The 42,727-nt window shown below is 59.4% G+C and carries 49 protein-coding genes (1 of these 49 running past the window's edge); 19 read left to right on the top strand and 30 right to left on the bottom strand.

Annotation, left to right across the window (positions count from 1 at the left end):
• Window positions 1–78: 78 nt before the first annotated feature.
• The 5 genes from DBR46_RS25425 to DBR46_RS25405 all read right to left on the bottom strand — a co-directional run bounded on the left by DBR46_RS25425 (window position 79) and on the right by DBR46_RS25405 (window position 4,296).
• Window positions 79–1,254 (bottom strand): NnrS family protein, encoded by a 1,176-nt coding sequence (locus DBR46_RS25425; RefSeq protein WP_124528446.1) that lies wholly within the window; start codon window positions 1,252–1,254, stop codon window positions 79–81.
• A 40-nt stretch (window positions 1,255–1,294) separates the two neighbouring features.
• Window positions 1,295–1,738 (bottom strand): CopD family copper resistance protein, encoded by a 444-nt coding sequence (locus DBR46_RS25420; RefSeq protein WP_124528445.1) that lies wholly within the window; start codon window positions 1,736–1,738, stop codon window positions 1,295–1,297.
• A gap of 90 nt (window positions 1,739–1,828) precedes the next feature.
• Window positions 1,829–3,145, bottom strand: coding sequence for an OprD family porin (locus DBR46_RS25415; protein ID WP_124528444.1), 1,317 nt, complete (start codon window positions 3,143–3,145; stop codon window positions 1,829–1,831).
• A gap of 162 nt (window positions 3,146–3,307) precedes the next feature.
• Entirely contained in the window at window positions 3,308–3,853 is a 546-nt protein-coding gene (locus DBR46_RS25410) for a putative natural product biosynthesis protein (protein WP_124528443.1), read from the bottom strand.
• A 62-nt stretch (window positions 3,854–3,915) separates the two neighbouring features.
• Window positions 3,916–4,296, bottom strand: a complete 381-nt coding sequence (locus DBR46_RS25405; RefSeq protein WP_124528442.1) for a DUF2946 domain-containing protein — start codon at window positions 4,294–4,296, stop codon at window positions 3,916–3,918.
• Window positions 4,297–4,477: 181 nt separating this feature from the next.
• Here DBR46_RS25405 and DBR46_RS25400 point away from each other — a divergent pair, with 181 nt between their 5' ends.
• Both DBR46_RS25400 and DBR46_RS25395 read left to right on the top strand, forming a co-directional pair.
• Window positions 4,478–5,086: an SCO family protein gene (locus DBR46_RS25400; RefSeq protein WP_016976099.1), complete on the top strand. Its 609-nt coding sequence runs from the start codon at window positions 4,478–4,480 to the stop codon at window positions 5,084–5,086.
• Window positions 5,086–5,568 (top strand): copper chaperone PCu(A)C, encoded by a 483-nt coding sequence (locus DBR46_RS25395; protein ID WP_124528441.1) that lies wholly within the window; start codon window positions 5,086–5,088, stop codon window positions 5,566–5,568. Before DBR46_RS25400 ends, DBR46_RS25395 begins: the two co-directional genes overlap by 1 nt.
• A 3-nt stretch (window positions 5,569–5,571) precedes the next feature.
• Here the strand turns inward: DBR46_RS25395 and DBR46_RS25390 are convergent, their stop codons facing one another.
• Window positions 5,572–5,901: a DHCW motif cupin fold protein gene (locus tag DBR46_RS25390; protein ID WP_124528440.1), complete on the bottom strand. Its 330-nt coding sequence runs from the start codon at window positions 5,899–5,901 to the stop codon at window positions 5,572–5,574.
• Window positions 5,902–6,711: 810 nt separating this feature from the next.
• On the opposite strand from DBR46_RS25390, the gene DBR46_RS25385 reads away from it, so the two are divergent.
• Window positions 6,712–7,047: a hypothetical protein gene (locus tag DBR46_RS25385; protein ID WP_124528439.1), complete on the top strand. Its 336-nt coding sequence runs from the start codon at window positions 6,712–6,714 to the stop codon at window positions 7,045–7,047.
• Here DBR46_RS25385 and DBR46_RS25380 read toward each other — a convergent pair.
• A complete protein-coding gene (locus DBR46_RS25380) occupies window positions 7,013–8,650 on the bottom strand; it encodes a hybrid sensor histidine kinase/response regulator (RefSeq protein WP_124528438.1) in 1,638 nt (545 codons plus the stop codon). The two genes, DBR46_RS25385 and DBR46_RS25380, sit on opposite strands and share 35 nt — an antisense overlap.
• Before the next feature lie 97 nt (window positions 8,651–8,747).
• On the opposite strand from DBR46_RS25380, the gene DBR46_RS25375 reads away from it, so the two are divergent.
• On the top strand, window positions 8,748–9,350 hold the full coding sequence (locus tag DBR46_RS25375; RefSeq protein WP_124528437.1) for a response regulator transcription factor: 603 nt from the start codon (window positions 8,748–8,750) through the stop codon (window positions 9,348–9,350).
• Window positions 9,351–9,438: 88 nt separating this feature from the next.
• Here DBR46_RS25375 and DBR46_RS25370 read toward each other — a convergent pair whose 3' ends face one another.
• On the bottom strand, window positions 9,439–10,002 hold the full coding sequence (locus DBR46_RS25370; protein ID WP_124528436.1) for an NADAR family protein: 564 nt from the start codon (window positions 10,000–10,002) through the stop codon (window positions 9,439–9,441).
• Window positions 10,003–10,079: 77 nt separating this feature from the next.
• Here DBR46_RS25370 and DBR46_RS25365 point away from each other — a divergent pair, with 77 nt between their 5' ends.
• The 3 genes from DBR46_RS25365 (at window position 10,080) to DBR46_RS25355 (ending at window position 12,123) form a co-directional block, all read left to right on the top strand.
• Window positions 10,080–10,421 (top strand): hypothetical protein, encoded by a 342-nt coding sequence (locus DBR46_RS25365; RefSeq protein ID WP_124528435.1) that lies wholly within the window; start codon window positions 10,080–10,082, stop codon window positions 10,419–10,421.
• 107 nt (window positions 10,422–10,528) lie between these two features.
• Entirely contained in the window at window positions 10,529–11,512 is a 984-nt protein-coding gene (locus DBR46_RS25360) for a DUF4365 domain-containing protein (RefSeq protein ID WP_124528434.1), read from the top strand.
• 86 nt (window positions 11,513–11,598) lie between these two features.
• Complete coding sequence (locus DBR46_RS25355; RefSeq protein WP_124528433.1) at window positions 11,599–12,123, top strand: hypothetical protein; 525 nt, start codon at window positions 11,599–11,601, stop codon at window positions 12,121–12,123.
• A 460-nt stretch (window positions 12,124–12,583) separates the two neighbouring features.
• On the opposite strand, the gene DBR46_RS25350 is transcribed toward DBR46_RS25355, so the two are convergent.
• The 5 genes from DBR46_RS25350 to DBR46_RS25330 all read right to left on the bottom strand — a co-directional run bounded on the left by DBR46_RS25350 (window position 12,584) and on the right by DBR46_RS25330 (window position 17,897).
• Window positions 12,584–13,033, bottom strand: coding sequence for a hypothetical protein (locus DBR46_RS25350; protein WP_124528432.1), 450 nt, complete (start codon window positions 13,031–13,033; stop codon window positions 12,584–12,586).
• On the bottom strand, window positions 13,030–13,707 hold the full coding sequence (locus DBR46_RS25345) for a hypothetical protein (protein ID WP_124528431.1): 678 nt from the start codon (window positions 13,705–13,707) through the stop codon (window positions 13,030–13,032). Before DBR46_RS25345 ends, DBR46_RS25350 begins: the two co-directional genes overlap by 4 nt.
• 435 nt (window positions 13,708–14,142) lie before the next feature.
• On the bottom strand, window positions 14,143–15,300 hold the full coding sequence (locus DBR46_RS25340) for a UvrD-helicase domain-containing protein (RefSeq protein ID WP_124528430.1): 1,158 nt from the start codon (window positions 15,298–15,300) through the stop codon (window positions 14,143–14,145).
• Window positions 15,293–16,954: an ATP-dependent endonuclease gene (locus DBR46_RS25335; RefSeq protein WP_124528429.1), complete on the bottom strand. Its 1,662-nt coding sequence runs from the start codon at window positions 16,952–16,954 to the stop codon at window positions 15,293–15,295. Before DBR46_RS25335 ends, DBR46_RS25340 begins: the two co-directional genes overlap by 8 nt.
• 502 nt (window positions 16,955–17,456) lie before the next feature.
• Window positions 17,457–17,897: an ATP-binding protein gene (locus DBR46_RS25330; RefSeq protein WP_124528428.1), complete on the bottom strand. Its 441-nt coding sequence runs from the start codon at window positions 17,895–17,897 to the stop codon at window positions 17,457–17,459.
• 406 nt (window positions 17,898–18,303) lie between these two features.
• On the opposite strand from DBR46_RS25330, the gene DBR46_RS25325 reads away from it, so the two are divergent.
• A complete protein-coding gene (locus DBR46_RS25325) occupies window positions 18,304–18,597 on the top strand; it encodes a fructose-bisphosphate aldolase (RefSeq protein ID WP_124528427.1) in 294 nt (97 codons plus the stop codon).
• Between the two features lie 341 nt (window positions 18,598–18,938).
• Here DBR46_RS25325 and DBR46_RS25320 read toward each other — a convergent pair whose 3' ends face one another.
• The gene (locus DBR46_RS25320) at window positions 18,939–19,406 is read right to left on the bottom strand and encodes a GNAT family N-acetyltransferase (RefSeq protein WP_124528426.1); all 468 of its coding nucleotides are present in this window, start codon (window positions 19,404–19,406) and stop codon (window positions 18,939–18,941) included.
• Window positions 19,407–19,525: 119 nt separating this feature from the next.
• Between DBR46_RS25320 and DBR46_RS25315 the strand changes: the two genes are divergently transcribed.
• The 3 genes from DBR46_RS25315 to DBR46_RS25305 all read left to right on the top strand — a co-directional run bounded on the left by DBR46_RS25315 (window position 19,526) and on the right by DBR46_RS25305 (window position 20,937).
• Window positions 19,526–19,906, top strand: a complete 381-nt coding sequence (locus DBR46_RS25315) for a hypothetical protein (protein ID WP_124528425.1) — start codon at window positions 19,526–19,528, stop codon at window positions 19,904–19,906.
• A gap of 83 nt (window positions 19,907–19,989) precedes the next feature.
• Window positions 19,990–20,481: a GNAT family N-acetyltransferase gene (locus DBR46_RS25310; RefSeq protein ID WP_124528424.1), complete on the top strand. Its 492-nt coding sequence runs from the start codon at window positions 19,990–19,992 to the stop codon at window positions 20,479–20,481.
• Window positions 20,482–20,508: 27 nt separating this feature from the next.
• Window positions 20,509–20,937, top strand: a complete 429-nt coding sequence (locus tag DBR46_RS25305) for a MerR family transcriptional regulator (RefSeq protein ID WP_124528423.1) — start codon at window positions 20,509–20,511, stop codon at window positions 20,935–20,937.
• On the opposite strand, the gene DBR46_RS25300 is transcribed toward DBR46_RS25305, so the two are convergent.
• The 3 genes from DBR46_RS25300 to DBR46_RS25290 form a co-directional block, all read right to left on the bottom strand.
• Window positions 20,855–21,835, bottom strand: coding sequence for an NAD-dependent epimerase/dehydratase family protein (locus DBR46_RS25300; protein WP_124528422.1), 981 nt, complete (start codon window positions 21,833–21,835; stop codon window positions 20,855–20,857). The genes DBR46_RS25305 and DBR46_RS25300 overlap by 83 nt on opposite strands.
• A gap of 81 nt (window positions 21,836–21,916) precedes the next feature.
• Window positions 21,917–22,453 (bottom strand): GNAT family N-acetyltransferase, encoded by a 537-nt coding sequence (locus DBR46_RS25295; protein ID WP_256659394.1) that lies wholly within the window; start codon window positions 22,451–22,453, stop codon window positions 21,917–21,919.
• Between the two features lie 4 nt (window positions 22,454–22,457).
• The gene (locus DBR46_RS25290) at window positions 22,458–23,657 is read right to left on the bottom strand and encodes a YgcG family protein (protein ID WP_124528421.1); all 1,200 of its coding nucleotides are present in this window, start codon (window positions 23,655–23,657) and stop codon (window positions 22,458–22,460) included.
• 127 nt (window positions 23,658–23,784) lie between these two features.
• On the opposite strand from DBR46_RS25290, the gene DBR46_RS25285 reads away from it, so the two are divergent.
• Window positions 23,785–24,600 (top strand): alpha/beta fold hydrolase, encoded by an 816-nt coding sequence (locus DBR46_RS25285; protein WP_124528420.1) that lies wholly within the window; start codon window positions 23,785–23,787, stop codon window positions 24,598–24,600.
• The gene (locus tag DBR46_RS25280; protein ID WP_124528419.1) at window positions 24,590–25,738 is read left to right on the top strand and encodes a PAS domain-containing sensor histidine kinase; all 1,149 of its coding nucleotides are present in this window, start codon (window positions 24,590–24,592) and stop codon (window positions 25,736–25,738) included. Before DBR46_RS25285 ends, DBR46_RS25280 begins: the two co-directional genes overlap by 11 nt.
• Window positions 25,739–26,062: 324 nt before the next feature.
• On the opposite strand, the gene dapF is transcribed toward DBR46_RS25280, so the two are convergent.
• A complete protein-coding gene (dapF, locus tag DBR46_RS25275; protein ID WP_124528418.1) occupies window positions 26,063–26,869 on the bottom strand; it encodes a diaminopimelate epimerase in 807 nt (268 codons plus the stop codon).
• A gap of 74 nt (window positions 26,870–26,943) precedes the next feature.
• Here dapF and DBR46_RS25270 point away from each other — a divergent pair, with 74 nt between their 5' ends.
• Window positions 26,944–27,447 (top strand): AAA family ATPase, encoded by a 504-nt coding sequence (locus tag DBR46_RS25270; RefSeq protein ID WP_124528417.1) that lies wholly within the window; start codon window positions 26,944–26,946, stop codon window positions 27,445–27,447.
• Here DBR46_RS25270 and DBR46_RS25265 read toward each other — a convergent pair.
• Entirely contained in the window at window positions 27,444–29,021 is a 1,578-nt protein-coding gene (locus tag DBR46_RS25265) for a murein L,D-transpeptidase (protein ID WP_124528416.1), read from the bottom strand. The genes DBR46_RS25270 and DBR46_RS25265 overlap by 4 nt on opposite strands.
• Window positions 29,022–29,060: 39 nt before the next feature.
• On the opposite strand from DBR46_RS25265, the gene DBR46_RS25260 reads away from it, so the two are divergent.
• Entirely contained in the window at window positions 29,061–29,774 is a 714-nt protein-coding gene (locus tag DBR46_RS25260) for a murein L,D-transpeptidase catalytic domain family protein (protein WP_017738942.1), read from the top strand.
• A 30-nt stretch (window positions 29,775–29,804) separates the two neighbouring features.
• Window positions 29,805–30,551: a creatininase family protein gene (locus DBR46_RS25255; protein WP_124528415.1), complete on the top strand. Its 747-nt coding sequence runs from the start codon at window positions 29,805–29,807 to the stop codon at window positions 30,549–30,551.
• Between the two features lie 144 nt (window positions 30,552–30,695).
• Here DBR46_RS25255 and DBR46_RS25245 read toward each other — a convergent pair whose 3' ends face one another.
• Complete coding sequence (locus tag DBR46_RS25245) at window positions 30,696–31,037, bottom strand: hypothetical protein (RefSeq protein WP_124528414.1); 342 nt, start codon at window positions 31,035–31,037, stop codon at window positions 30,696–30,698.
• Window positions 31,038–31,070: 33 nt separating this feature from the next.
• The gene (locus DBR46_RS25240; RefSeq protein WP_124528413.1) at window positions 31,071–31,715 is read right to left on the bottom strand and encodes an ATPase; all 645 of its coding nucleotides are present in this window, start codon (window positions 31,713–31,715) and stop codon (window positions 31,071–31,073) included.
• 132 nt (window positions 31,716–31,847) lie between these two features.
• Between DBR46_RS25240 and DBR46_RS25235 the strand changes: the two genes are divergently transcribed.
• Window positions 31,848–32,093 (top strand): hypothetical protein, encoded by a 246-nt coding sequence (locus DBR46_RS25235; RefSeq protein WP_124528412.1) that lies wholly within the window; start codon window positions 31,848–31,850, stop codon window positions 32,091–32,093.
• Window positions 32,094–32,096: 3 nt separating this feature from the next.
• On the opposite strand, the gene yfcF is transcribed toward DBR46_RS25235, so the two are convergent.
• Both yfcF and DBR46_RS25225 read right to left on the bottom strand, forming a co-directional pair.
• Window positions 32,097–32,729, bottom strand: a complete 633-nt coding sequence (gene yfcF, locus DBR46_RS25230) for a glutathione transferase (RefSeq protein ID WP_124528411.1) — start codon at window positions 32,727–32,729, stop codon at window positions 32,097–32,099.
• 126 nt (window positions 32,730–32,855) lie between these two features.
• Complete coding sequence (locus tag DBR46_RS25225; RefSeq protein WP_124528410.1) at window positions 32,856–33,392, bottom strand: DUF924 family protein; 537 nt, start codon at window positions 33,390–33,392, stop codon at window positions 32,856–32,858.
• Window positions 33,393–33,515: 123 nt separating this feature from the next.
• On the opposite strand from DBR46_RS25225, the gene DBR46_RS25220 reads away from it, so the two are divergent.
• On the top strand, window positions 33,516–34,670 hold the full coding sequence (locus tag DBR46_RS25220; protein ID WP_124528409.1) for a DUF1624 domain-containing protein: 1,155 nt from the start codon (window positions 33,516–33,518) through the stop codon (window positions 34,668–34,670).
• Between the two features lie 131 nt (window positions 34,671–34,801).
• Here the strand turns inward: DBR46_RS25220 and metE are convergent, their stop codons facing one another.
• A complete protein-coding gene (gene metE, locus DBR46_RS25215; RefSeq protein WP_124528408.1) occupies window positions 34,802–37,090 on the bottom strand; it encodes a 5-methyltetrahydropteroyltriglutamate--homocysteine S-methyltransferase in 2,289 nt (762 codons plus the stop codon).
• Between the two features lie 97 nt (window positions 37,091–37,187).
• A complete protein-coding gene (locus DBR46_RS25210) occupies window positions 37,188–37,796 on the bottom strand; it encodes a LysE family translocator (protein ID WP_124528407.1) in 609 nt (202 codons plus the stop codon).
• A gap of 145 nt (window positions 37,797–37,941) precedes the next feature.
• Here DBR46_RS25210 and DBR46_RS25205 point away from each other — a divergent pair, with 145 nt between their 5' ends.
• Window positions 37,942–38,316 (top strand): GFA family protein, encoded by a 375-nt coding sequence (locus tag DBR46_RS25205; RefSeq protein ID WP_124528406.1) that lies wholly within the window; start codon window positions 37,942–37,944, stop codon window positions 38,314–38,316.
• Window positions 38,317–38,504: 188 nt separating this feature from the next.
• Here DBR46_RS25205 and DBR46_RS25200 read toward each other — a convergent pair whose 3' ends face one another.
• The 5 genes in view from DBR46_RS25200 to DBR46_RS25180 are tightly spaced (at most 9 nt apart) and all read right to left on the bottom strand, a layout consistent with a single transcriptional unit that may run on beyond the window.
• On the bottom strand, window positions 38,505–39,824 hold the full coding sequence (locus tag DBR46_RS25200; protein ID WP_124528405.1) for an OprD family porin: 1,320 nt from the start codon (window positions 39,822–39,824) through the stop codon (window positions 38,505–38,507).
• Between the two features lie 7 nt (window positions 39,825–39,831).
• A complete protein-coding gene (locus DBR46_RS25195) occupies window positions 39,832–40,665 on the bottom strand; it encodes a phosphodiesterase (protein ID WP_124528447.1) in 834 nt (277 codons plus the stop codon).
• A 9-nt stretch (window positions 40,666–40,674) separates the two neighbouring features.
• Complete coding sequence (locus DBR46_RS25190; protein ID WP_124528404.1) at window positions 40,675–41,706, bottom strand: ABC transporter ATP-binding protein; 1,032 nt, start codon at window positions 41,704–41,706, stop codon at window positions 40,675–40,677.
• Window positions 41,703–42,497, bottom strand: coding sequence for an ABC transporter permease (locus DBR46_RS25185; RefSeq protein ID WP_124528403.1), 795 nt, complete (start codon window positions 42,495–42,497; stop codon window positions 41,703–41,705). Before DBR46_RS25185 ends, DBR46_RS25190 begins: the two co-directional genes overlap by 4 nt.
• Window positions 42,494–42,727, bottom strand: the final stretch of a protein-coding gene (locus tag DBR46_RS25180; protein WP_124528402.1) for an iron ABC transporter permease. The gene runs 585 nt beyond the window's last position; 234 of the gene's 819 nt are visible here — the last part of the coding sequence; its start codon lies off the right edge, out of view; the stop codon is at window positions 42,494–42,496. Before DBR46_RS25180 ends, DBR46_RS25185 begins: the two co-directional genes overlap by 4 nt.

The raw sequence follows: 42,727 nt of genomic DNA, 5'->3' as shown, positions 1-42,727 counted from the left end.
GAACCATAAGCCGCCGTTACCTAAATAATGGATATGTACACAGACAGACCGCCATCGCAGGCAAGCCAGCTCCCACACTTACCCCGGATGCCCATCCACCCGCGCCCGCCACAACATAGGCCCGTACCGCCATAGGTACACCCCCAACCCAACACACCAACACACCCCCGCCATCCACAATCCCACCACCGGCCAAACCCCCACCAAAAACACCCGACACACACACGCCAAATTCAACAACACAAACCCCACCCCCATCCCCCGCGGCAACTGCAACGGCCGCCCCGTATGCCCAAGACTCACCCGCGCAATCATCGCCAAGATCAACCCACCCATGCCCCCCACGGTCAACGCATGCACCGCCAGACTGGGATTCAACGACACCCCAAAATGCCACAACGCCATCCCCAGGCACGCCAACGCCAGCCAGGCATAAGCCAAATGCAACGACCACAAAAGCGGCACACGCCACAGCCCACGATCATGCCAGCGCACCAACCGCAACAAATGCCCCAATCCAAGCACAACAAACAGCGCGCCAAGCCATAACTGAGGGAACAGCGCCACCCCGCTGGCATAACACAACGCAACCAGGACCGACCCACCCAGCAACAGATAATCCAACCACGGCCAAGGCTTGACCGCCTCAACCCGCCCCAAACCGCGCTGGGTAAAAAACGGAATCACCCGCCCACCGATCAGCCCCATCATCGCCGCCACCAGCCACAACCCGGCCAGCACCGCCTGGCGTTGCAGGCTCGCGTCAACCAACGACACGCCATCCACCACCGCCAGCAGCACCAACACCAGCACAATCGGATAGTTGCGCGTCTGCCGTACCTTCCACAGCGTCCAGCCCATCACCCCGGCCACGGCCAACGGAAAGCTCAGTTCCAGCAACGCCAGCAACGGCCACGGGACGTTCAGCAACCAACCCAAGCGCGCCGCCAGCCACAACGCCACCAGTACGGCCAAGGGCGCACCGCTAAGGCCCGGACGCCCGGTCCAGGTCTGCACCGCGGTCAGCAGGAAACCGGCGATGATCGCCACGCCAAAGCCAAACAACAGCTCATGCCGATGCCACGCCAGCAAGCCACCGGCCGGTTGCCAACCACCGGTCATGCCGCCCAGCGCCAACAGCCACAGGGGGATCGCCAGCGCCGCCAACAGGCACGCGCCAAGGAAAAATGGCCGGAAGGCCAGGCGAAATAACGGGGTAATCGACATTGCCTTGCGCCGATCCAGTACATGCATGTTGCGGCTCCTCAACTCATTAGTGCAGCGATCAAGACCGTTACCACGTGAGGTAAAACATGCTCTTGGCCAACAACACAATCGCGACCATATGCCCGAACAGGCTCAAGTGGATACCCCGCAGGTAACGCGCACTGGCACGCCCCCGACGCATACGCAGCACCGTCAGCAGAAAGTGCAGCAATACGCTGGCAGCGAGGATCAATTTGACGGCCAGCAAGGTGCCGAAAGACGTGGCGAATGGCGCAGCAAGCACCGGCCGATAACGCAACCAGACCATGCCGATGCCGGCCCCGAACAGCACCAGCAACACCCACGGCATCAGCGTCCGCGCACGTTGGCCGATGCCTTGCTCGACCCGCACCATCACCCGCGCCGGCAATCGCCGATGCAGATCACTGAGGATCAGCACCTCGAAAAACACCGTGCCGATAAAGATCAGGGCAGCAAACAGATGGGCCAGGAGAAACAGCAGATAGAGCATGGTGGCCTCGCAGGTGCGCCGGGTCTGCAGTGTGGCGCGGTGGGCGCGCCCAGACCTTGATGCCGGTCAAGCCGGACGCACCTCCAGGCGTTACAGCAGCGGGATGCTGTAGCTGACAATCAGCCGCGTCTCGTCCTTGTCCGCCGTGTCGTTGCCGCGCAGTACCGCGCTGCGCCAGGTCAGGCCCAGGCCTTTGAAGGTGCCGGTGGGAATCACGTAATCCACGCGCAGGTCGCGCTCCCATTCACTGTTGTCGCGCGTTGCCGTGCGGATGTGGCTGCCATGGATATAGGTGACGCTGGAACGCAGGCCCGGTACACCGAGGCCGGCAAAGTCGTAGGCATAGCTGCCGACGGTGGCTTGCTCGCCGGCATTGACGAATTTCAGCGACTGCGAGTTGGTGATCAGGTAGAGCGAGCGGCCCTGGCCCTGGTTGATATGGGGAAAGTCACTTTCACCCGTGGTTTTCTGGTAGCCGAGGCTGACCGAATGCCCGCTCAAGGCGTAGGTAAACAACGCGCTCCACAGGCGGTTGTCGACCTTGCCGGTGTTGACGCCGTTGCCGTAGTAACCGGCGCTGACGTAGCCTTCATCGCGCCCCGCCGCGCTGGCGTTCTTGCCGTCGGCGGTGCTGTAGAAGTAACGCAGGTCGCTTTTGAACTGGCCCACCGGCAGTTGCCAGTTGTGCACCAGGCCGAAGAAATGCTGCTGGTAGAAGTTCTCCAGGTTGGCGTAGTAGTACTGCACTTGCAGTTGCTTGCTGACGGCGTAGTCCACCCCGCCGTAGTAGAACTGGTTGCTCGCCTTGCCCTTGACCGGGTCATTGGCGCCGGCAATCGACAGGCCCTGGCCGTTGCTGGAGTTGCGGTCGATAACCCGCTCTAGCTTGCCAGCGATCAGGTTGAAGTCCTGGAAGTCTTTGGAATCCAGTTGGTAACCGCGAAAGGTCTGGGGCAACAGGCGGCCGTCTTCGGTGGTCAATACCGGCAACTTGGGTTGCAGGTTGCCGACCTTGAGCTGGGTCTGCGCGATGCGCATTTTGCCAGTGACGCCGGTCTTGCTGAAGTCGTGGGCGGCCTTGCCGTCGTCCAGCGGGAAGACGCTGCCGGGGGTGTTGTCGGCACCGGCCTTGCCCGCACGGCCCGAGGCGTCCAGGCGCACGCCGACCATCTGCTGCAGGTCCAGGCCGAAGCCGACGGTGCCTTCGGTGAAGCCGGACTGGTAGTTGAACATGAACGCCTGGCCCCACTCCTTGTCCGACGCGCCCCGGGCGTTGCGGGTGTCCTGGTTGTAGTAGAAGTTGCGCAGGTCGAGGCTGGCTTTGCTGTCGTCGATAAAACCGGACGCAGCAACGTGTTGCGCGGCCCCCAGGGAAACGGCGAGGGCCAGGCAAGTCTTGTGATTCATGAAGGCTCCGTAAGATAAATGAGGCGATCCCGTCGCAGCCCAGCCCTGTTCTTTGCCAGTCGGGTGGTGCTGCATTTAACGGGAGCGCGCACGGTATAGCCTCGGCCGCGCGGGAAACAGCCGGGGAAACCGTCATTCACTTTTACCGGTTGCGTAACAATCTCAAGGCAATGGCCGCCAACCGCTGAACGCCCCCTGCGCGTTGAGCGGGCACCAGGCGAAGTCCCATTCGGTGCCGGGCAAGGCCTGGTGCTCGACGTCCGACCGGGGCGTGTCCTTCCAGTCGAACACGGTCGCGCCTTGCCAAGTCAGGACCACGCCACTGGCCGGGCTGGTATCGGTATTGATCCAGCACGCCGCCGCAGCCGCCATGAACGCTTCGATCGGCTCATCGTCAATCTGTACCCGATACGGCGAGCCCAGCAGCCAGCGGCAGACGTTGACGTGGTAGGTCCAGTCCAGCGGGGGCCGATTGCGATAGGCCCAGGTCATGAAGCTGCGGAACAGGTTCAAGCCCTCCGGCGGGTCGAGTTTGAGCAGCGCCGGGCAGATGTCGAACAAGGTGTGCCAATGGGGCAACAGGCGTGCATCGAGGTGCACGAAGCAGCGGGAATTGCTCGGGTAGTCGGGCAGCGCCGGCTCCAGGTGCAGGCGCCGGGACGCCTTGCTGACCAGGCGGCTGGCGCCGGCAGGCAATAGGTGATTCATCAAACGCACTCACAGTCGTGACGATAGAACGCCGCCTGATCACAGGCAGCCCAAGGCACACGTCAGAATGCGGGGGAAGCGCGGGGGTTGGCCGAGGGCCAGGAATAGCGCGGCGGCGCCTTGTTGCGCCGCTCATGGGCCGGGCGCGGGGTTTGCCCAAGGCCCAGCAGCCAGGCCAGACCGACCAGGAACACCAGGGCGACGGTGAGGGCGTTGCACACCGGGCAGGCAAAGTAGTTCGAGATGTTGCTGGAAGACGGGTTACCCAACCCTTTGTCGGAAATCGGCTGGCTGCCTTCCACCGAACAGAACTGCCCGCCGATGCCGTTGAGCTCCAGGCCCATCATCTGCCCATGGCCCAAACCGCACACGAACAGGTTCATCAGCACGCAGAAGTACAGGGTCCAGGCGATCAGCGAGCGGTCGGGAGGGCGCAATTTCATGGCGGCGACTCTACCACCACAGGCGCACCGAGATGAAGCACGGCGCGCCCCTGTGGCAGAACGTCGCACATTACGCGGGCCGGCTGGGGTTGGTAGACTTGGCGCCCTCCTCCTTTACTCCTTTTCAAAGCCTGATGTGTAGATCCAGAGCAATGCAGGCGTTTCACAGGATGCGCAGTTGATGAGTACGTTATTCACCCGCCGCAAAGTGCTGACCGGCATGGGCCTGTTAGGCCTGGGCAGCCTGCTGGGCGGCTGTGACTACAGCCCCAAGCTGAACTTCAAGTACGGCAAGGACCTCAGTGACAAGATCATGGGCCGCACCTTCAAGCTCAAGAACACCGACGGCGAAACCGTCACCCTGAGCTCGTTCCGTGGCCTGATGCCGGTGGTGTTCTTCGGCTTCACCCAGTGTCCGGCCGTGTGCCCGACCACCCTGGCCCGCGCCGCCCAGGCCAAGAAGCTGATGGGCCGCGACGGCGAGATCATGCAAGTGGTGTTCATCACCCTCGACCCCGAGCGCGACACACCGGAGATCCTCGACAAGTACGTCAAGGCCTTCGATCCCAGCTTCGAAGCGCTGTACGGCACCCCGGAAGAAATCGCCGTGGCCGCCAAGGAGTTCGGGATCTTTTATGAAAAGATCCCCGCCGGCGACACCTACACCCTGTCCCACACCGCCACCAGTTTTGTCTTCGACACCCGTGGCAACCTGCGCCTGGGGCTGCAGGCATCCCTTACCGCTAAAGAGTGCGCAGAAGACCTGCTCACCGTCATGGAGGTCTGCTAATGACTGCCGTTCAACACCTCAAGCGCCTGACATTCGGCCTCACCCTGCTGACCCTCGCCGCCCACGCCAGTGCCCAGGTACAAGTCACCGACGCCTGGGTGCGCGCCACCGTACCGGGCCAGCCGTCGAGCGGCGCGTTCATGACCGTCACCGCCGACAGCGACAGCAAGCTGCTGAGCGTGGCGACGCCTGCGGCGAAGGACGTGCAGATCCATGAGATGAGCATGAAGGACGACGTGATGCACATGGGCCCGGTGGACTCGGTGGCGCTGCCCGCCGGCAAGGCGGTCACCCTCGACCCCAACGGTTACCACGTGATGCTGATGGGCCTGACCGGCCAGATCAAGGAGGGTGACCAGGTGCCGCTGACCCTGACCGTCGAGAACGCCAAGGGCGAGAAACAGACCATTGAAGTCAAGGCCCCGGCCCGTGGCCTGGATGGCATGGACCACAGCAAGATGGACCACAGCAAGATGCACTAAGGGCTAGTCGACGATAAACAGCTTCGCCCCGCCGGCAGTGAATGACCGGTGCGCCTCCATGTCGTTGCCTACCTGGTAACTCATCCCGGCCGTCAGTGTGAACTGGCGGCCGTCTTCCAGCTCCGTGTGCAGCTCGCCTTCCAGGCACAGCAGGATGTGCCCGCGCTTGCACCAGTGATCTGCCAGGTAGCCGGGGGTGTATTCCACACTGCGCACGCGGGTGGTGCCGAAGTGGCAGGTGCGCCACAGGGCGCTGCCGGTTTCGCCGGGATAGGTAACAGGCTCGATGGTTGACCAGTCGGTGGTGCCAAAGGGTACGGCGGTAAGGTCCATGGGGGGCTCGGTCGTCAGTTAACGTGGCCCAAGGCTAACGAGCACATGGCTCGGTCGATAGACACAGATCCTGGGCTTTTGGGGGATACAGAACAACTGCGGTTCAACTGACAGACCGCGGCGCCTGCATCGCAGGCAAGCCAGCTCCCACAGGGGATTGGGTTTGCAGGTTGCCGCAGGTGTACACCGTTCAAAAATGTGGGAGCTGGCTTGCCTGCGATGGCGCTGGGTCAGGCAACATCTCTGCCAGCAGTGCCGCCGCCTTCGCAGCCTCGCTAGAGCTCGACAGCTCCCACAGGGGGTAGCGGTGTCAGTGAGATCTGTGAGCTGAACACTGCCTGCACTATCAACACTGCTCAAAATGTGGGAGCTGGCTTGCCTGCGAAAGCGCTGGCTCAGGCAACATCTCTGCCAGCAGTGCCGCCTCCTTCGCAGCCTCGCTAAAGCTCGACAGCTCCCACAGGGGGTAGCGGTGTCAGTGAGATCTGTGAACTGAACACTGCCTGCCCTATCAACACTGCTCAAAATGTGGGAGCTGGCTTGCCTGCGATAGCGCTGGGTCAGGCAACATCTCTGCCAGCAGTGCCGCCGCCTTCGCAGCCTCGCTAAAGCTCGACAGCTCCCACAAACTGTACGCTCACCACAAGGATGACCTCAGTGTGCCACTAGCACACCTGTGCTAATCGACCCCTCCCCCCTGCGGCGCTATATTCCTCGGCACTTCCAACGCACCCACCCGCACCGCGCATCCCCTGCGCGCGGACCCGTTGTGCGTTGGAAAAACCATAACAACCCCAAGGAAGAAGCACCATGAAACTGCACTCCCCTGTTACCCGCATCACCCTGTTGGGCGCCTTGATCATCGGCGTGGCCGGCTGCAGCAATATCAAACCCAGCGAAGACCACCTCAAGACCCTGTCGGAAACCAACCTGGGCGAGCCGGTAAAACGCATCTCCAATGTGCGCAGTGACTCCATGAGCACCTACTACGTGGCCAGCGCCGCCTCCGGCGAATACAACTGCTCGGTGCCCAGCGGCGCCAGTGGCGGTGCCTTCGCAATTGCCAGCTTCGGCCTGATGAAACCTGCCGCCTATTGCCAGCCCAAGGGCGCTAAGGGTAGCGGGCTTGTTCCATTCGCCCAGTAAGGGGCTGCTGGCTCAAGTCGCGCAGTGTGCCGCGCAGTTCTGCGGGGCGCACCGGTTTGGACAGGATGGCGATCTGACGGTCGTGCAAGGCGGCCTGGATGCGTTCCACGTCGTGCCCCGTGAGGATCAGCGCGGGCACCGCCCAGCCACGTTGTTCGCGCAGGGCATCGATGCATTCGATACCCGTGGCGTGGTTGCCCAGGTCATAGTCGGCGACGATGATGTCGCAATCACTCACCAGATCACGCCCCGACGACTCCGCCTGCACCTCGCAGCCCCAGCGCTCCAGCAGCGCCTGGGTGGCGAGCAGCACGTTGTGATCATCCTCCACCAGGCACACTTTCAAGCCGGTGAGCAGGCCGGCCTGCCGTATGTCGTCACGGGCAGTTGCTGCACGCGGCGCGCTGGCCAGGGTCAAGCCATGCAGGGTCACCGAGGTGCCATGGCCCACCTTTGAACGTAGGCTCACCTGCACCCCCATCAACTGCCCCAGGCGCTTGACGATGGACAGCCCCAGGCCCACGCCTTCGACGTCCTTGTCCCGCAGGTGGCGTACGCGATAGAACTCTTCGAAGACCTTTGACAGATGCTCCTCGGCAATCCCCCGCCCCCGATCATGAATCTGCACCGCCAGCCCGCCGTCGCGAATACGCACGCCCATCAACACCGGCCGGTGCGCGCCGTACTTGAAGCAATTGGACAGCACGTTTTGCACCATGGTCGCCAACAGCGCGGGGTCCACCAACACCCAGTGGGCGCAGGGCCGCAAGCGCAATTCCACCCCGGCCCAACGCGCGGCCTCGGCGTTCTGGCGCACCAGATCGGCGAGAAACTCGCCCAAATGCACCGCCTGGTATTTGGGCAGCAAGCGCCCGTTGTCGAGGGTGTACAGGTCCAGAATCGAACGAAACAACTGCGACACGTTGAGCAGCGAGCGGTCGATGTTATCCACCAGCCGCCGCTCTTCATCGCCCAGGCGTGCTTCGCGCAAGCACGCGGTAAACAGGCCGATGGAGTGAATGGGCTGGCGCAGGTCATGACTGGCCTGGGCGAGAAAACGGGATTTTTCCAGGTTGGCGGCGATGGCTTCTTCCGACGCCTTGCGCGTACGTTCCAGCAGGATATGGGCGTACACCGGGATCACCGTACTGGTGATCATCAACATCAGCACCATAAACGGTTGCGCCTGCCACACCGGCGTCAACTGGTACACGATCAGCAACGCCAACAACGCCAACGCCGTGGCAATCGCCAGGTAGCGCGAGCCGTAGCGCATGCCGTTGCCCAGGTTGACCCACACCATCACCGCATACAACGGCAACGCCGCCTCGCCGCCCACCACCATGCCGAACGAAGTGCCCGTATAGTCGTGGATCATGCCGAAGATACGCCGCGCCGGATAATGCCCAGGCCAGCGGGCGATCACCTGCCGCAAGATAATCGAGGCGATCAGAAACAGCACGATGTACTGAATCACCGGCAGATAAGTCTCCAGCGACTGCCCCGGCAAAAACCCCAGCACACTGATGTAGACAATCGCGATAGCGGCCACCACGATGCGCAAGTTGGCCGGGTCGAGTTCAGAGTTGGTCTCACTACCCATGGGTTACGTCCTTGTGCGGCAGTCGTCAGCGGCGTCATGCAATGCGGTGCTAAGGTAGCATGACCGCGCCACACACCGCCCCAGGGAGGAGCCCCCCATGACCGGCCGCATCATCATCGCCGACGACCACCCGATGTTTCGCGAAGGCATGCTGCGCACCGTGCAACGCCTGCTGCCCGCGGCCGAGGTGCAAGAAGCCGGCGACCTCGACACGGTGCACGCGCTGATCAGCGACGGCGCCGACATCGACACCCTGATCCTCGACCTGCGCTTCCCCGGCCTGACCTGCCTGAGCCAACTGGCCGAACTACGCCAGCAACTGCGGCGCACCACCTTGATCGTGGTGTCGATGGTGGATGACCCGGCGTTGATCGATCAGGTGATGGCGTTGGGCGCAGACGGTTTTATCGGCAAAAACATCGCACCCGAGGAGATCGGCCAGGCGTTGCTGGCGATTCGTGAGGGCGAGGTCTTGGTCAAGTTTGCGCCGTCGGGGTTGTTGCCGTTGGATACCCATACGTTGACGGCGCGACAGCAGGATGTGTTGAGGTTGATTGCCCAGGGCAAGACGAACAAGGAGATTGCCAAAGCGTTGGATATTTCGCCTTTTACCGTGCGGATTCATGTTTCGTCGTTGCTGAGGGTGTTGGGAGTGAGTTCGCGGGCGGCGGCGGCGGTGAAGTATTCGGGGGTGGGTTGAGGGTTGGTTTTGTCGCGGTCAAGCATCACCGCAATGAACGCCTGCTCGACCACGTGTATCTGAGGAAGCTTTCTCGCACTCGCGGCAACTACCTTGGGGCCGGCACACCGCCCCCGTCCCGCACTTGCATCAGCGCAAAGCCCAGTAGATTCAAGCCTTTCCAAAGATTCGGATTGTTCACATCCGCGTTATCCTGCGCGAGCCCTATACCCCAGATGCTATCAACCGGGCTGGCCTCGACAATAACCCGCGAACCGGTTTGTAGCAGGTATTCGTTTAACGGCGGATTCTGAGAAAACTTGGCCTGGTTCGCTCGAACCACGATGTCGTATCGGTGTTGCAGCCAAACCTGTTCATCAAACCCGCGCACGTTGCGGCCAAGCGCTTTGGCGGCATTTGGCGTAGGAGCGTTGAACACCTGCGCACGAATATCCTGATCGTCAAACAAGGCCGCTTTCTCGGCCATCATGAAGTGTTCGGCCGTCGGGTAATGTTGCCCCTCGACCACAAACCCGGCCTCAAACCATTGGCTGAAACACGAAGCCGTGACGACAGTTTTGCTGCGCTGGTGCCCCCAGAAAAACGTAAAGCTCAGCTCTTCGCCTGAGTTGAAGCGGGCGCACAGTGCGTTCAAGTGTTCAGAGTCGTTCAATCAGATACCCTCGATAACTGGAGAGCGAAGTTACAGCGACAGGGCTGGACAAGGCAACCACGAAGCGTGGCAGGCCAATGAAGCGCTTCATCCTCTGGCATCGGCTAGAATCCGCAGCTTATTTCGACAATGCTTGCTACCAACGAGGGAATTTCATGACAAGGATGGCCGCTGTTTCCACGTTACTGAGTTGCATGGCGTCGGCCTCGGCATTGGCGGCGTCTGATTGTCCTTTTCCGCAGGGAATGCAGGCATCCATCGGTGCGTCGAAGCAAGCTATTGCGGCCAGGCAAGCGGGCGTCGCCAAGGATGAACTGCTCACCAAAATTTCCCCCGCGGCCGATGGGCAGATGTCCACGATGCTAAAGAGTATCGTCGACGAGGTTTACGATTATCCGGTGCTGCTGCCCGAGGTGTGACGGAGGGCAGCTACCGGCCAAAAACGGACGGCGACGCCGCAACAGTTTTTTGCTATTTTCAGCGCCGTATCGCCTCCATTTGGCGAATATTAGATATGGGACTTGCAATGGATTTGCCGAAAGCAGGCACAACGTACACACAAGAGCGTTTAGGTATTGCCGCTGTCCAGCTTTATGCAGCTCGAAGAAATCAGATTTGGCGCGAAACGGGTACAGGGGATGTGGGAATTGATGGAAATATCGAATTCGTAAATGCTGAAGGATTTGCTACAGGCCGGATAGTGGCGGTGCAAGTAAAATCTGGTCCGTCTTATTTCAAAAATCCGACTTTGCAGGGATGGAAATTTTACCCTGAACGCAAGCATAGAAACTATTGGGAGTCATTTTCACTTCCTGTCTTGCTTGTTCTGCATGATCCGGATACCAATAAAAGCTATTGGGCTGATGCACGGCAAGCACTTAGAAGTACACGTGAAGAAAGTGCTTTTATAGAAGTGCTGTCGTCAAATTATCTAGAAGAAACAGATGCTATTGCAATATTTGAAAATGCCGGCATTCTAGACCAACCCTTCATCTCGGAAATATCGGAAATTCTTCGATTCTTAATAGCTACTAAATCCAATGAGGGAACATTCCCTTTAAGCTATTTTGACTTATTTGTTCATGGGCTAACCAATATATGTCGCAGCATCTACTACGGCATGGATATGGTTATCAACTCAGTAGAATACAATCTTGAGACAGCAAACTCCCCACATGGAATGGGCATGGGGCACCAGGAGCATCAATTTGCATTTGGGTTCGTAAAATTCCTTGTCGCACAAGGGTTAGCTCACATCGACCTATCAGACTGTCTCATCGACTGGGTAGATCGTGACATGCACCCGCACTTTGTTGCGCCGCTCAGCTCGAGAGGCCGTGCCCTAGTTCGTCTGATCCATCAAGAGGAAAAACGCCTCGTCGCAGATGGACAAATGCAAGATGAAGGCAGTCTACACGTTGCTCAAGAAGCTTTCTTTGAGATGGTACCGGCGTCATATTTTCGACGCTTCCCACGAATTCGAAGGTTTCAGGATGCTTTGGGGAGCTAAATAAGCCTCGTATTAAAAGATTTTATTTTTAACTATCCAATCTCCCGTCAGAGATCGCGCTGACATTTCCTACCACGAGATTCAATATGGACATGAGTTTTTTTAGCATTATAGACACAACAGTGAAAATCGGTCTTGGAGCCTTAATTTCCGGAATTTCAACTTATTGGGTTACCCGACTCCAACATGATAATGAGATTTCAAAGACCAAACTAAAAAGACAGCGAGAGCTAATTGAGGAGGTGGCAGCCCAAACAGAGGATTTCTCCTCTGCAGTCCTTACATACTGGGCTTATATGGTCGAACACGTCCGTTATTCAAAACGTGATAAAAAGCCACCCGAAGACTTACCAGTTAGAATAAAAAAATCCGAAACAGATCTGTTTGATAAATTTAGTCAGCTTGCAAGTGCAGAAGGGAAATTAATACTTTTTGGCTCGACTAAAGCCCAAGAGCTTTTACGTGAGTACGGCGAGTACATTAAAGACTTTAGGCGAATTGCTTGGCATGGAAACACAAACCTTAAAGAGGAGGACTTAGAAGCTTATAGAGCCAACATTCTTGCGAAGCGCAAAACTTTCTATGAAGAGATACGCGCAATGTATGCGTAGCAAATTCACAAAATTGTGAGAGCTAATTCACTTTAGCCGCTAATTTCTTCATCCCCTCAGGCAAAACTTCGCCTAAGGGGCGTTAGGTTTGTTGAATGTCGGCTTTTGTGCAAAAACGTGTTAGAGCAGGCTTGACGGTCAGTAACGGAACGGAAATCGCGCGCCTATGAAAATTTTAGGTCTGCTGACTAAGCGAGCGCTGGCAGATTTTACATAGCGACGTGGACTTCAAAGCGATGTCTGCGTTTTCACACAGCATGGGTCGATTGCAGCCCTTAGCCACAGACAGCAATCGACCCAAAGCGGCCACTGACGGGGCAGCAGCTGTTGTCCAAAGCCGCAGCGTGAGCAGAGCGACATTGGGGTTAGCGCTGCCCATGACTGAGATAAGTAATGATAAGCAAATACGCATGCCCCACTCGTCCATTATCCGAGGACATCACAGCAATCATTCCCTAGATTATTTATCGTGCTTTTCGCTATCAATAGGCTCAGTGCTTACGGCTTGCAGGCTATTTGCCGTGGCTTGAGTCCTGTCGTCCAGCGTGACACTCTCCAACACTTTTTGATGTAGGTTTCGATACATTTGGCTAGCTTGCCACCCAGTAATCGTTCTATTCTTTTTTTGTTCTTCGATATAATCGATAGCATTCAGTATGGACGGGTCAACTTTCTTCCTTGTTAAATAAGTAGGGAGATTCATAATTACTACCCCCCCCGCCATCAGGTGCCAAATTTTTATCGCCGAGATATTCGCCCAACCCCAGAGCTTTGTCATAGGGGAGATAAGTCCGAGTAGCCCGTCCAACAAAACACCTATTAAAACTCCAATGCTAGTGCCTCTAGGATTGGACACAAAGAGCACATTAATTGCTTTCCTGAACATCCCTGAAATTTGATCTTGTGTCATACGTAAGCTCCTCCTTTAGCGGAATGCTCTACTTCTTCCCTGATCGCTTCTGGAGACGGTATCACTCTTTTTAAGCCTCCTTCGTCATTAAAGTCATCCTTGTTAGAGTGCTTGATGATAAAGTTTACTATCTCCAAGGTCTCAAAAGCATTTGACCCATAAACCCCTTGCCTGATTCTATACTCAAGTAGCTTATGGTCTATTTGAATTGCAAGTAGCGATAAGCCACTGATTGTAATCGTCCAAACTCCTGATCTGGTCCCTAGAAAAAAATCAAAAGCCAAGCTAATTATAATTGATATAGTTAACCAAATCTGGGCTACGAAAGCTTGGCGAATTTTTTCGCCTATCATTATTCCTACAATGGTGCTGGCTCGTCTGTTTCCTGGGTCGGAGTGCAGCATCTCAGCTAAAAAAGGAATTAACGATCTGTAAAGGCTGAGACTGAAAAATATTGAGTATTTTTTGTACGCTTTATTTGCCTCGGGGAATGAAAAATCCATGACCATATCTATAGCTTCAATGTACTTAATAGCCTTGTTTCGAATTCCTTTTTCTTTTAATGAATTTAATAAGGCATCTAGAATTTCCCTATTGCGCATTGCCTGTAAAAATTTCCAGGATGCGAATGTTATTAATAGGCCTAGACCAATCCATGTAAATATATTTGTCATTCATTCCGCCTGTTCAAATGTGCTTAAAGCGTACTCTGAAATGGTTGTACCATTTAGCGTTACGGTACGATGATGGCCCCTGATAATAATTGAGAATCGTACTAGAACTCCAGCCTTGACCTTAGGGTGGTTGCCGGTTTCGTTCTCAATTTATTTCAGGTGCTATCGCTGGCGGCCCGATTCAGGAGGTGGCCAATGGGAATTCCGTCCTGGCCAATTCCGTGTAATGACCGGCAGCTTCTGGCCGATTTCTGCCGTTTGCGACGGGCAGCAACCAGCCAAAACGAACGGTCTAACGTTAGCAGATGCTCGTGAAAAGTGCCGATGTGATGCCCCATTCCTCAGATAGTACGTGAGCCTTACCCAAAAATTGAGGCGCTAATCAGAAACGCTTTGCTAGTTGACGTCTTCACTGCGTAGAGTTGTTAACGTCCGTCAAGCAGGCGCTTTTGCCCAGATCGGGAACCGTAAGCCAGCGGCCTTCTTATCAGGCACGATGAACCCCAGACTGTATCGCGCGCGCGTAATGGCGACGTACATCTTGTTCTGAGATGTTTCGTCCTTCGCGGGAAACGGCTTTCGGCCATCCAAGACGAAATGCAACTGGTTTTCAGTAGGTAGCACCAACACTCGATCAAAACCCAGCCCTTTGCTCCCGCCAAAGTTATAGCAGCGCGCCTCGGTGGGAAGAAGCTTCGCTCCTGACGTTACGCTCCAGCGCAGCACCATAGGGTCAAAAACCTTGATGTATTCGGCGACGTCCGACTCCTTGACGATGAATGTGCCGATGTGATGGACAAATTCAGATGGCACCTCCTTCACTGCCGACTCCGTCGCTTCATAGGTACCGTTATGCACAGCATCGGCGACGTCACAAATCGGTTGAATGCATCGCCGGTTAAGTGTCAGTGACTCATCCTCAAAGCCCATGGACTTGAAGAATGCGATCTTCTCAGCGGCCGTTTTTGGCGCTTTTTGGCCAAACGTCGTCTCGTACACCGTTTGCCGGAAATCTCCCACGCACGTGATGGGTGTCGGCATCACTTTGTTCAGCCCCTTGAGCACCTCGTAGTCCCATCCAACCAGATCTTGAACCTCATCAAAAAACACCTGGGTATAAATCTCCCCTAGTCGTACTGCGGAAGAGTTTTTCGTGACCTTCATGATCCGGCTCGCCAGTTTTGCGAGAAAGCCGGTGTGAGCTTTGGTCTCGCATGGAGTCAGGAAGTGTCTTGGGTTGTAGCTCTTATCGTCCAACTGTTCGGCGCGCCCCGGTAGCATAAACGTTGAATCTGGCCTCATATGAGGATTGCGCTGGTTGAAACAGATGCCATCGATACGCCTCGGGAATAACGCCTGCTGATACGGCCTCACCATGTCTTCCAGGTAAAATGAGAAAAGACCTTTGACCACGAACCGATCACTGTACGCACCAAAGATTTCCAGAAATCGACGTCTCAGTTCCTGCTGATTACTGGTCGTGTAGGTCACCACCAGAACCTTTCCTCCGCGCTTGATTTCGGCGATTGATTCGGTAATGACCTTGTGAGTCTTGCCTGAGCCGGCACCCGCCATGCAGAGTTTATTAGGCAAAGTTCAGCACCTCAGCGAGGAAGGCGGGATATTTGAAGGGCTTATCAGTTTCGAAAACTCGAATCGCGGTGTCGACCTTCTTCTTGCCTTTGCCGTCGCCGTCACCGCTTCTGAACCACTCCACGATAAATTCGAGCTTTTCAGCAAAGGTAGGTTTGGCAGTGAACAACTTGATGGTTTTGGTTGATAGGACAATTTCTGCAAATGCCTGCAACTCTTTTTCCGAATCCGCATTGGCCAGAATCATCGCTGGCTCCAGCGAAAACTCAACGTTGTTCGTTGAAGAGACCAGCTTTATGTTTGGGAAATCTGTGTAATCCTTGCGTGCTTCAACGACGTTATTTTCGTAATCACCATCGTTATCTCGCAAGACATTAATCGCTGTACCGATTTCTTTGCCGATCGCAATGAACGTCTTGAACCCAACGCCGCGCACCACAATGATATCTATCCCGTCTTGCTCTGGCAGACGCTCCTTATGGGTGTCTTTGTAGATCTTTTTGAGAATCAACTCATCTGAGGGGCCTTCTACCAACACCACCTTCCTGGACAGCGCTACACGCAGCGTGTCGTAGCCTGGCAACCGCTTCAGCGTCTTTACCACCCCCTTGTCCAGGAGGTGCAGTCGCTTGTATGTGTCATGCAGCAAGCAAATTTTATCAATGCTCAGTTTGTTCAGCACATAAGAACTGTGGGTGGTCAGGAATAGCTGCTTGCCGTCTCGCTGGTCCTCAATGTCTTGCACCAACTTGCTTAGCTCGACATGCGACAGGTGATTTTCCGGCTCCTCCATCATTACCAGGTCGATATCTTTTGACTTGTTATGCAGGGCCAGCTTGATTTGCACCTTACTCTGCTCACCCTTGCCGATCATGTGGAACGGCACGGCATTTACTTCGAGTTGCAGACCGTTCTGGATAGCGCCAGCGGGCATGGTGTTGGCGGCGATGGTCAGCTTCTTTTCCGTGATCCTGTTATCAGAATCCAAATCCTTATTGACGGTGGTGACCTCATCAGTGTTGTTGAAGGATTGAAGGGTCTCACGGTAGTGCAAGCTCAGACGGTACTCTTCGTCCTTTCTGAGTGCGGTACTCAGAACATTCGAGATGTACTGATTTTTGCCGAAGGTGGGATGAATACGAGTGGGGTCGATGTAGAGCGCTCTGAATTGCTTGGTCATCGGCTTGATAACATTCCAAGCAAAATCCATCCATTCGACTTGGTAGAACTCCACTGGGATGCTGGTTATCGCGGCACCGGAGGCTAGGTAATCGTTATAGGCATCAGTAAAATCTGGATCAAAGCTGACTTTGATCTGAACCCCCTGAGCATCTTTCTTCAGGCTGTTGTTCGCACCGCGATAGTCGGGCACATTCTTCATATACGCCTCGATCACGAGTATCGGCAAGTCTGCAGGCGATTTTGGCGAGGCGCGGAACGCGGAGACTGTCTCGGCGTTGAAAAGATCCGGGGAAAACTCGCTATTAAATGGCCGACCGCGATACTGAAAATTGAGCACAATCTCCAAAGCCTCCAGAATCGTGCTTTTGCCTGCGTTGTTATCACCCACGAAAATATTCACATCTTCGTTGAAGTCAAAAGTCTGATCCTTGAATTTTTTGAAGTTGATCAGGCGTAGCGATTCTATGAGCACGTTTCAAATCCTTATGAAGTTGCGGCGACCGGTGTGGCGTAAGGCTATTGCGGTTCACGCTATAGGGGCGTGGGCACCCTGTCCAGTGAGAAGACGAAGCAGCGACGACGGCCATGCGACGCGGAGTGAGTAGGCTCCCTTCAGCACACGCGACTGGCATAGACAATTTGTCCTGATACTTGGGCATTGGGCTTTTCAGCAGTGCCAGCGATCGGCAGCGCAGCATTATTCAGGATGCCCTACGGAATCTCGTTCGGCGACGTCGATCAAGCTGCAGCGCCAATGACCTGCTTGTCGGTCGTATTCCGATTTCGGGGAGAGTCACGTTACACCACTGATCCAGTCCACCATGCAATCGCCAACTGCTGTTTAGCTATCAGGCTGTCCAATGGGCGTTTTTGGCCGATAGCCGCCTGTTGTGGGGGACAGTGAACGGCCAAAAAACAGCCTTCCAGCCCCCCCCCATTCTCACGATGCCCCTCCACATCAACCACGATGAACGTCAACCCGCAACCCCCTCATCCGGCGCACAAAAGTACCTAGTGATCAGATCAAACTCCGCATCAGTCGCGGCAAACTCATGCTCCGCACGTTGATTGCGAAGATGCAACTTGGCACGACAGGTGTCATCGTCCACTTCAATGTAGTGGACACAATGGGAAACCCCAGCGGCGTCAGACAGCCCGCGCAGCCAGTGTCGGTCTTGAGGCGTATTGGCATGAAAATCCAGGACCACCGTCACACCAGCCCTCAGTAGATCGGTAACGAGCGGGCCCACCACCTCGCGAATCTGGCGTGCGAGGCGCACGTAATCAGTGATTGACTTGATCTGATCAGGGTACAGCCGTGAGAGCCACTGATCCTCACTCAGCAGAATGGCCGATTGCTCGGTTGCGAGGCTTCTGGCCAGGGTTGATTTACCGGAGGCGATTTTGCCTGTCATGAGATGAAGCACGGGGTTGGGTACTGGAACGTCGCCGTGTCGAAGCCTGATGACGCTGATTGAAAAGCGTTGAAGCAACCACAGCCCGCGATGTTTGACGCCTTATCGCGGCGTTGAAACATTCTCCTGGTTGCACCCCTTTTCACAGCGCCTTATAGTTCGGCCCGTCGCTGGCATTGGCTGGCGACAGGGTTTCGCAGCCCTACAGAATAGAATCAACCTGCACAGTCATCAGACCCTCAGGCGGAGTTCGCTCGCGTCTTGTTTATGGCGGCTGTGCGTGGGAGACCTTCGGGTCTGCCGGGGGTGATTCTTCCTGGTCTGCGAACCCGCGCACAGTTGCCACCCAAGTCTGTTTCGCAGCAGCAAGGTGGCCATTCTTTTATCCCAAATAGAATCGAACCTTATGACTACTCAAAACCCGCCCCGCCGCTTCACCCCCATGTCCCAAACCGCAACCGACTACCCCGTCCTGCTGATCGACAGCGACGCCCCGCTCAGCGAGTTGCAGGCGTGCGCCAGCGAACGCTTGAACGCTGCCCTCGCCTATCTGCATCTGATGGCCTGTTCCAACGTGTCGGACTATGCCGAGCACGATATCAATACCGTTGCCAATACCGCCCGGATCATGGTCCAGGATGTAACGGATGTGTTTGCGGTGATTGAACGGCGAGGGTTTGAGGTGCCGGCTGCGAGTTGACGGTGTTTGAGTGTTGTTGATACGCCTGAATGCAATGATCCGAGGCGGTTCAGAGTGGAGCGATCACGTAGCGTAATCAGCTACGCGTCCACTAGTTGAGCATTACACGGCCTAGGCTGTGGGCGGTTTTATGTCTGCCTTGATGATGCTTTTTGAAAAGCTGCCAAGACAGTTGCTCCCACAGGAAACCGGCAGTGTCCGGGCGATCTCCAGCCGAACACTTTCTACCCATCAATACAGCTTGAAATGTGGGAGCTGGCTTGCCTGCGAAAGCGGCGGCACAGGCGACACTTATGCGACCTGCCCCACCACCATCGCAGCCTCGCTAAAGCTCCCACGCATCAAACCAGTCGCTTGGTCATCGGTATACACGCCAACGTCAGCCCCGACGGCGAATGGTAGACCGCCTGCTCATCCCCCACGTATCCACACGCCCGATAGAAACCCGCAGCATTCAACGTCGCATCCAGCACCACCGTTTCAATCGCCCGCTGCCGTGCCAGGTTTTCCAGGTGATCGAGCATGGCCTTGGCATACCAGCGCCCGGTGAATTCAGGCAGCACAAACAGCGCCCCGACTTCATTGTTGTCGAGATCAAGCATTCCAGTGACGACCGGTTCGCCCTGTACCCACCCCAAATAAAACGGCTTGGCCATCAGCGCGCTGTAACCCTCTGCGGCGGTGCCGCGTGTCCAGGCCATCATCTGCTCACGGGTATACGCACCGATGCACTGGCTGCGAATGGCCAACAGACGAATATCGAACGCCGCCTGGGCGTCCTCCGGTGTTGCGGGTTTTATTTGCAGCATTTCAGCCTCCATGGCTTAACAGTTGGACACACTCGACCCTCTTGCGAAAGGAACCCAGTACTGGGTGCTCACCACAACGGGAAGCATCCAATACGGACGTCAAACCGAGAGTATTTACTATGCAAGGTATTCAATCTTCCCACGCACCGCAGACGCTTCAGGCTGCGCCGGAAGCGTCGAGTCGGAGCATCGGCGCCAACCGCCACGACACAGGCGTCCAATTTACGGTGAAAATTGAGGACTACCGCCAAACGATGCAGATTTTCAACGACCTCGCCAGGTCAAAAGACATCGAGGTCAAGCAAGAGTCTGACGTGCACGACTACAACGATTACGGCGGTGGCGATGGACTGTACAACACGATCCAGTTCAGCTTTAAACCCAACAACAAAGATGGCACCTACAGCCCAGCGTTGCAGATGAGGATCAGCGATTTTCACCGAGAGTTCCAGGAACAACTGCGTGAGGCTGGCATCAGGAACTACGCGCCAGAGGAGTAAGCCCCCCTTCAAGGGCGCTGCAATGGAGCTGGGGGCGATATTTATCTATGATGTCGCCTTTCGCTTTGTCCCCAGGAACGCCCATGCCCGCCCTCACCTTGCGCAACGCCCTGCCCTCTGACGCCGCCCGCTGCTTTGCAATCGAAACCGGTGCCTACGAAGGCGATGAGGCCGCCACCCTGGAAAAGATCGCCACGCGCATCGCGCTGTACCCACAAGGCTTTCTGATCCTGGAAGCCGATGGCGAGGTGGTGGGTTTTATCAACAGCGGTTGTGCTTACGACGTGGTGATGTCGGACGAGGCGTTCAAGGAACTGGTGGGGCATTCGGCCGAGGCGCCGAATGTGGTGATCATGTCAGTGGTGGTTGACCCCGCGCATCAAGGCAAGGGCTATTCCACAACGCTGATGAACGCGTTTGTGCAACGCATGCGCGACATGGGCAAACGGACAATTCATCTGATGTGCAAAGATCGCCATGTAGCGTTGTACCAACGCATGGGCTATCGCTATGTACAGCCGTCGGCGTCGGATCACGGCGGGATGGCGTGGCATGAGATGGTCATGGACCTCTGATCGCCCACCCGGTAAAGGACTACCACGATGTTCATCGGACGCCTCGCCCAACTGACTGGCTGCACCCCAAAAGCTATCCGGCTGTACGAACAGATAGGCTTGATCAACGAACCCCAGCGCAGCGGCCGCTATCGCGTGTACAACGCGCACCATGTGCAAATGGTGCATCTGATCCGCAAGGCGCAGACGGCGGGTTTCAAGCTCGCCGAGATGGGCCCGTTGATCGCCGCGAAAAATGCGCTACGCGCCTTTCCATTGGACTTGGCCAACGCCGCGGTCGATGCCAAGCGCCTGGATGTACAAGCCAGAATCCGCGAGTTGCAAGCGTTGGACGTACACCTCACCGGGCTCAAGCGCCAGATGAATGAGCTGTTCACGTCTCATACGGCTGAACCCCTCGCCTGTCCAGATACGCAAACGCCTCGCGCAATACCTGCTGCGGCGGGCGCGGATTGAAGCCCAGCTCGGCCTTGGCTTTATCGATGTTGTATTCCTGACGCACGCCATGGAACAGCCGAACCTGGCTGCACATCAGCTGGGCGGGCTGGCCAGTGAGACTGGCCCAGCGCTCTTGCAGCCAGGCGATGGCCAGCAGCAACCAGCGCGGCGCCCGTGGCGGCGCTCGCACACCCAGTACGTCGGCCAGTTCAGCCAGCGATGACGAGCGCTCATTGGCGAGGATATAACGCTGGCCTGCACGGCCCTTCTGCGCGGCGAGCAGCATGCCGCTGGCGACATCACGCACATCGACAAAATTGAAGTGAAACCCTGGGTCCAACGGCACCTTGCGATCCTTCACCGCCTGCAAAAAATCCAGGGTGTCGGTCAAGCGCGCGGCATTGGGACCGATCATCGCCGATGGCAATACCGCGACCATCCACAATCCCAAGGCGTTCGCGGTTTGCCAGGCGAGCCGTTCGCTGAGGATTTTTGAACGGTAGTAGGCATTTTCGGATTCCTCGCACCAATGGGTTTCATCCAACGCACTGCCGTCATGCCCCACCGCCGCTACGGAACTGACATACACCACCCGTTTCACCCCCGCACGGCTAGCCGCCTGCAACACACACCGTGTGCCCTGCACATTGGGCTGGACGATCTCGGCCTCGGGGTTCTTCGCCCAGTGCTTGAACACCGCCGCCACCTGAAACAACACCTCGACCCCGTCGAGGGCCTTGAGCAGCGCAGCCTCATCCAGCAGCTCGGCGTAGACCACCTCACATTCGAGCCCCGCGAACGCGGCCTGCTGATGTATATCACGCACCCCAGCGCGGACAGTGTGGCCTTGCCGGAGCAACTCCCTGACCAGCGTATTGCCCAGATGCCCATTGGCCCCCGTCACCAGACACAGCATGTCTATCGTCCTTTTTTCGCGTGGAAAACCCTGCGGTCTGCGCAGCGAAAAAAAGCTTAACGTCTGTCCCGTGGGGCAGAGTCAAGCGGTCGTCAGGCCAAGGGCTTTGCCAAACAGCCGATTGCCGTGGGTCTCGCCTTGGAAGGTGTAGGTCGGAGCGCCCAACAGCGCGTACCCGCGCCGAGGATAGAACGCTAGCGCGCGCTCGTTGCCGTCCCACACGGTCGCCCACAGCAACGCGGCGCCCTCCCGTGCAGCGCGTTGTTCGGCGGCTTGCAGCAGGCGGTAGCCAATGCCCAGCCCGGTGAATCGTTCCTGGATATACAGGCGTTGCAACTCGGCAACGTTCGCCGCGTCGATCATCGCGTGAGGGGTCTCGAGTTTGACCTGGGCAAAACCGACGAGGTGCTGGTTGCACTCGGCAACCAGCAACGCAATCCCAGGCTCAGCCAGCAGCCGTGTAATGGCCTGCGGTGCAAAGGCTTGCAGCGCCTCATTGGCGATCGCGCTGCGGATGCCTTCGGTGGCGTAGGTATCAAGGAACACCTGCATGCCCAGCACACCGATACACAGCGCGTCCTCAGCCGTTGCGGGACGAATCATGATGTCTTTGGACATGAATTTACCAACTCCCCGAAGCGCCACCGCCACCACTCGAACCGCCGCCGCCCGATGAGCTGCTGCTGGAACTGCTGGAGCTGCTGGAACCCGAACTTGACCCACCGCCCGAACCCGAACCCGTGCCGACTTTGCCAAAGATACACAGCGCCGCAAACGAGGCGATGGGGAACGCGAACAACCAGCCGTTACGTCCCATGTCCAGCACATACACCGCCGCGCCATACACCGCCACGGCCGCCAGCAACCGCGCGACAAAGCCTGCGCGGCTCTGTTTCCAGGCGTCTTTCATGATCACCAACAGGATCATGTACAAACCCAGCACCACCAGTGCTCCCAGTGGATACGCCAGCCAGTGAATGAAGTTGACGTCGGCATAGTGTTGATCAACCACCACCAGCCCGAGGATGTAGGCCAGCAACCCCAGCACGCAGTAGAACACCGTGCGCGCCAGCCACAACGCACCAAAGGTGGCGCCGCCGATCAGCATCGTCAGCGGCATGAGCAACAAGGACAACGGCCAGGCCTGGCCACCGCTAAAAATCGTCAGCAACACCGTGGCCGCCACAACGGCAAGCAACGCACGACGCCAATGCAGCTTGCCAGCGGCGAGCAGCACGCCGCCGAGGGCGCCAAATGCAAACGCGAGGAACACCGCCATCGCCCGGGGCCCGGTCGCCGGCCCCGCCACGCTTGGCAAATCACCGCCGTCCACCAGCACGATCAAGTCGTTCACGGCCAGGCTCACACCGCCCGCGTAGTCGCCTTGGCGAAACGCCGGGGTAATGTGTTCTTCGATGATGCGATGGCTCAGCAAGTCGGTAACGATGCCTTCAAGGCCGTAGCCCACTTCGATGCGCACCTTGCGATCATCCTTGGCCACCAGCAGCAGGATGCCGTCGTTGATGTCCTTGCGCCCCAGCTTCCAGGCGCGGAACAGTTGGTTGGCATAGTCTTCGAGGCTGGCTCCGCCGATGCTGGGCACCAGCAACACGGCGACCTGCGCGCCCTTGCGCTGTTCGAGGGCGGCGAGTTGGTCTTTCAGACGGGTGGTGGTGCCGGCGTCCAGGGTGTTGGTGAGGTCGATCACGCGCTGGTCAAGGGCCACGCCAATTGGCGAAGTGTCCGCCTGTGCGGCGCCCGGCAGGCCAATGCACACCAGCGCCAGCAGGCTGAAAACGGATTGCCGCACAATCAACCACATACTTGTTACCTGAAGTTTCTTCCTGAAGGCGCCGACTTTACCCTATCAGCGCTATAACGCGTGACCCCGCGCCGTTGACTATCTAAACTCCGCCCACGCATAGCAAAACGCCATAACCGAGAAGCCCATGGACCTACGCCACCGCAACAACGTCAGTGTCATGGGCAGTGGCGCCTCGACCTTGGTGTTCTCCCACGGTTTCGGTTGCAACCAGGCCATGTGGAACTACCTGGCGCCGCAGTTTCGCGAACGCTTTCGCGTGGTGATGTATGACCTGGTCGGCGCCGGTCTGTCGGACCTCAATGCGTTCGACAAGGCCAAGTACAGCACGCTGGACGGTTACGCCCGCGACTTGAACGAGATCATCCAGGCCTTTGCGGTGGGCCCGGTGATTCTGGTCAGCCACTCGGTCAGTGCCATGATCGCCACCCTCGCCGACCGCCAAGCCCCCGGGCGCATCGCTGCCCACGTGATGATCGGCCCGTCGCCGCGCTATATCGATGCCGACGGTTATGTCGGCGGCTTCAAGCGCAGCGATATCGACGACCTGCTCGACACCCTCGACAGCAACTACCTCGGCTGGTCCAGCGCCATGGCGCCAGTGATCATGGGCGCGCCCGGGCAACCGGCGTTGAGCGACGAACTGGCCGACAGCTTCTGCCGCACGGAACCAGAGATCGCCAAGCAATTTGCGCGGGTCACGTTCATGTCGGACAACCGCCAGGACGTCGCCGGCCTGAGCACCCCGGTACTGATCCTGCAATCGAGCGACGACCTGATCGCCCCGATTGCCGTCGGTGAATACCTGCACAGCGTGCTGCCCAACAGCACCTATTGCCTGGTCGACAACGTCGGCCATTGCCCGCACATGAGTGCGCCACAGGCGTGTACCGCCGCGATGGACACCTTCCTTGCGCCGTGGGCCGCCCCCCATGCCGGCTAAGCTGTTCGACAGCGCCGCCTGCGCTCTCGCCGTCACTGCGCAAGACGGTGCGATCCTGCAAGCCAACGCGCGGTTCTGTGAATGGCTGGGGTTCAGCGCCGCCGAACTCTACGGCCGGCGCTTCCAGGACCTGCTGACCATGGGCGGGCGAATCTTCCACCAAACCCACCTGGCACCCATGTTGCGCCTGCGCGGCAGCGTGACCGAAGTGAAGCTGGACATGCTGCACCGAGACGGGCACAAGGTGACCGTGCTGCTCAATGGCCTCAAGCGCGAGCAGGCGGATGGCGTGGTCTACGACTTGGCCTTGTTCGGCACCACCGACCGCGACAAGTACGAGCGCGAATTGCTCAACGCCCGCAACCTGGCCGAAGCGCTGTTGCAGGAAAAGACCGCCACCGAACTCGCCCTCAAGCACGCCCAGGCTGAATTGAGCGAGGCCTATGCCATCGCCCAGCGCCGTGCGCTGTTTGCCGAGCAGATGGTGGCGATCGTCAGCCATGACTTGAAGAACCCACTCACGGCGATCCGCATGGCCTCGGACTTCCTCAGCCGTGGCGAACGCAGCGCCAAGGAACGCCAGTTGTTGGGGCATATCGCCCAGTCCTCCGAACGTGCCCAACGCATGATCGCCGACCTGCTGGACTTCACCCAGGCCCGCGTCGGCCACGGCATCAGTATCAAAGTGGCGCCACTCGACTTGCACGCGGTAACCCAGCAGGCCGTGGATGAGTTGCGCGTGGCCTTCCCCAAGGCCACCCTGGAACATCACACCGTGGGCAGCGGCGACGCCAGCCTGGACGCCGACCGCGTGCAGCAGATCATCGGCAACCTGGTGGCCAACAGCGTGGCCTATGGCGACCTGCAACGGCCCATCACCATTACGTCGCAGTTGGGCGATGGCGGTTGCAGCGTCTGCGTACACAACCACGGCGCGGTGATTCCCGAAGCGCTGCTGGCCGGGCTGTTCGAACCCATGACCCGCGGCACCGAACAAGGCAGCGACGTGCGCAGCGTGGGCCTGGGGCTGTATATCGTGCGGGAGTTGGCGAGGGTGCATGGCGGTGATGTGGCGGTGAGGTCCACTGTGCAGGATGGAACGCTGTTCAGTGTGCGTTTTGTGCCTGGCGAGGTTTAGCGTTCGCCTGTACCGCCGCTATCGCAGGCAAGCCAGCTCCCACATTTTTGAACTGAGTACACCTGCCCCAATCTGCAAACCCAATCCCCTGTGGGAGCTGGCTTGCCTGCGATAGCGGTGGGTCAGCTTCATCTGTGTTAACTGACAGGCCGCCTTCGCGGGCAAGCCCGCTCCCACATTTTGAGCTGTGTACACCTGCCCTGAACTGCAAACCCAATCCCTGAACTGTGTACACCTGCCCCAACCTGCAAACCCAATCCCCTGTGGGAGCGGGCTTGCTCGCGAAGACGGCCGCCCAGTCACCACAGTTTCAACTGTCTACCTTCAGCCAATGCCAAACACATTACCCTGCATCACCGGCTCCACACTCCCCGTCAACACCACACCACCCTCACCCGCCCACTCCACCGTCACCGTACCGCCATCGCACTGCACCTGAACCCAGGCATCCAGCAAGCCACGCCGGATGCCATTGACCACCGCCCCGCAGCAACACGACCCAGACCCCAGCGGCACACCGCCCCCACGCTCCCAGATGCGCAGCCGGATGTGCCCACGATCCAGCACCTGCACGAAATGCACATTGGTCTTGGCCGGAAACAACGGATGCCGCTCCAGCGCCGGGCCCACCGCCGCCACGTCGATAGCGGTTATGTCATCGACAAAAAACGTGCAATGCGGATTCCCCATGCTGCACGCCGCCGGCTCACCTTCGAGCGGCAAGAGGCGGGTATCCATGGCCTCGGCCAACGGCACGGCGGCCCAGTCCAGCGACGGCTCGCCCATGTTCACTGACACCTGACGCCCCGCCGCCCGCACGCACGTCAGCAAGCCGCGGTCGGTGCGCAGCACAATCGAGTCGCTGCCGGTTTCCTGCATCAAGCGATCCGCCACGCCACGGGTGGCGCTGCCACAGGTTTCCAATGGCGTGCCGTTGGGGTTCCAGAACTTGATCCGCGCCACCGCATCCTCGCAATCGAGCACCACGGCGAGCTGGTTGAAGCCGATACCGGTATGGCGGTTGCCCAGGCGGCGGGCGACTTGCGCGGTAATCGGGTCATCCAGGCCACGGCGGTCGATGATGATAAAATCGTCGCCGTGGGCGTGCATCTTTACGAACGGCAAGGGCATGGGCAGTCCTGTAGTCGACCGATGAGGGAAGTGAAGGATACTCTGAACCGGCCTGACCTAATCGAGAACACAGCATGCTTATTGTTTTCAGCGGCCTTCCCGGCACCGGCAAAACCACGATTGCCCAGGCACTGGCCCGCCAGATCGGGGCGGTTTACCTGCGTATAGACGTGATCGAGCAGGCGCTTCGCAACGCCAACATATTGGTCCGCGACGTGGGTGCCAGTGGCTACGAGGTGGCCAATGCGCTGGCGCTAAGCAATCTGCAACTGGGCCATACGGTGATCGCCGATTGCGTGAACCCCGTCAAGGAAAGCCGCGAAGCGTGGCAGCAAATCGCGGCGATGGCGGGTGTGGTGCTGCTCGATATTCAGGTGATCTGCAGCGACCCGCACGAACATCAACGCCGTGTCGAAACCCGTACGGGTGATATTGCCGGATTGACGCCGCCCACCTGGCAATCCGTACTGGCCCATGAATACGAGCCCTGGGATGTATGGACCCTCGACACTGCCTTGATCAGCCCGGCGCAGGCGGTAGAAGCGCTACTCGCAAGGATCAGCGCCCCCGGCAGCTAAAGCGTCGCGCCCATCGCCTTCATCAGCGCCAAATCCCGCGAGTAGATATCCGGCGCGTACACCAAGCTACCCTGGCGATCGACCTCCACGGTCCAGTAGCCCAGCAACACCGGCACCGGCGTGGCCAGCCTGAATTCATGGGTCACGCCGCTGGCCAGCAGTTCATCGGTGCGTGCGCGCTCGGCTGGGGTGACCAGCAAGTCGCGCAGCATCAACGGCTGTTCGACGCGCACACAGCCCGAGCTGAATGCCCGCGGGCCCTTGCTGAACAGGGGTTGGCTGGGGGTGTCGTGCAGGTACACCGAGTAGGGGTTGGGAAAGCGCATCACGATCTTGCCCAACGGGTTGCGCGGGCCGGCTTCCTGGCGCAGGAGGATGTTGCCGGGGCGTGCCCAGTCGATCTGTTCGGGCGCCAGCGGGCGGCCTTCGGGGTCGAGCACTTGCAGGTTCTGCTGGCGCAGGTATTCGGGGTTGAGGCGGATCGCCGGGAGTTTGTCCTCGCGCATGATGGTCGGCGGGATGGTCCAGGTGGGGTTGAGGGTCAGCCGGGTGATACGCGACTTGAGCAGCGGCGTCTGACGTTCGGCGCGGCCGACTTGCAGGCGGGTTTGCCACACCGGGATGCCGCTCTGGTACACGCTCAGTTGCGCGGCGGCGACGTTGACCAGCACGCCTTCGGGCTCCAGGTCCTGGGCCAGCCAGCGGAAGCGTTCGAGGTTGATGCGCAGTTGCTCGCGGCGGATCGCCGGGCTGATGTTCAACTCGGTCACCGTGCCGGCGCCTATCACACCGTCGGCTTGCAGGGAGTGGCTGAGTTGGAAGGCCTTGACCGCCTTGACCAGCTCATCGCGATAGAGCTTGCCGGTCGGCGCGCTGGCCAGGTAGCCGCCGCTGACCAGGCGCCGCGCCAGGTCAGGCACGCGGGCGTCTTCCATGCCGGGGCGCAGCAAAGGGCCGCTGGCGATCGGGTCCCAGTGCGGCAACGGTTGGAGGCGCACGGTGGAATAGGTGTTGCGCAGGCTGCGGTACAAATCGGCGCTGGGGCGAGCCTGGTCAAACCCTTGGGTCATGTCTTGCAGGCCAGTGGCGGCGAAGGCCAGCACTTCGGTGTTCGGGTCACGGGTCGGCGGCTGGGCGTGCCACAGCGGTTCGAAGCGCGACTGTTGCAGGCGGCCGTAGTGCAGATCCTGCAGGGCTTGCAGGTACTGGCGGCTGCTGTCGATATCGCTGCACAGCACGTTGGCCGTGGCGTCCGGCGCAGGCAGGCTATAGTGGGTGGGGTCCAGGCCGTCGTCGGCGAGCAGCAACAGTTGGGTCTGCAATGCCTGCCGGCGCTCGGCGGACCACAGCGCTACATCGCCCTGCTGCTGGTAGAACGCTTGCAGGCGCGATTGGCTGGCGGCATCGATGTGCGGCGCCAGATGGGGGCACACCGCCGGCAGTGCCGCCAGCGCTTGTTGCAGCGGACTGGCGGAAACAATTGGTACGGCTTCCACCGGCAGCTCGTCGGCTGTCGCGACCAATGGTGCAACGAGCAGGCAAATGCTCAAGTAACATGCGTGTTTTTTGAACAATGGCTTTGCTCCAATCCACAGCGGGGGGATGTACTGTAGATGCTGACTTTTTTGTGCCGCCTCGGCTTGATCACCGTGAGCCTGGCCGCGTTGAGCAATATTGCGCTCGCCGCCAATGGCAACCCTCCTACCTTGTATAGCAGCCTGGCGCGCTCGGCTCCAGAACTCAATCCCACTGTACTGAAAAGCGCCCTGAGCGCCATGCAGTGTGCGGTCAATAATGGCGAGGAACGCTCCGAGCGCCTGGCCGTGATTGACTATTCCCAGCCTTCGACCGCCCGTCGGCTGTGGATTTTCGACCTGCGCAAAAAGACCCTGGTGCTGCGCGACCTGGTGGCCCATGGCGCCAAGTCCGGGGAAAACTTCGCCACCCAGTTCTCCAATCGCGAGGGCAGCCACCAGTCCAGCCTGGGCTTGTTCCGCACCCAGGAGAGTTACCTGGGCACCCACGGTTATTCGTTGCGCATGGACGGCCTGGAGCCGGGCTTCAACGACCAGGCCCGCGACCGCGCCATCGTGATCCACGCCGCCGACTACGTCAGCCCGCTGTGGAGCAAGCGCGAAGGCCGTATCGGCCGCAGCCAGGGGTGCCCGGCCGTGCGCCCGCAGGTGGCGCGCCAGGTGGTAGACAAACTCAAGGATGGCCAGTTCATGTTTTCCTGGTACCCGGACCAGCATTGGTTGAAGTCCTCGACGTACCTCAACTGCAAACCCCAACAGGTGGCGAGTAGTCGTACAATCCGTGGCGGATAGCCTGTCCCCACAGATAAAAGAGAGCAACGCATGCTTCTACACCAATCCACCTGGATCGAAATCGGGCAGTTTCTGGAGCGCAGCCGTACGGTGGTGATCCCCATCGGCTCCAACGAACAACACGGCCCGACCGGCCTGCTGGGCACCGACTGGATGTGCCCGGAGATCATCGCCCATGAGGCGCAGAAGAACGCCGACATCCTGATCGGCCCGACCTTCAATATCGGCATGGCCCAGCATCACCTGGGTTTTCCCGGCACCATTTCGCTGCGCCCTTCCACCTTTATTGCCGCGATTGGCGACTGGGTGCGTTCGCTGGCCGGGCATGGCTTCGACAAGATCCTGTTCCTGAACGGCCACGGCGGCAACATCGCCACGATTGAAGCCGCGTTTTCCGAGCTGTACGCCGAAGCCAGCTTCGCCCGCCGCCCGGCCGGGTTCGCCTTGAAGCTGGTGAACTGGTGGGACCTGGAAGGCGTCAACGACCTCGCCCACCAGCAATTCCCGGTGGGCCATGGCAGCCACGCCACGCCATCGGAGATTGCGGTGACGCAGTGGGCCTACCCGGAGTCGATCAAATCGGCCGAGTACTCGCCGCAGATCGCCAATACCGGGCCGATCCGCGAAGCGCTGGACTTCCGCGCACGCTTCCCCGACGGGCGCATGGGCTCGGACCCGGCGCTGGCGACGGTGGAGAAAGGCGGTGAGTTGGTGGCGTTGGCGGCGCAAGGTTTGGTCAAGACGGTCAACGCGTTCAGCAACGAAGCCAAGCCCTAGGCCACACACAAATCAAAAATGTGGGAGCGGGCTTGCTCGCGAAGGCGGTGTGCCAGTCGCTGAGTGTGTTGGCTGACCCACCGCTTTCGCGAGCAAGCCCGCTCCCACACAACCCCGTTCAACAGTGGGTTGGTGCTGTGCAGACTACTTGCACTCCTGCGCCACCAACTCCAACCGCGACGGCGTCAGCGTGGAAGCCAACGGTTTGCGCTCATACAAGAACACCTTGGTGCCATCCTGGGTCTTGTACGCCTCCAGCACATCATCTGCCGCAATCTTGCTGGTCAACACCACTTTGGCGTGGCGCGAGTTCTGCGTGACGGTGGAGGTGATGCCGTGCTTTTCCAGCTTGGGCAGCACGCATTGGGTATAGCCTTCGGGCGTCTTGGCGGTTTGCAGGGTCAGCGTCGGAGCATTGGGAGCAGACACACAACCGGCCAGCCACAATGAAGCAAAGGCCAGGGCCGGGACGAAAAAAGAGCGCATAAAAATTCCTGGAAAATAATCAAAAAATTCACATCAACCGGCTTGGACCAACGCCTTGAGCGATGCGTCAAACTGGCGCAAGGCCGCTTGCTGTACATCCCGTTGTTGCTCGATCTGTGCGGCAATTTCGGGCGCCGCCTTGTCATGCACCCACACCGATGGCACTTGCTTGTACACCGAGCCTTCGGCCTTGGCGATGTATTGCAGGTTCGCGTTGTAGAACCGCGCAATAAACCGTGCCTCGACCCTGTCGTTACGCTGGGTCAGCAGTTGATTATGGGTGTCGAGCATCACCACCACATCCGGGTGCGCCTGCACCAAGGCATCCAGCGTGTCATACACCGTCACCGAGACAAAGGCGCCTTGCAGCGAACCCATCAGCCAATCGATGGCCAATTCCGGGTCGGAACTGTTGACGAACGCCTGGCGGATACGCTCGTCGAGGGCATCCTTGGCGCCGTTCAAGGCCATGTCGTGATAGCGTTCAAGGTAACTGAGGTCGTCGCGCGTGCTATCACTCAACAACACGCCTACCGACTGCGCGTGCTGCAGGGAGTCTACGCTAGCGTCGATGGGTAGCAAATGGCCTGTTCGCAGTTCATCCGCAATGGCGGCGTTGTTTACCGCCACAGTGCCCAGCATCAGGGCCATCAATGCCAGCTGGATAATCGTCCTCATCGCGCATTTCCTTGAACAGCGTTTCGATGGGGCAATTTTGCGCTTTTGCGCAAAAAACAGAACGTGCAATCGGTGATGGTGACTATTATCTGAACCGATAGTGCCTACATAAAAATAGATAAGGACCCGACCATGAAGCCCCACCAGAAAACCTTCGACCGCATCCGCGAAGCCGTACTGCCGGAGTTTCGCGAGCGGATCGCCGATTACCTGGTCGATTATGAAAGCATATTGCAGGACGAAACGGCCGACGCCGATCAACGCTGCGCCAGTGCCCAGCAATTGCGCGGCTACCTGCGGGGTTTGAACACCACGCGAGTGCTAGGCATGGCCGATTGGGAAGACCTGGACCGCCGCGTCGCCCAGGAATGGCTGTAATTTCTAGAGCGCAGGCCGCGGCTGGTTGACCCAAGCCTGCACCGACGGCCGTTGCCACTGGCGTTGCGCATAGGCCGCCAACTCGGCGGGCACGCTGTCGCCATTGAGGATCAGGCGATTGAGCATCACGGCCAGGTCCACGTCGGCGATCGACCAGGTGCCGAACAGGTAGTCCGGGTTACCCGCCAACAGCGCTTGCGCCGCGCCGATCAACTTCTGCGCTGCGGCTTGGCCCGCTGGGGACAACGGCGGCATCTTCTGCCCGCAGAACACCACCAGCGTCGAACGCTCCTGGCGAATCGGCAGCAAATCGCTGCGCAGCCACGCCTGCACCTGCCGCGCCCGTGCGCGCTGCTTGGGGTCGGCCGGGTATACCGCTGGCTCGGGATACGCCTCTTCCAGATACTCAGTGATCGCCGACGATTCCGACAGTGCAAAATCGCCCTCCTCCAGGGTAGGCACGCGCTGGGTCAGAGACAGCTTGGCAAAATCGGCCGTCTGGTTTTGCGCGGCGTCCAGGTCCAGGGTCAAGGTCTCGAAGGCCAGGCCTTTTTCCCGCAGGGCCACAAACACAGACATTGCATAGGGGCTGGTGAACAGATTATCGACGTACAGGCGCAGCGACGGTGGGTGCATGGCGGGTCTCCTCGGGTGAAAGCCCACGCTACGAGATCTGTGGCGGGAAAGACAATGGCGGGTTTTTATAGGGGTATTCCTGGCGGGAATGCGAGTGGCCGCCGGTATACCGGGGCGAGCAATGACCTAACCGGCAAACCCGCCCTTGTCCAGAAAAGCCTGCTCTTCCTCAGTGCTGGCGCGGGCCAATACCTTGTTGCGATGAGGGAACCGTCCAAAGCGCTGGATAATCTCGGCGTGTTCCTTGGCCCAGTGGTAGGTGTTGGCGTCCAGCGTCTGGTTGAGGGCCAGGGAACGCTGCTGGTCCGCGGGGTCTTCCGAATGCTCGAACGGCAGGTAGCAGAACGCACGCAAGGCGGGCTCGATCAACTGATCCCACCCGGCGTCTACCATGCGCCCGGCATACAGGCGGGCCAACGGGTCCGTGGCGAACATATGGGCCGTGCCGCGAAAGGCATTGCGCGGGTATTGGTCGAGCAGGATCAGCAGGGCCAGGGCGCCTTCTGCCGAGTCCAGCCAGCTTTCCAGCTCACGGCGAGCGGCTTGCAGGTGGGCGTCATGGAAGGTGTCGCGAAAGCTGGCGTCAAAGGCCTCGTCCTTGGCGAACCAACGCTGGGGGCCGGCGTTTTGCCAGAAGTCGATGACGGATTGTGGGGTGGTCATGGTGAATACCTGCGAAAGCGATTTGGCAGACATTAGCAGAATCGACCAGACGACGCGGCCCGCCCCCACAGTTTAATGTTATAGAATAACAACCCACTTCTCCCCTGCCCTGTGATTTCACCCATGCCCGACGCTGTCCCCCTACGCCAACGCCTGCTTTCCATCGACGCCCTGCGCGGCCTGGTGATCCTGTTCATGCTGCTGGACCACGTGCGCGAAACCTTCCTGCTGCACCGCCAGGTCAGCGACCCAATGAATATCGACAGCACCGAGCCTGCGCTGTTTATCAGCCGCACCCTCGCCCACCTGTGCGCCCCGGTGTTTGTCTTGCTCACCGGGCTGTCGGCGTGGCTGTACGGCCAGAAATACCAAGGCCGCCGCGACGTGTCGGCGTTCCTGTTCAAGCGCGGGTTGTTCCTGGTGGTGCTGGAATTCACCCTGGTCAACTTCGCCTGGACCTTCCAACTGCCGCCCAGCGTGATCTACCTGCAAGTGATCTGGGCGATTGGCGTGAGCATGCTCGCCCTTGCCGCACTGGTGTGGCTGCCGCGCCCGCTGTTGTTCGCCGTGGCGATTGCGCTGATTGCCGGGCACAACCTGCTGGACGGCCTGCACCTCGCGCCAGGTTCGATGTTGCAAAATGGTTGGGCGATCCTGCATGAACGCAGTTGGATCGATGTGGGCGACAGCCTGCGCCTGCGTATCACCTACCCGGTGTTGCCGTGGATTGGCGTGATTGCGCTGGGCTATGGCCTGGGCCCGTGGTTTGCCAATGACGTGCGGCCGGCGTTGCGTCAGCGCTACTTGGCGCTGGCGGGCGTGGCGGCGTTGGTTGGGTTTGTGCTGTTGCGTGCGCTCAATGGCTACGGCGAGAAGCCTTGGCAGGCCTATGACAGCGACGTGCAGACGCTGATGAGTTTTTTCAACGTGACCAAGTATCCGCCTTCGCTGTTGTTCCTGGCGTTGACGCTGGGGATGGGGTTGCTGCTGTTGCTGGCGTTTGAGCGTGCGGGGCATAAGCGGTGGATTGGCATGCTGGCGACGTTTGGGGCGGCGCCGATGTTCTTTTATCTGCTGCATTTGTATGTGTTGAAAGTCCTCTATGTGGCTTGTGTTGCGTTGTTTGGCCTCAATCAAGGCAGCTATTTTGGCGTCGATGGCATTGGCGCGGTGTGGTTGATAGCGTTGCTGTTGCCGATTGCACTGTATCCGCCAGTGCGCTGGTTCGCCGGGCTCAAAGCAAGACGCCGCGACCTGGCTTGGCTCAAATACCTCTGACTAGACACGGGCCAAGTGTGGGAGCGGGCTTGCTCGCGAAAGCAGTGGGTCAGCCAACACTGCCGGCGACTGACACTCCGTATTCGCGAGCAAGCCCGCTCCCACACTTTTGACCGTGTCCTACTCAGGAATCAGGCCAGTTCAGCACGCAGTTGACGGGCTGCAGTGACCATATGAATCAACGCCGCCTCCGTCTCCGGCCAGCCCCGGGTCTTCAAGCCGCAATCCGGGTTCACCCACAGCCGCTCGGCTGGAATCCGCTTGGCCGCCTTGCGCAACAGGTTGGCCATTTCCGAGGCATCCGGCACCCGTGGCGAGTGGATGTCATACACCCCCGGGCCGATTTCGTTCGGGTAGGCGAAGGCTTCAAACGCGTCCAGCAACTCCATGTCCGACCGTGAGGTTTCGATGGTGATTACATCGGCATCCATCGCCGCGATGCTTTCGATCACATCGTTGAACTCGCTGTAGCACATGTGCGTGTGGATCTGGGTTTCATCGCGCACACCCGAGGCGCACAGGCGGAACACTTCGGTGGCCCAGTCCAGATAGTGCTGCCACTGCGCCTGGCGCAACGGCAAGCCTTCGCGGAACGCCGCTTCGTCGATCTGCACGATCTTGATCCCGGCGGCTTCCAGGTCCACCACTTCGTCGCGGATCGCCAGGGCCAGTTGCCGCGCCTGTTCTTCGCGGCTCACGTCTTCGCGTGGGAAGGACCACATCAGCATGGTCACCGGGCCGGTCAGCATGCCCTTCATCACCTTGTGGGTCAGGCCTTGGGCATAGCGGATCCACTCCACCGTCATGGCCTTCGGGCGGCTCAGGTCGCCGAAGATCAGCGCCGGTTTCACGCAGCGCGAGCCGTAGCTCTGGACCCAGCCGAAGCGGGTGAAGGCATAGCCGTCCAACTGTTCGGCGAAGTACTCGACCATGTCGTTGCGTTCGGCCTCACCGTGTACCAGCACGTCCAGACCGAGGTTTTCCTGCACCTCGACGGCGTGCTTGATCTCGCTGTGCATGGCTTCGACATATTCGGCTTCGCTCAACTTGCCGGCCTTGTACGACTGGCGTGCCAGGCGGATCGACGCGGTCTGCGGGAACGAACCGATGGTGGTGGTCGGGAACAGCGGCAGGTTGAGGCCGGCGCGTTGTTTCTCGATGCGCTGGGCGAACAGCGACTGGCGCTGGCTGTCCTCTGCCGTGATCGCGGCGACGCGGGCTTGCACGGCAGGTTTGTGGATACGCGGTGAAGCGGCACGTGCAGCTTGCACCGCACGGCTTTGCGCCAAAGCAGCCAACACGTTGGAGGCTTCAGGCTGGTTGACCGCTTGCGCCAGCACCGCCACTTCGGCGCACTTCTGCACGGCAAACGCCAGCCAGCTTTTCAGCTCGCCATCCAGTTTGTCTTCGCGGGCCAGGTCGACCGGGCTGTGCAGCAGCGAGCAGGATGGCGCAACCCACAGGCGATCACCCAATTTGTCATGGGCATGCTGCAAGGTAGCGAGGGCTTTTTCCAGGTCGCAGCGCCAGACGTTGCGGCCGTTGACCACGCCCAGGGACAGCACCTTGTAGGCCGGCAGGCGGTCGAGAATGGTCGGGTACTGTTCCGGTGCGCGCACCAGGTCGATATGCAAACCATCCACCGGCAGGTTGGCGGCCAGGCCGAGGTTCTCTTCCAGCCCACCAAAATAGGTGGCCACGAGCTTTTTCAGCGGGTCGCGCTGGATCAGGTTGTAGGCACGCTCAAACGCGTTTTTCCAGTCTTGCGGCAGGTCCAGCACGAGGATCGGCTCGTCGATCTGCACCCACTCCACGCCCAGGTCGGCGAGGCGCTGGAAGATCTGGCCGTACAGCGGCAGCAGGCGATCGAGCAGGTCGAGCTTGTCGAAATCTGCGCCCTTGGCCTTGCCCAGCCACAGGTAGGTCAGCGGGCCGATCACCACCGGTTTGACGTTGTGCCCCAGTTCGCGGGCTTCCTGCACTTCTTCGAACAGTTGATCCCAGCCGAGGTGGAACTGCTGGTCGGCGCTGAATTCAGGCACCAGGTAGTGATAGTTGGTGTCGAACCATTTGGTCATTTCCTGGGCGTGGGCGCCGCCGCAGCAGCTGTCGCTGACGCCACGGGCCATGCCAAACAGGGTGTGCAAAGTGGCTTGGCCATCGGCCGGGCGGAAACGCTCGGGGATCACGCCAAACATCAACGAGTGGGTCAGCACCTGGTCGTACCAGGCAAAATCACCGGCCGGCAGCAACTCGATGCCGGCCTGTTTTTGCAGGTCCCAGTGGGTCTTGCGCAGATCACGGCCAACGGCCCGCAAGCCGGCTTCGTCGAGCTCGCCCTTCCAGAACGCTTCCTGCGCTTTTTTCAGTTCACGATCGCGTCCAATGCGCGGAAATCCCAGGGAATGAGCGACTGCCATGACTTACAACTCCGATGTCGTTATGTATGGCAGCTATTGTCGGCACACAGCGATAGTGAGACAAACTCATATTATTCTAGATCATCACAAGATCCACTCATGTTGAGAGCCAGTGGACATAGAACGCGTGAAACATGAAATACGCACACACCGCCAGCGCCACCCCCATGCAGCGGTTGAACAGCGTAAACGCCGACGTGCCGTTGATCCGCCGCCCCAGCACTGCGCCGAGCATCGCGTAAATCCATGGCGCACCGAACGCGCCAAAGGCCAGCACCGCCGAAACCAACGCAATGGACACCCCGGTGATATGCGCTGCGGGGAGCATCACACTGGTGATCGGCAACACCGCCATGATGCCCTTGGGGTTGAGCAACTGGATCACCAGGCCGTTCCAGAACGTAAGGGTTTTGACGGGCACGGTTGAAGCCGTTTCATCCACCACCGTGCGCGCCGTGAACACTTGATAGGCGAGATACAGCGTGTACACGCCGCCAATCAGCGAGATGTACGGCAACGCCGCCTGGGAAATGATCGCCTCGCCGGTGTAGCCAAACAGCACAAACAACAGCAGCATCGCGCAGCCCACACCGATGAAAAATCCGGTGGAGCGGCGGAACTGGCCGGTGAGCCCGGCGTTGAGGCCCATGAAGTTCACGGGACCAGGGCTGTACATGACGCTGAAGGCGTAGAGGAAGATGTCCATGGAAAACCTGCAGTAGAGGAAGTGTGGCGAGTCTACTGAGGGGGGTTGGGGGGATTCTTGTACGTTTGTGGTACGCCCTTAACGGGAGCAAGCTTCCTCGCCACGGGTATAGTGTTTACCTGCCCCTTTCAGGATCGATACCAACATGGATGCCGTTACCCAAGGCAGTTGCCTCTGTGGCGCAGTCACCTATCAAGTCACTGCACCGCTCAAGGCCGTTACCCACTGCCATTGCCGCAAATGCCAGAAAAGCCATGGCGCTGCGTTTGCCAGTTACGCCAGTGCGCCGCGATCAGCCGTCAGCATCCGGGCTGTTGCAGATGCGCTGAAAAGCTATGAATCCTCACCGGGTGTCACTCGCCAGTTTTGCCGGGTGTGCGGGTCATCGTTGTTCTGGCAGGACGCCAAGGGGCTATATCCAGAGTGGGTTTCGATTGCGCTGGGTACGCTCGACACGCCGCTTGTCCCGCTGAAACAGGCGCACAGCTGCATTGAGTCGAAGGCGGTATGGGCTGAATGAAGATCAAAGGTGGCTGTTAGCGTCTGGGGATCCTCAGCCGAGCACTTTCTACCCATACACACCGCTGAAAATGTGGGAGCTGGCTTGCCTGCGATGACGGACTGCCAGTCGATATTGCTTTGACTGATCCACCGCTATCGCAGGCAAGCCAGCTCCCACAAGGATCAACACCGCCTGTGGAGACCTGGTTACATCAACGGGATCGAGTAGTTCACAAACACCCGATTCTGATCCTGGTCCCGCGCCACTTCACTGCGTGACACGCCATTGCGCCAGCCAAACCCGACGTTCTTGAACGTGCCACTCTGCACCACGTAGTCCAGGGCAATATCCCGTTCCCACTCGCTGGCATCCTTGCCACTGGCGGTGCGGATGTTGTCGCCCTTGAGGTACATCATCGACGCCTTCAAACCCGGCACGCCGAGTGCAGCAAAGTCGTAGGCGTATTGGGCGAAGGCCGTACGCTCGCCAGCCTGGATAAAGGTCTGCACGGTACGGTCGGTGTAGAGGTACAGGCTGGAACCGCCCTCCCCTTTGTTCACCAGGCCACCCTGGTTGAGCTGGGCGAAGTTGCTGTCGTCCGACACCTGCTGGTAGCCGGCGGTGATCGCGTGCGGGCCCAGGGAGTAGATGAATGCCGCACTCCAGGTGTTGTTGTCGATTTCACCGTTGCCGTTCTTGGTATAGCCGCCGAGCTTGTAACCCTCGGCACGCCCGGCGGCCGTGCTGTTTTTACCGTCGGAGGTGGTCTTGAAGTAGCGCAGGTCGGTCTTCAACGAGCCGTAGTCACCCAGCGGCAATACGTGGATCAGCCCGGCAAAGTGCTGCTGGTAATAGTCTTCAAGGTTGGCGTAGTAATACTGGACCAGCAGGTCCTTGTTCACCTGGTAGTCGGCACCCGCGTAGTTGAACTTGTTGCTTTCCTGGGGCCCGCCCGCCGCTGCCAGGCCGCTGCGGTCGCTGGAGCCACGACCCGTGGTGTGTTGCAGCTGGCCGCCGATCAGGGTCAGGTTGTCGATGTCTTTGCTGGTGATTTGCCCGCCTTCAAAGGATTGCGGCAACAGGCGGCCGTCGTTGCTCACCAGGATCGGCAGGTTCGGGCGCAGGTAGCCGTAGCGCAATTCGCTCTTGGCAAAACGCGCCTTGGCCGTGGCGCCGCCACGGGCCCAGTTGTCGGTAGCCTTGCCGTCTTCGTTGGGGATCATCGAGCTGCCAACGTGGCGGCCGGCGCCGCTGTCGAGGGTGATGCCGAGCATGCCCACCGCATCCAGACCAAAGCCGACGGTGCCGTCGGTAAAGCCCGATTGGTAGTTAAGGATAAAGGCCTGGCCCCACTCTTCAGTCTTCGACGGCGCGGCGGTGCCGTCGCGGTTGTCGTTGTTGAAGTAGAAGTTGCGCATGCTCAGGTTGGCTTTGCTGTCGCTCAGGAAATCCGCCGACGCCAAAGGGCTCAGGGCAATGCCCAGGCCGCCGGTCAATACGCTTAACATATTCAAAGTGGCTTTCATCACAACCTCAGTCAATTAATCCATGGGCGTCATAAAACGGGTACGGCCCCGGGTAGTCCCCGAATACGCCGTTGTGGCTGATCAAACCCTGCTGCGCCTGCCAGCGATGCAACAGATAGCCCGCCGGCTCCAAATTGAAATGCGCGGGCGCCGCTTCTTGTAAATCGAGGACGATCTGGTGCGAGGTGCCGGGGCACACACAACTCAGGCTGCCGCCGAAACGCCGCTGCATCGGCCGGTGCAAGTGCCCGCACAACAGGCGCTCGACCTGTGGATGGCGGGCGACCACGTGCTCCAGCGCAGCCGCGTTGATGAACGGCTCGCGGTCCATATGGCCGATGCCGCTGATAAACGGTGGGTGATGCAGGATCAGCAAGGTCGGTGCGTCAGGCCGCAGCGCCAATTGCGCATCCAGCCAGTGCAACTGGCTGTCCAGCAACTGCCCGCCGTGGCCGCCGGGGATGGTGGAATCCAGGCCGATCAGGCGCAGTGGATGGTCGTCCACCACCCAATCCAGCGGGCCGTCTGCCGAGGCCGGCAAGTAGGGGTGGTCACGGAACGCCTCGAGCAACGGCCCGCGCGTGTCGTGGTTGCCCGGCACCAAGTAGCACGGCATGTGCAGGCGCGCGAGTTCGGGGTGCAGCACGGCGTATTCATCGGCGCGGCCGAAGTCCACCAGGTCGCCGCTGATCACCACGATATCGGGGCGCGGCTGGCTGGCATTCAGATGGTCGACGGCACGGCGCAAGGCGCCCAGGGTATCGACCACACCGTAGGTGAGGCGCTGGCCGGCTTTCAGGTGCAGGTCGCTGATCTGCGCAACGAGGAACGGACGATTCAACATAGATTCTCAAGCATTCAGGGTGAACAACATGTGCGGCGCAATCGCCAGGGCAATCGGCGCGCCGACGGCGTACAACTGGTTGTCGCTGCTGTCCACCAGCAGCGGTTGCGGGCCGCCCACATCCACCAGTAGGCGGCTTTGCGCGCCCTGGAAAAACTGCGCGACGAGATGCCCGTGCAGGTGCCCTTCGCTCTCCATCACCCGCAGGTGTTCCGGGCGGCAGTACAGGGTGTTGGGCAGGCTCGCTTCGTGCCACGGCAACTCGCCGCCGCAGACTTTCAAGCCGTGGGCTGACGGCGCGATCACCGCGAAGGCATTAAGGTTGCCGACGAAGCCTGCGACAAAGGTGTTGGCCGGCTTCTGGTAGATGTCGCGCGGGCTCGCCAACTGGGCGACCCGGCCTTGCTCCATCACCAGGATGCGATCACCGAGGGCCATGGCTTCGCCCTGGTCGTGGGTGACGAACACCGAGGTGATGCCCAGCCCGCGCAGCAGCTCATTGAGCTCACTGCGCAGGCGTTCACGCAGTTGCGCATCGAGGGCCGCCAGCGGTTCATCCAGCAGCAACACTTTAGGGCGCGGCGCCAGGGCGCGGGCCAGTGCCACGCGTTGGCGCTGGCCGCCGGACAATTCATGGATGCTGCGCCGGCCGTGATCCTGCAAGCCCACCAGTTCCAGCAATTCATCGCAGCGCTGGTTGCGCGCCTGCACGGGCACGCCGCGAATCTTCAAGCCGTAGACGATATTCCCCGCCACATCCAGGTTGGGAAACAGCGCGTAGTTCTGGAACACCATGCCCACGTCGCGGCGCTCGATAGGCAGGCGTGTCACGTCCTGATCACCAAAAAACACCTGGCCCACATCCGGGCGTTCCAGGCCGGCAATCAGGCGCAAGGTGGTGGTCTTGCCACACCCGGACGGGCCGAGAATGGCCAGGGTTTCGCCGCCTTCGACGGTGAGGTTCAAGTCATGCACGGCCACGGTGCCGTCGGCGAATGCCTTGCGACAGCCTTGCAGGCGGATAGTGATAGCGGTCATCGACGCTCTCCACGGGACAAACGGGCGCTGATGGCCTGCAACGCAATCAGCAGCGGCACGATCATCAGCAAAAAGATAAGGGTGTAGGCACTGGCGATTTCCAGGCGCGCCGAGGCGTAGCTGTCGGCCAGGCCCACGGGCAAGGTCTTGGTCATCGGCGTATGGAGCATCCAGGTCAGGTTGAATTCACCCAGGGACAGGGTCACCACCATCAGCACACCGGCGAGAATCCCCGCGCGGCAGTTGGGCACCACCACACTGAAAAAACGCTTGATGGGACCCGCGCCGAGGCTGGCCGCCGCCTCCTCCAGCACCGGCAGTTGCTGGCGTTGCATCACCGCCATGACCGGGCGCACCAGGAACGGCAAGGTGAACAGCACATGGCCAACAAGGATGAACAACCAACTGCTGCGAAAGCCGCCGAACTGGCCGTAAGTCAGCAACAGTGCCAACGCACTGGCCAGGCCCGGCATGGCCACCGGCAGCACCATCAACTCTTCAAAGGCACGACTGAAGCGATTGTTCATGCGCACCAGGGCGTAGGCCGCCGGCACGCCAATCACGCAGACGCACACCGCGCAGGCCAGGGCCAGTTGCAGCGACAACCACACCGTCGGCGAGTAGGCCTGCCACACCTGGATCAACCAGTCGAAGGTCAGGCCGCTGGACACGCCGACGAAGAAGTTGCGGGTCAACCCGGCCAGCAGCGACATCAATACCGGTACCAACATGAAGGCGCACACCAGCAAGGTGAACAGCAGTTGCAGCACGAACAACGATGAGCGCTTCACAGGACGGTCCCCGCGTTTTTCACCAGGCGCCGGGTGAGCAGCAGCACCGCCCAGGTCAGCGCGCCGAGCACCACCGACAGCGCGGCCGCAACGGCGAAGTTGGCGTAGTTGGTGAACACGTTGTAGATCGCCACCGGGGTGACGTTGAGGCGCGTGCCCAAGGTGAACGCCGTACCAAAGGCGCCCATGGACGTGGCAAAACAGATCGCCCCGCAGGAGGCCAACGCCGG

The sequence above is a fragment of the Pseudomonas sp. KBW05 genome, assembly GCF_003852405.1.
GTDB lineage: Bacteria > Pseudomonadota > Gammaproteobacteria > Pseudomonadales > Pseudomonadaceae > Aquipseudomonas.
Note: the sequence above shows the minus strand (reverse complement) of the source record. Positions and strands in the feature narration are given on the sequence as shown.

Coding starts and splice junctions, on each gene's coding strand:
- DBR46_RS25425 (WP_124528446.1), bottom strand. CDS start 1,254: ATGCATGTACTGGATCGGCGCAAGGCAATGTCGATTACCCCGTTATTT.
- DBR46_RS25420 (WP_124528445.1), bottom strand. CDS start 1,738: ATGCTCTATCTGCTGTTTCTCCTGGCCCATCTGTTTGCTGCCCTGATC.
- DBR46_RS25415 (WP_124528444.1), bottom strand. CDS start 3,145: ATGAATCACAAGACTTGCCTGGCCCTCGCCGTTTCCCTGGGGGCCGCG.
- DBR46_RS25410 (WP_124528443.1), bottom strand. CDS start 3,853: ATGAATCACCTATTGCCTGCCGGCGCCAGCCGCCTGGTCAGCAAGGCG.
- DBR46_RS25405 (WP_124528442.1), bottom strand. CDS start 4,296: ATGAAATTGCGCCCTCCCGACCGCTCGCTGATCGCCTGGACCCTGTAC.
- DBR46_RS25400 (WP_016976099.1), top strand. CDS start 4,478: ATGAGTACGTTATTCACCCGCCGCAAAGTGCTGACCGGCATGGGCCTG.
- DBR46_RS25395 (WP_124528441.1), top strand. CDS start 5,086: ATGACTGCCGTTCAACACCTCAAGCGCCTGACATTCGGCCTCACCCTG.
- DBR46_RS25390 (WP_124528440.1), bottom strand. CDS start 5,901: ATGGACCTTACCGCCGTACCCTTTGGCACCACCGACTGGTCAACCATC.
- DBR46_RS25385 (WP_124528439.1), top strand. CDS start 6,712: ATGAAACTGCACTCCCCTGTTACCCGCATCACCCTGTTGGGCGCCTTG.
- DBR46_RS25380 (WP_124528438.1), bottom strand. CDS start 8,650: ATGGGTAGTGAGACCAACTCTGAACTCGACCCGGCCAACTTGCGCATC.
- DBR46_RS25375 (WP_124528437.1), top strand. CDS start 8,748: ATGACCGGCCGCATCATCATCGCCGACGACCACCCGATGTTTCGCGAA.
- DBR46_RS25365 (WP_124528435.1), top strand. CDS start 10,080: ATGAAGCGCTTCATCCTCTGGCATCGGCTAGAATCCGCAGCTTATTTC.
- DBR46_RS25360 (WP_124528434.1), top strand. CDS start 10,529: ATGGATTTGCCGAAAGCAGGCACAACGTACACACAAGAGCGTTTAGGT.
- DBR46_RS25355 (WP_124528433.1), top strand. CDS start 11,599: ATGGACATGAGTTTTTTTAGCATTATAGACACAACAGTGAAAATCGGT.
- DBR46_RS25350 (WP_124528432.1), bottom strand. CDS start 13,033: ATGACACAAGATCAAATTTCAGGGATGTTCAGGAAAGCAATTAATGTG.
- DBR46_RS25345 (WP_124528431.1), bottom strand. CDS start 13,707: ATGACAAATATATTTACATGGATTGGTCTAGGCCTATTAATAACATTC.
- DBR46_RS25330 (WP_124528428.1), bottom strand. CDS start 17,897: ATGACAGGCAAAATCGCCTCCGGTAAATCAACCCTGGCCAGAAGCCTC.
- DBR46_RS25325 (WP_124528427.1), top strand. CDS start 18,304: ATGACTACTCAAAACCCGCCCCGCCGCTTCACCCCCATGTCCCAAACC.
- DBR46_RS25320 (WP_124528426.1), bottom strand. CDS start 19,406: ATGCTGCAAATAAAACCCGCAACACCGGAGGACGCCCAGGCGGCGTTC.
- DBR46_RS25315 (WP_124528425.1), top strand. CDS start 19,526: ATGCAAGGTATTCAATCTTCCCACGCACCGCAGACGCTTCAGGCTGCG.
- DBR46_RS25310 (WP_124528424.1), top strand. CDS start 19,990: ATGCCCGCCCTCACCTTGCGCAACGCCCTGCCCTCTGACGCCGCCCGC.
- DBR46_RS25305 (WP_124528423.1), top strand. CDS start 20,509: ATGTTCATCGGACGCCTCGCCCAACTGACTGGCTGCACCCCAAAAGCT.
- DBR46_RS25300 (WP_124528422.1), bottom strand. CDS start 21,835: ATGCTGTGTCTGGTGACGGGGGCCAATGGGCATCTGGGCAATACGCTG.
- DBR46_RS25295 (WP_256659394.1), bottom strand. CDS start 22,453: ATGTCCAAAGACATCATGATTCGTCCCGCAACGGCTGAGGACGCGCTG.
- DBR46_RS25290 (WP_124528421.1), bottom strand. CDS start 23,657: ATGTGGTTGATTGTGCGGCAATCCGTTTTCAGCCTGCTGGCGCTGGTG.
- DBR46_RS25285 (WP_124528420.1), top strand. CDS start 23,785: ATGGACCTACGCCACCGCAACAACGTCAGTGTCATGGGCAGTGGCGCC.
- DBR46_RS25280 (WP_124528419.1), top strand. CDS start 24,590: ATGCCGGCTAAGCTGTTCGACAGCGCCGCCTGCGCTCTCGCCGTCACT.
- dapF (WP_124528418.1), bottom strand. CDS start 26,869: ATGCCCTTGCCGTTCGTAAAGATGCACGCCCACGGCGACGATTTTATC.
- DBR46_RS25270 (WP_124528417.1), top strand. CDS start 26,944: ATGCTTATTGTTTTCAGCGGCCTTCCCGGCACCGGCAAAACCACGATT.
- DBR46_RS25260 (WP_017738942.1), top strand. CDS start 29,061: ATGCTGACTTTTTTGTGCCGCCTCGGCTTGATCACCGTGAGCCTGGCC.
- DBR46_RS25255 (WP_124528415.1), top strand. CDS start 29,805: ATGCTTCTACACCAATCCACCTGGATCGAAATCGGGCAGTTTCTGGAG.
- DBR46_RS25245 (WP_124528414.1), bottom strand. CDS start 31,037: ATGCGCTCTTTTTTCGTCCCGGCCCTGGCCTTTGCTTCATTGTGGCTG.
- DBR46_RS25240 (WP_124528413.1), bottom strand. CDS start 31,715: ATGAGGACGATTATCCAGCTGGCATTGATGGCCCTGATGCTGGGCACT.
- DBR46_RS25235 (WP_124528412.1), top strand. CDS start 31,848: ATGAAGCCCCACCAGAAAACCTTCGACCGCATCCGCGAAGCCGTACTG.
- yfcF (WP_124528411.1), bottom strand. CDS start 32,729: ATGCACCCACCGTCGCTGCGCCTGTACGTCGATAATCTGTTCACCAGC.
- DBR46_RS25225 (WP_124528410.1), bottom strand. CDS start 33,392: ATGACCACCCCACAATCCGTCATCGACTTCTGGCAAAACGCCGGCCCC.
- DBR46_RS25220 (WP_124528409.1), top strand. CDS start 33,516: ATGCCCGACGCTGTCCCCCTACGCCAACGCCTGCTTTCCATCGACGCC.
- metE (WP_124528408.1), bottom strand. CDS start 37,090: ATGGCAGTCGCTCATTCCCTGGGATTTCCGCGCATTGGACGCGATCGT.
- DBR46_RS25210 (WP_124528407.1), bottom strand. CDS start 37,796: ATGGACATCTTCCTCTACGCCTTCAGCGTCATGTACAGCCCTGGTCCC.
- DBR46_RS25205 (WP_124528406.1), top strand. CDS start 37,942: ATGGATGCCGTTACCCAAGGCAGTTGCCTCTGTGGCGCAGTCACCTAT.
- DBR46_RS25200 (WP_124528405.1), bottom strand. CDS start 39,824: ATGAAAGCCACTTTGAATATGTTAAGCGTATTGACCGGCGGCCTGGGC.
- DBR46_RS25190 (WP_124528404.1), bottom strand. CDS start 41,706: ATGACCGCTATCACTATCCGCCTGCAAGGCTGTCGCAAGGCATTCGCC.